54 protein-coding genes, 1 tRNA gene and 1 other RNA gene (2 of these 56 only partly in view) are annotated in these 57,671 nt (G+C 64.7%); 25 read left to right on the top strand and 31 right to left on the bottom strand.

Annotated elements, in window-relative coordinates; translation table 11 throughout:
- Positions 1-16 carry the final stretch of a polysaccharide deacetylase family protein gene (locus tag CH305_RS11620; RefSeq protein WP_094703786.1) on the top strand. It extends 893 nt beyond the left edge of the window, so 16 of the gene's 909 nt are visible here — the last part of the coding sequence; its start codon lies beyond the left edge, outside the window; it ends in the stop codon at positions 14-16.
- Here CH305_RS11620 and CH305_RS11615 read toward each other — a convergent pair.
- From CH305_RS11615 to CH305_RS11600, 4 genes are all read right to left on the bottom strand, one after another.
- Positions 1-777: the 5' portion of a family 16 glycosylhydrolase gene (locus tag CH305_RS11615; protein WP_373454554.1), read on the bottom strand. The gene continues 36 nt to the left of window position 1, outside the view; only the first 777 of its 813 coding nucleotides appear in the window; the start codon lies at positions 775-777; its stop codon lies off the left edge, out of view. The genes CH305_RS11620 and CH305_RS11615 overlap by 52 nt on opposite strands.
- 187 nt (positions 778-964) lie before the next feature.
- Complete coding sequence (locus CH305_RS29440) at positions 965-2,668, bottom strand: HNH endonuclease signature motif containing protein (RefSeq protein WP_256983696.1); 1,704 nt, start codon at positions 2,666-2,668, stop codon at positions 965-967.
- A 48-nt stretch (positions 2,669-2,716) separates the two neighbouring features.
- Positions 2,717-3,127, bottom strand: coding sequence for a DUF6855 family protein (locus CH305_RS11605; protein WP_094703784.1), 411 nt, complete (start codon positions 3,125-3,127; stop codon positions 2,717-2,719).
- A gap of 148 nt (positions 3,128-3,275) precedes the next feature.
- Entirely contained in the window at positions 3,276-5,108 is a 1,833-nt protein-coding gene (locus CH305_RS11600) for a multicopper oxidase family protein (RefSeq protein WP_094703783.1), read from the bottom strand.
- A 117-nt stretch (positions 5,109-5,225) separates the two neighbouring features.
- Between CH305_RS11600 and CH305_RS11595 the strand changes: the two genes are divergently transcribed.
- Positions 5,226-6,296, top strand: coding sequence for an ABC transporter ATP-binding protein (locus CH305_RS11595; RefSeq protein ID WP_032379999.1), 1,071 nt, complete (start codon positions 5,226-5,228; stop codon positions 6,294-6,296).
- A gap of 55 nt (positions 6,297-6,351) precedes the next feature.
- Here CH305_RS11595 and CH305_RS11590 read toward each other — a convergent pair whose 3' ends face one another.
- Positions 6,352-7,374 (bottom strand): aspartate-semialdehyde dehydrogenase, encoded by a 1,023-nt coding sequence (locus CH305_RS11590; protein WP_094703782.1) that lies wholly within the window; start codon positions 7,372-7,374, stop codon positions 6,352-6,354.
- A gap of 2 nt (positions 7,375-7,376) precedes the next feature.
- On the bottom strand, positions 7,377-8,642 hold the full coding sequence (locus CH305_RS11585; protein ID WP_032379997.1) for an aspartate kinase: 1,266 nt from the start codon (positions 8,640-8,642) through the stop codon (positions 7,377-7,379).
- Between the two features lie 148 nt (positions 8,643-8,790).
- Between CH305_RS11585 and CH305_RS11580 the strand changes: the two genes are divergently transcribed.
- Positions 8,791-10,467: an FUSC family protein gene (locus CH305_RS11580; protein ID WP_143545279.1), complete on the top strand. Its 1,677-nt coding sequence runs from the start codon at positions 8,791-8,793 to the stop codon at positions 10,465-10,467.
- A gap of 163 nt (positions 10,468-10,630) precedes the next feature.
- Positions 10,631-12,442, top strand: coding sequence for a 2-isopropylmalate synthase (gene leuA / locus CH305_RS11575; protein ID WP_032404554.1), 1,812 nt, complete (start codon positions 10,631-10,633; stop codon positions 12,440-12,442).
- Positions 12,443-12,558: 116 nt separating this feature from the next.
- On the opposite strand, the gene CH305_RS11570 is transcribed toward leuA, so the two are convergent.
- Both CH305_RS11570 and CH305_RS29035 read right to left on the bottom strand, forming a co-directional pair.
- Complete coding sequence (locus CH305_RS11570; protein WP_141216502.1) at positions 12,559-13,290, bottom strand: hypothetical protein; 732 nt, start codon at positions 13,288-13,290, stop codon at positions 12,559-12,561.
- Positions 13,291-13,780: 490 nt separating this feature from the next.
- A complete protein-coding gene (locus CH305_RS29035; RefSeq protein ID WP_155292585.1) occupies positions 13,781-13,957 on the bottom strand; it encodes a hypothetical protein in 177 nt (58 codons plus the stop codon).
- Positions 13,958-14,107: 150 nt separating this feature from the next.
- On the opposite strand from CH305_RS29035, the gene CH305_RS11565 reads away from it, so the two are divergent.
- Entirely contained in the window at positions 14,108-14,485 is a 378-nt protein-coding gene (locus CH305_RS11565; protein WP_094617997.1) for an SHOCT domain-containing protein, read from the top strand.
- On the opposite strand, the gene CH305_RS11560 is transcribed toward CH305_RS11565, so the two are convergent.
- The gene (locus CH305_RS11560; RefSeq protein WP_037150015.1) at positions 14,454-15,365 is read right to left on the bottom strand and encodes a LysR family transcriptional regulator; all 912 of its coding nucleotides are present in this window, start codon (positions 15,363-15,365) and stop codon (positions 14,454-14,456) included. The two genes, CH305_RS11565 and CH305_RS11560, sit on opposite strands and share 32 nt — an antisense overlap.
- Before the next feature lie 72 nt (positions 15,366-15,437).
- Here CH305_RS11560 and CH305_RS11555 point away from each other — a divergent pair, with 72 nt between their 5' ends.
- From CH305_RS11555 to CH305_RS11545, 3 genes are all read left to right on the top strand, one after another.
- A complete protein-coding gene (locus tag CH305_RS11555) occupies positions 15,438-16,334 on the top strand; it encodes an EamA family transporter (RefSeq protein ID WP_094703779.1) in 897 nt (298 codons plus the stop codon).
- Between the two features lie 220 nt (positions 16,335-16,554).
- A complete protein-coding gene (locus CH305_RS11550) occupies positions 16,555-17,817 on the top strand; it encodes a Mur ligase family protein (RefSeq protein ID WP_094703778.1) in 1,263 nt (420 codons plus the stop codon).
- Positions 17,810-18,514 (top strand): type 1 glutamine amidotransferase, encoded by a 705-nt coding sequence (locus tag CH305_RS11545; protein ID WP_032404549.1) that lies wholly within the window; start codon positions 17,810-17,812, stop codon positions 18,512-18,514. Before CH305_RS11550 ends, CH305_RS11545 begins: the two co-directional genes overlap by 8 nt.
- Before the next feature lie 65 nt (positions 18,515-18,579).
- Here CH305_RS11545 and recR read toward each other — a convergent pair whose 3' ends face one another.
- The 3 genes from recR to CH305_RS11530 all read right to left on the bottom strand — a co-directional run bounded on the left by recR (position 18,580) and on the right by CH305_RS11530 (position 19,988).
- Complete coding sequence (gene recR, locus CH305_RS11540) at positions 18,580-19,188, bottom strand: recombination mediator RecR (protein WP_032379989.1); 609 nt, start codon at positions 19,186-19,188, stop codon at positions 18,580-18,582.
- A gap of 3 nt (positions 19,189-19,191) precedes the next feature.
- Complete coding sequence (locus CH305_RS11535; protein WP_217901741.1) at positions 19,192-19,503, bottom strand: YbaB/EbfC family nucleoid-associated protein; 312 nt, start codon at positions 19,501-19,503, stop codon at positions 19,192-19,194.
- A gap of 179 nt (positions 19,504-19,682) precedes the next feature.
- Positions 19,683-19,988, bottom strand: coding sequence for a hypothetical protein (locus CH305_RS11530; RefSeq protein WP_212709793.1), 306 nt, complete (start codon positions 19,986-19,988; stop codon positions 19,683-19,685).
- Positions 19,989-20,051: 63 nt separating this feature from the next.
- On the opposite strand from CH305_RS11530, the gene CH305_RS11525 reads away from it, so the two are divergent.
- On the top strand, positions 20,052-20,714 hold the full coding sequence (locus CH305_RS11525; protein WP_094609267.1) for a hypothetical protein: 663 nt from the start codon (positions 20,052-20,054) through the stop codon (positions 20,712-20,714).
- Here CH305_RS11525 and CH305_RS11520 read toward each other — a convergent pair.
- Positions 20,711-21,145, bottom strand: coding sequence for an SRPBCC family protein (locus CH305_RS11520; RefSeq protein WP_032379987.1), 435 nt, complete (start codon positions 21,143-21,145; stop codon positions 20,711-20,713). The two genes, CH305_RS11525 and CH305_RS11520, sit on opposite strands and share 4 nt — an antisense overlap.
- A gap of 257 nt (positions 21,146-21,402) precedes the next feature.
- Here CH305_RS11520 and CH305_RS11515 point away from each other — a divergent pair, with 257 nt between their 5' ends.
- A complete protein-coding gene (locus tag CH305_RS11515; RefSeq protein ID WP_179278267.1) occupies positions 21,403-22,848 on the top strand; it encodes an FAD-binding oxidoreductase in 1,446 nt (481 codons plus the stop codon).
- Positions 22,845-24,161: a class I SAM-dependent methyltransferase gene (locus tag CH305_RS11510; protein WP_037150025.1), complete on the top strand. Its 1,317-nt coding sequence runs from the start codon at positions 22,845-22,847 to the stop codon at positions 24,159-24,161. The genes CH305_RS11515 and CH305_RS11510 overlap by 4 nt, the downstream gene beginning before the upstream one ends.
- An 8-nt stretch (positions 24,162-24,169) precedes the next feature.
- On the opposite strand, the gene CH305_RS11505 is transcribed toward CH305_RS11510, so the two are convergent.
- Positions 24,170-24,952, bottom strand: coding sequence for an alpha/beta fold hydrolase (locus CH305_RS11505; RefSeq protein WP_094703777.1), 783 nt, complete (start codon positions 24,950-24,952; stop codon positions 24,170-24,172).
- 29 nt (positions 24,953-24,981) lie between these two features.
- Entirely contained in the window at positions 24,982-25,914 is a 933-nt protein-coding gene (locus CH305_RS11500; RefSeq protein WP_094703776.1) for an oxygenase MpaB family protein, read from the bottom strand.
- 23 nt (positions 25,915-25,937) lie between these two features.
- Here CH305_RS11500 and CH305_RS11495 point away from each other — a divergent pair, with 23 nt between their 5' ends.
- Genes CH305_RS11495 through CH305_RS11485 form a run of 3 tightly spaced genes read left to right on the top strand, consistent with a single transcriptional unit; the run spans position 25,938 to position 29,212 of the window.
- A complete protein-coding gene (locus CH305_RS11495) occupies positions 25,938-26,510 on the top strand; it encodes a TetR/AcrR family transcriptional regulator (RefSeq protein WP_037150034.1) in 573 nt (190 codons plus the stop codon).
- 26 nt (positions 26,511-26,536) lie between these two features.
- Positions 26,537-26,797 (top strand): acyl-CoA-binding protein, encoded by a 261-nt coding sequence (locus CH305_RS11490; RefSeq protein ID WP_032379982.1) that lies wholly within the window; start codon positions 26,537-26,539, stop codon positions 26,795-26,797.
- Positions 26,798-26,845: 48 nt separating this feature from the next.
- On the top strand, positions 26,846-29,212 hold the full coding sequence (locus CH305_RS11485; RefSeq protein ID WP_094703775.1) for an FdhF/YdeP family oxidoreductase: 2,367 nt from the start codon (positions 26,846-26,848) through the stop codon (positions 29,210-29,212).
- A 25-nt stretch (positions 29,213-29,237) separates the two neighbouring features.
- On the opposite strand, the gene CH305_RS11480 is transcribed toward CH305_RS11485, so the two are convergent.
- On the bottom strand, positions 29,238-29,894 hold the full coding sequence (locus CH305_RS11480) for a GntR family transcriptional regulator (protein WP_094703774.1): 657 nt from the start codon (positions 29,892-29,894) through the stop codon (positions 29,238-29,240).
- A 134-nt stretch (positions 29,895-30,028) separates the two neighbouring features.
- On the opposite strand from CH305_RS11480, the gene CH305_RS11475 reads away from it, so the two are divergent.
- Together CH305_RS11475 and CH305_RS11470 are read left to right on the top strand one after the other, a co-directional pair.
- Positions 30,029-31,525: an aldehyde dehydrogenase family protein gene (locus tag CH305_RS11475; RefSeq protein WP_032404542.1), complete on the top strand. Its 1,497-nt coding sequence runs from the start codon at positions 30,029-30,031 to the stop codon at positions 31,523-31,525.
- Positions 31,526-31,527: 2 nt separating this feature from the next.
- On the top strand, positions 31,528-32,442 hold the full coding sequence (locus CH305_RS11470) for an oxygenase MpaB family protein (RefSeq protein ID WP_094703773.1): 915 nt from the start codon (positions 31,528-31,530) through the stop codon (positions 32,440-32,442).
- Between the two features lie 16 nt (positions 32,443-32,458).
- Here the strand turns inward: CH305_RS11470 and CH305_RS11465 are convergent, their stop codons facing one another.
- The gene (locus tag CH305_RS11465) at positions 32,459-33,511 is read right to left on the bottom strand and encodes an alpha/beta hydrolase (protein WP_094703772.1); all 1,053 of its coding nucleotides are present in this window, start codon (positions 33,509-33,511) and stop codon (positions 32,459-32,461) included.
- A 119-nt stretch (positions 33,512-33,630) separates the two neighbouring features.
- Here CH305_RS11465 and fadD5 point away from each other — a divergent pair, with 119 nt between their 5' ends.
- The 5 genes from fadD5 (at position 33,631) to CH305_RS11440 (ending at position 38,146) form a co-directional block, all read left to right on the top strand.
- Positions 33,631-35,205, top strand: coding sequence for a fatty-acid--CoA ligase FadD5 (fadD5, locus tag CH305_RS11460; protein WP_179278266.1), 1,575 nt, complete (start codon positions 33,631-33,633; stop codon positions 35,203-35,205).
- 234 nt (positions 35,206-35,439) lie between these two features.
- Complete coding sequence (gene mihF, locus CH305_RS11455) at positions 35,440-35,754, top strand: integration host factor, actinobacterial type (RefSeq protein ID WP_008712632.1); 315 nt, start codon at positions 35,440-35,442, stop codon at positions 35,752-35,754.
- Between the two features lie 47 nt (positions 35,755-35,801).
- The gene (locus CH305_RS11450) at positions 35,802-36,284 is read left to right on the top strand and encodes a cation:proton antiporter regulatory subunit (RefSeq protein ID WP_027494547.1); all 483 of its coding nucleotides are present in this window, start codon (positions 35,802-35,804) and stop codon (positions 36,282-36,284) included.
- 19 nt (positions 36,285-36,303) lie between these two features.
- Positions 36,304-37,476 carry a cation:proton antiporter gene (locus CH305_RS11445; RefSeq protein ID WP_094703771.1) on the top strand — a complete coding sequence of 391 codons (1,173 nt, stop codon included), beginning with the start codon at positions 36,304-36,306 and terminating at the stop codon, positions 37,474-37,476.
- 13 nt (positions 37,477-37,489) lie between these two features.
- A complete protein-coding gene (locus CH305_RS11440) occupies positions 37,490-38,146 on the top strand; it encodes a GntR family transcriptional regulator (RefSeq protein ID WP_170944701.1) in 657 nt (218 codons plus the stop codon).
- A 58-nt stretch (positions 38,147-38,204) separates the two neighbouring features.
- Here the strand turns inward: CH305_RS11440 and CH305_RS11435 are convergent, their stop codons facing one another.
- Both CH305_RS11435 and CH305_RS11430 read right to left on the bottom strand, forming a co-directional pair.
- The gene (locus CH305_RS11435; RefSeq protein WP_094703770.1) at positions 38,205-40,340 is read right to left on the bottom strand and encodes a 3-hydroxyacyl-CoA dehydrogenase NAD-binding domain-containing protein; all 2,136 of its coding nucleotides are present in this window, start codon (positions 40,338-40,340) and stop codon (positions 38,205-38,207) included.
- Between the two features lie 9 nt (positions 40,341-40,349).
- Positions 40,350-41,561: an acetyl-CoA C-acetyltransferase gene (locus tag CH305_RS11430; RefSeq protein ID WP_032379975.1), complete on the bottom strand. Its 1,212-nt coding sequence runs from the start codon at positions 41,559-41,561 to the stop codon at positions 40,350-40,352.
- 234 nt (positions 41,562-41,795) lie between these two features.
- Here CH305_RS11430 and CH305_RS11425 point away from each other — a divergent pair, with 234 nt between their 5' ends.
- Complete coding sequence (locus tag CH305_RS11425) at positions 41,796-42,032, top strand: hypothetical protein (protein WP_032379974.1); 237 nt, start codon at positions 41,796-41,798, stop codon at positions 42,030-42,032.
- 12 nt (positions 42,033-42,044) lie between these two features.
- Here the strand turns inward: CH305_RS11425 and CH305_RS11420 are convergent, their stop codons facing one another.
- From CH305_RS11420 to phoU, 7 genes are all read right to left on the bottom strand, one after another.
- Entirely contained in the window at positions 42,045-44,405 is a 2,361-nt protein-coding gene (locus CH305_RS11420; protein WP_094703805.1) for a DNA polymerase III subunit gamma and tau, read from the bottom strand.
- A 44-nt stretch (positions 44,406-44,449) separates the two neighbouring features.
- A complete protein-coding gene (locus tag CH305_RS11415; RefSeq protein ID WP_094703769.1) occupies positions 44,450-46,843 on the bottom strand; it encodes a helicase-associated domain-containing protein in 2,394 nt (797 codons plus the stop codon).
- Positions 46,844-46,895: 52 nt separating this feature from the next.
- Positions 46,896-47,471: an HhH-GPD-type base excision DNA repair protein gene (locus CH305_RS11410; RefSeq protein WP_094703768.1), complete on the bottom strand. Its 576-nt coding sequence runs from the start codon at positions 47,469-47,471 to the stop codon at positions 46,896-46,898.
- A gap of 149 nt (positions 47,472-47,620) precedes the next feature.
- Entirely contained in the window at positions 47,621-48,034 is a 414-nt protein-coding gene (locus CH305_RS11405; RefSeq protein WP_143545278.1) for a hypothetical protein, read from the bottom strand.
- 26 nt (positions 48,035-48,060) lie between these two features.
- Complete coding sequence (locus CH305_RS11400; protein ID WP_143545277.1) at positions 48,061-49,293, bottom strand: hypothetical protein; 1,233 nt, start codon at positions 49,291-49,293, stop codon at positions 48,061-48,063.
- Between the two features lie 49 nt (positions 49,294-49,342).
- Positions 49,343-50,146, bottom strand: a complete 804-nt coding sequence (locus CH305_RS11395) for a transglutaminase family protein (RefSeq protein ID WP_052058346.1) — start codon at positions 50,144-50,146, stop codon at positions 49,343-49,345.
- Positions 50,147-50,183: 37 nt separating this feature from the next.
- Positions 50,184-50,837 carry a phosphate signaling complex protein PhoU gene (gene phoU / locus CH305_RS11390; protein ID WP_094703765.1) on the bottom strand — a complete coding sequence of 218 codons (654 nt, stop codon included), beginning with the start codon at positions 50,835-50,837 and terminating at the stop codon, positions 50,184-50,186.
- 105 nt (positions 50,838-50,942) lie between these two features.
- On the opposite strand from phoU, the gene CH305_RS11385 reads away from it, so the two are divergent.
- Positions 50,943-51,272 carry a YnfA family protein gene (locus tag CH305_RS11385; RefSeq protein ID WP_032379969.1) on the top strand — a complete coding sequence of 110 codons (330 nt, stop codon included), beginning with the start codon at positions 50,943-50,945 and terminating at the stop codon, positions 51,270-51,272.
- Between the two features lie 25 nt (positions 51,273-51,297).
- Here the strand turns inward: CH305_RS11385 and CH305_RS11380 are convergent, their stop codons facing one another.
- Positions 51,298-52,593 (bottom strand): lipase family protein, encoded by a 1,296-nt coding sequence (locus CH305_RS11380; protein WP_094703764.1) that lies wholly within the window; start codon positions 52,591-52,593, stop codon positions 51,298-51,300.
- Between the two features lie 122 nt (positions 52,594-52,715).
- Positions 52,716-53,387, bottom strand: coding sequence for a TetR/AcrR family transcriptional regulator (locus tag CH305_RS11375; RefSeq protein WP_094703763.1), 672 nt, complete (start codon positions 53,385-53,387; stop codon positions 52,716-52,718).
- A 105-nt stretch (positions 53,388-53,492) separates the two neighbouring features.
- Between CH305_RS11375 and CH305_RS11370 the strand changes: the two genes are divergently transcribed.
- Positions 53,493-55,010 carry an MFS transporter gene (locus CH305_RS11370; RefSeq protein WP_094703762.1) on the top strand — a complete coding sequence of 506 codons (1,518 nt, stop codon included), beginning with the start codon at positions 53,493-53,495 and terminating at the stop codon, positions 55,008-55,010.
- Between the two features lie 63 nt (positions 55,011-55,073).
- Here the strand turns inward: CH305_RS11370 and CH305_RS11365 are convergent, their stop codons facing one another.
- Positions 55,074-56,360, bottom strand: a complete 1,287-nt coding sequence (locus CH305_RS11365; protein WP_094703761.1) for an aminotransferase class I/II-fold pyridoxal phosphate-dependent enzyme — start codon at positions 56,358-56,360, stop codon at positions 55,074-55,076.
- Between the two features lie 54 nt (positions 56,361-56,414).
- Positions 56,415-56,509: signal recognition particle sRNA small type (gene ffs, locus CH305_RS11360), an RNA gene on the bottom strand.
- Between the two features lie 95 nt (positions 56,510-56,604).
- Here ffs and CH305_RS11355 point away from each other — a divergent pair.
- Positions 56,605-56,692: transfer RNA gene (locus CH305_RS11355), tRNA-Ser, on the top strand.
- A gap of 225 nt (positions 56,693-56,917) precedes the next feature.
- On the opposite strand, the gene CH305_RS11350 is transcribed toward CH305_RS11355, so the two are convergent.
- Positions 56,918-57,671, bottom strand: a 754-nt coding sequence (locus CH305_RS11350) for an IS3 family transposase (protein WP_143545276.1), incomplete at its 5' end; no start/stop codon positions are given.

Here is a 57,671-nt window from a genome sequence, read left to right as displayed (position 1 = left end):
ATCCAACGACACGTAGTCCACCAACAGAGTTGCCGGAAACGGCGTCCACAAGTCAGGATCGCCGGGCATGGTTCCACCCACCGCAAGGTTCAACAGCAGATAGAAGGGCCGATCGAACACCCAGGTAGCACTGGGCGGTAGGTCTTCGGGATGAACCTCGAAATACGTTGTCCCATCCAGAGACCAGCTCACCGAGTCGGCACTCTTGTCGACGGCGCAGGTGTGGAAATCGGCCGATAGATGCACCTCCGAGTCGAACTCGCCGGTGATACCTCTACCGTCGGAATAGCCCGGACCGTGCACAGTGCCGTTGACGATGCCGAGTTCGATACCGACGATCTCGGCCACATCGATCTCTCCGTCGTCCGGCCATGAATCGGGCGAGCCACCCAACATCCAGAATGCCGGCCACAACCCCAATCCCGCAGACACTTTCATGCGAACCTCCGCATGTCCGATGTCCAGACTCACCGTGCCCATCGAATTCACCCGTCCCGAGGTGTAGGGACATGTATCGCCGTTCCAGCACGGCGCATACATACCTGCCGGAGTGCGACGGGCGGTGATGGCGAGGTTGCCTTGGCCGTCGAGCGACACGTTGTCTGCTCCGCTTGTGTAGTACTGCAGCTCCCTGTTTCCCCAACCGTCAAATTCGGCGTTCCCGATATCTGTGGCCCAGATCTGCGTGTTGGGGGACGTCCCCGCCGGCCCTGCAAAGTCGTCGCGAAACGAGAACGCGCTCCGGGAGTCGGACCGGGCCGGCCCGACGCGCTGCACCCAGTAGCGCCGAGAACTACGGCCACACAGGCCAGCGCGGCACACGCCTTCACTCGGAGGTTCACGCGCCGAATGTAGGCCCACGGACCCGAAAAGTCTCGGTCCGAGGTTGACCGCGTCATCTATCGGACATGCGGCATCGTCAAACCTTTTACACGACTATCGAATTGCTCGAGTCGGCCGATGATCAGGCTGCGCGTCGTTTTCGTCGGTGGTAGGTGGGGATGGGTTGTCTTCTGGGGTCGACGGATTCGGGTGGGATGGCGTACGGGTGTCCGTCCTCGCCCATGATCAGTTGCCAGTCGCCGTGGTGGACGAGTCGGTGGCATTCCCCGCAGACCAGCGCGAGGTTGTTCAGATCGGTTGCGCCGCCGTCTTCCCAGAACTTCACGTGGTGGGCCTGGCACCACTGCGCCGGTCGGCCGCACATCACGCAGCAAGTATCGCGGATGGTCAGGGCGATGCGTTGGTCATCGCTGGCGAGTCTGGTGGTGCGCCCGAGGGCGAGCGGAACGCCGAGGTGGTCGACGATGACGGGGGTCAGGTCGGCGTCGCAGGTGAGGAGTTCGGCAAGGAAGCGACTGATCGGGCCGGTCCAGTCGAGGTGGAACGGCCAGTCGGCGTCGCCCGGCTCGGGCGCAGACTTCTGCCCGCCACCACCACCGGCAGTATCGCTACCGGCTGCTGCTCCGCGGCGAGCACCGGCGTCGCCCGGCTCGGGCGCAGACTTCTGCGCGGCACGATCACCACCGGCAGTATCACCACCGGTTGCTGCGTCGCCGCGAGCGTCGGTATCGCCTCGGGCAGCGCCATCGGAACGCGGGTCGGTGGGACCGGTGCTGTCGCCCTCTTCGTGGCGCACTGCATCAACGCTGGAACCGACCCTGTCGTAGCCGGCACCGGTTCTCGTCGAATCCGTTGTTGTACTTCCGGGTTGCTCCTTGCCGCCGTGGGCGAGCAAGTCTCGTAGCGGAACGATCAGGTGCACCGACGCCCGCGACTCACCTGCCGACCCGCGGGTGCTGCCGCGCAGGTGCCGGTCGAGAATGTGATCGAGTGCATCGGCTCGCCGCTTCGACGGGCTACGTGGATCGCGTTCGCCACCGGGACCTGGCCGCGGTGCAGTCAACGCCGACAGGGCGGTGAGCAGTTTCTCGGCCAGCAATCGGTCGGCGTTGCCACCGAATTGATAACGACCGTTCGCGAGAGGATGAAGATCGAATCGGTTCAGGTCCGGGTTCTCCGACACCGGTCGCGGTGCAGGAGTCGGCGGAACAGGCTCGGGTGCAGGCGGTTCCGGATTGGGTAGCCTGCCGCTTGGAGTCGCTGAGTGATCGCTCCGTCCCGCCTGACCTTGATGCTCCGGCTCCCTCTTTTCCTGCTCTCGTTGTTGTTGCTCGCGTCGGTCCTTCTCGTGTCGAGCTCGGGCGTCGTCCGCCGCAGAGTGCGCCAGTGCTTGCGCACGTGAGGTGACCTGACCGGCGGTATTGCGTATCGCGGTGTCGAGGAGTTCGGCGACGATTGCGTCGCGTCGTTGCTCGTCGAGGGTGGGGTCTGCCAGCAGGACGACGTCGTAGCCCTCGGCGATTGCTGCGGCGTGAGCGGCGTGAATCTCACCGCAGGCGAGGGCGTCGAGCACAGTGTGGTGATCGTGCAGCCAGTACCCCAGTGCGTTCTGGCGGGCCGCTGATCCGTCGGTGATCCGGACCGATCGGGCGTACCAGCGGGTGACGGACGAGTGCCCGAGTTTCATCGCCAAGCCGCGTCGGTCGATTTCGGCGAGAAGCGTCAATCTGGTTGCAGCGAACGCGTTTTCGAGGGAGGTCACGTCAGCGAGCGCGGAGACCAATTCCTGGTCCGCGAGCCCGAACACATCCCCCCATGTCTTCACACCACGAAAGCTATACCCACCCACCGACACACTTTTTCGATGACCGCTCTACAGGGCACGCATGCTGTTGTTCCGGGCGTTGTGAGTGAGCTCGGCCAGGCCGAGCTCTTCGAGGAGCGGCGGCAGGTACATCCCGAACCGGCCGCGGTATCCGTTCCTGAGCCCGTACCAACCGCCGACCGGGTTGTCCTCTGAGCGCCCCCACGCTTCGACCGTGTCAGGAGCAGCCGGCTTCTTCTCGTCTGCGGCACCGAGCAATACCCAGTCGGCACGTTCGGTGAGCCAGCCGTGCAAATCCTCGATTGCCTCGATTGCCTCGATGCGGTATCGCAGTGTCGTCGACCCCACCTGGCATACGAGGGCAGGTGGCTCGTGGTCGGGATCGCGGTACATGGTGTACGCCGAGGTGCCGGGGGCGGTGGTGAGAGCCCACGGGTCGGATTTGGTTCCGCTGGTCATGGCCGGGGTCCGTTCCGCTGTCGCAGTCAGCCGATGGGCAGAAAGATCGACCGAGCACGGTGATTGCCTTACGCGGCTCGGTCAGTGTGGGCCGACCGGACGGTGAACGCAACCAGCCCCCGACCCCGGACAGGTTCGGGTGACTACGTCACGGAGCGACGGTGCGGTACCGCAGCATCATTTCGTGGTCCTCGTGATCGAGCATGTGGCAGTGCCACATGTACCCCTGCAATTCGGATGGACCCGAAGCCGGCATGTCATGACCGCCCATATCGTGGCCGCTCATATCGCTACCGCCGTGGTGCGCTGCCGGTCCCGCGAAGGTGGCGTCGGGGTCGAACCCGAGTTCGTCGGCCGTCGGGAATCGGACGAGGATCTGGGTGACGGTGCCCGGGTACGTGTTGACGGTGTCCTTCCACCCGGCTTCCCAGGTGGCCGGGGGCACCGATGGACCGGTGAGGAACTTCTCCACCGGCGGAGCCCATCTGGTGCCGAACGTGGGCCGGGGAAAGTCGCGTTGGTACGCTGCGAGGTCGATCGGAATACGTCCCAGCGTCCGAAAGTGCGCCAGGTGCAGGTGAATCGGGTGTGGTTCGACCGTCGTGTTGACGATGTTCCACATCTCCACGGTGCCCTGCTTCGGCATCTCGATGTCCGGGTCGGAGTACCGCAGGTTGTTCAGGTTCATCAGCGTCATGTCCAGGTTCAGCCCACTGGAGGGCTGGTTCACGGTGACGGTGCGGGTAAAGGTGGGGGTCGGCAACGGCGGGAACACATCCGGCTGCCCCTTTCCTCCGCGCAGCAACGACGGCATACCGCCCCGGAACCCCGCCGCGGACGCGACGCGGAACTGGCAGAACATCGGCATCGGGACAGCTCCGAGCGACGCCGCCTGAGCCGGTGGCGGTTCGTCGTTGAGCAACTCGACCAACGCCCCTGCTTCGACGGCACCGAAGTCGACCAGGATGTCGGCGCGTTCGGCAGGCGCAAGGCGGATGCTGGTGGTTTCCACCGGGGCGTCGAGCAATCCCCCGTCGTTCCCGATGACCCAGAATCGTAACTTGTTGGTGAAGAACAGGTTCCACACACTGTACGACCCGGCGTTGACCAGGCGCAGCCGGTACATCCCGCGGGCGACTTCCATCGTCGGCCAAATCTTGCCGTTGACGACGCCCACGTCGCCGGTGCCGCCGCCTTCCCACTTACCCTGCGGCACAGTGATGTTGGAGCGGATGCTCATGCTGCCGTCGGGATTCATGATCTTTTCCTGCAGCACCAGCGGCAGCTCGAACTCACCCGAGGGCAGTCCGAGGGCATTGTCGGAGGTGCCGGTGTCCCAACGATCACGGACGAGGTTCATGCCGAGCAGGCCCGCATAAACGTTGATGCGCGTCATCGACATGGCGTGGTCGTGGTACCACAGTCCTGCGGCGTCGTTGAGACCCGGGAAGCTGTGCGTCATCGACTCGCCCGGGCGCACCAGCATCTCCGAGTGACCGTCGCTCGCCGGCTCGGTGATGCTGCCGTGCAGGTGCAGCGACGTCGGCGTCATCGTGCGATCCATCTCGCTCATGCCGTGCAGCGAGGTGTCGATGTCGGCGGCGAGAGGGTTACCGGCGGTGGTGTTCGAGTACTTCAGCGTCCAGGGCTGGCCTTGCTGCGACTCGATGGTGGGCCCGAGGTAGTCGCACTGGCCGTAGCCGAACGTGGGACCGGGTCGCAGGTCGGCATGGAAGGCATGAGTTGCGCTGTGTGCGTCGAGCGTGACCTCGGTACCGCTGATGAGTGGCAATCGCGGCAGTTCGTCACGGAACGGCGTCAGCGGCGGCGAATGGAAGAGGAGAGGACTCTGCCCGCGGAGGAAGTCGTCGGCCAGTGCTCGACGGGTCGTCGATGCCACGGGTAGTGCTGCTGCGCCGGCTGCCACTGCGGCCGCCGCCAGCCCGCGTAGGGCGGTTCGTCTGGACACGGAGCCGCTCACCCGGCCACCTTCCTCCTGGTTGTGATTGGGCCCATACTATGTGCTGGTCGGCTCCCGCCGTCACCCCACACTCGGATCGTCCGGCACGTTCCTGCCGGTGGAGGGATCTATTTCGTCATGGCAACAATCTCGTTCGAGCGCACGACCAGGCTTTTTCCCGGCTCCGACACCCCCGCGGTGAACGAGCTCGACCTGCACATCGAGGACGGTGAGTTCCTCGTTCTGGTCGGCCCCTCCGGCTGCGGCAAGTCGACGTCGCTCCGGATGCTCGCGGGGCTCGAAGAGGTCAATTCCGGTCGCATCCTCATCGGCGGCAAGGACGTCACCAATTCCGAGCCCAAGGATCGCGACATCGCGATGGTGTTCCAGAACTACGCGCTGTACCCGCACATGACCGTCGCCGAGAACATGGGGTTCGCGCTCAAGCTGGCGAAGGCGAACAAGGAAGACATTCGCACTCGCGTCGAGGAGGCCGCGAAGCTGCTCGACCTCGAGCCGTACCTGGATCGCAAGCCGAAGGCCCTCTCCGGCGGTCAGCGTCAGCGAGTTGCCATGGGCCGCGCCATAGTCCGGCAACCTCAGGTGTTTCTGATGGACGAGCCGCTATCCAACCTCGACGCCAAACTGAGGGTTCAGACGCGGACACAGATCGCACAGCTACAGCGTCGGCTCGGCACGACTACGGTGTACGTCACCCACGATCAGGTCGAGGCCATGACGATGGGTGATCGCGTCGCCGTCCTGAAAGGTGGTGTGCTGCAACAGTGCGCCACTCCCCGCGAGCTCTACCGCACCCCGGTCAACGCGTTCGTCGCCGGGTTCATGGGCTCGCCGTCGATGAACCTGTTCCGCGCTCCGGTCACCGACGGCGGCGTCCGCCTGGCCGATCAGGTGATTCCGGTGCCGCGTCAGACTCTGGGCTCGGCCACCGAGGTGATGTTCGGTATTCGGCCCGAGCACATCGAGATTGCCGACAGCGGAATAGCTCTCGAGATCGACGTCGTCGAGGAGCTCGGTTCCGAGGCCTTCGTGTTCGGACGAGCGGACATCAACGGCAAGTCCGAAACCATTGTCGCTCGGGCCGATTGGCGTAGCCCGCCCGAGAAGGGCGACCGCGTCCATGTGCGCATCGACGACGCGCACGCGCACATCTTCGACGCCTCCGCCGAAGGTCACCGCCTGAACTGATCACCCTCCTCGTGCGCGTTGTGCGTAATTCCAGCTACGCACAACGCGCACGACCTCAGACCAGCAGCTCGGCGATCTGAATGGTGTTGAGCGCGGCACCCTTACGCAGGTTGTCGCCCGAGACGAACAACGCAAGTCCGCGGCCCTCGGGAACGCCCGGGTCCTGACGGATGCGGCCGACGAGGGAGTCGTCTTTGCCTGCGGCTTGCAACGGCGTCGGCACATCGACCAACGAGACACCGGGTGCCGAGGCCAGCAATTCACGAGCACGCTCCACCGAGAGCGGACGATCGAACTCGGCGTTGATCGACAGCGAGTGCCCGGTGAACACCGGCACGCGCACGCAGGTGCCACTGACCAGCAGGTCGGGCAGTCCGAGGATCTTGCGCGATTCGTTGCGCAGCTTCTGGTCCTCGTCGGTCTCGCCGGATCCGTCGTCCACCAACGCGCCGGCCAAGGGCAGGACGTTGAAGGCGATGGGCGCGACGTACTTGTTCGGGGCCGGGAAATCGACCGACGAACCGTCGTGCACCAATTTTTCGACGTCGTCGATGACGGCGCGCGCCTGGGTGGCGAGCTCGTCGACGCCGGCGAGTCCGCTACCGGAGACGGCCTGGTAGCTCGAGACGATCAGTCGCTGCAAGCCGGCTTCGTCGTGCAGCACCTTGAGCACCGGCATGGCGGCCATGGTGGTGCAGTTGGGGTTGGCGATGATGCCGCGCGGCGGGTTCTTCGCTGCCTCGGGGTTGACCTCGCTGACCACCAACGGCACGTCCGAGTCCTTGCGGAACGCGGACGAGTTGTCGATGACGGTGGCACCTGCAGCGGCGAAGCGCGGTGCCTGCTCACGGGAGAGCGTGGCTCCTGCCGAGAACAGTGCGATATCGATGCCGGTCAGATCGGCGGTGGAGGCGTCCTCGACGATGATCTCCTCGCCGCGGAACGGCAGCTTCTTGCCCGCCGAGCGCGCGGAGGCGAAGAATCGAACGGTGTCGGCGGGAAAGTTACGCTCCTCCAACAGGGTTCGCATGACGGCACCGACCTGGCCGGTGGCTCCGACTACTGCAACTGTGGTCATGGTTATCGTCCTGTTCCTGCGTGTACTACGGCTTCTTCGTCGCCACCCAGATCGAAGGCGGCGTGCAACGCGCGCACTGCTTCGTCGAGCTGGGTGTCGCTGCACAGCACCGAGATACGGATCTCGGAGGTGCTGATGAGATCGATGTTGATACCGGCGTCGGCAAGGGCCTCACAGAACGTCGCGGTGACGCCGGGGTGGCTCTTCATGCCGGCACCGACGAGCGAGACCTTGCCGATGTGATCGTCGTAGAGCACCTGCGCGAAGCCGATTTCGGCCTGCAGCTTGGTGAGCTTCTCCACCGCCGTCGGGCCGTCGGCCTTGGGGCAGGTGAAGGTGATGTCGGTCTTACCGGTGTCGATCTTCGAGACGTTCTGCAACACCATGTCGATGTTGATTTCCGAATCGGCGACGGCGCGAAAGACCTTGGCGGCGTACCCGGGGGTGTCGGGCAGACCGACGACGGTGACCTTCGCCTCGCTGCGATCGTGTGCGACGCCGGTGAGAATTGCTTCTTCCACTGGAATGTCCTCCATAGATCCGGAGACGATCGTTCCGGGTTTTGTGGTGTACGACGAGCGCACGTGTACGGGAACGTTGTAGCGACGGGCATATTCGACGCAACGCAGCATGAGCACCTTCGCGCCGCAGGCGGCCATCTCCAACATCTCCTCGAACGAGACGGTGTCGAGCTTCTGAGCGTTGGGAACGATGCGCGGGTCGGCGGTGAAGATGCCGTCGACGTCGGTGTAGATCTCGCAGACATCGGCGTTCAACGCCGCGGCGAGCGCGACGGCGGTGGTGTCGGACCCACCACGACCGAGCGTGGTGACGTCCTTGCTGTCCTGGCTGACGCCCTGGAATCCAGCGACCAGAACGATCGAGCCTTCGTCGAGCGCGCTGCGCACGCGGCCGGGGGTGACGTCGATGATCTTGGCGTTTCCGTGCACGCTGGTGGTGACGACGCCTGCCTGGGAACCGGTGAACGACCGCGCCTCGGCACCGAGCGAATGAATGGCCATCGCGACCAGCGCGTTGGAGATGCGTTCACCCGAGGTGAGCAGCATGTCCATCTCGCGAGCAGGCGGGGCCGGGCACACCTGCTGTGCCAGGTCGAGCAGTTCGTCGGTGGTGTCGCCCATCGCCGACACGACGACGACAACGTCGTTGCCCGCCTTCTTGGTCTCGACGATTCGTTCAGCGACGCGTCGGATACGTTCGGCGGTCCCCACCGACGATCCACCGTACTTCTGGACGATGAGAGCCACGCGTATTACCTCCGCTGGATAGCCGACAATCGTTCGATTGTCCGCGGGTCACCTTACCGAGCGAGCGGCCCGAACAGTGGTCCGGGTAGCTCCGAGCTGGGATTTCAGGGTGGTCTGCCTGCGGCTTCGCCTGTCCTAACATGTTCGAGTGACCGTTCCAGAACATCTCCCACCACCGCCGGCCCGAGGTCTGCGGGTGCTCTTCGGGCTGCCCGCTGTCGGCCGCCGCTGGCCGGGCGGTCTGCGTTCGGCGCTGGCGTTCGGGGTTCCGGCGATCGTGGCGTGGCTGCTCGGGTTCCACACCGAGGCACTACTGGTGGTCTCGGGCAGTTTTGCGGTGATCTACGGCGAGGGTCGCCCCTATCGATCGCGCTGGTGGGTAGTGCTGATTGCAGGCGGCGCGCTCGTGGCCTCGGTGTGGCTCGGCGCGACGGCCGGGCAGCTCGCCCTCGACTTCGGCGAGACCGGGTGGGCCCGGATGATTCCGGTGGCCGTGCTGTCGGTTCTCGCACTCGTTGCGGTCTACGTCGTTGCGGCGCTTCGACTCGGTCCGCCGGGGGCCTTCTTCTTCGTGCTGGTGTGCGCGGTCGCGTCGTACCTCCCTGCCGCCGACATCAGCGCGACCCGCGGCGCCGTCTGTGCGTCTATCGGCGTCGCGTCGGCGCTGGTGGTCGCGATGTCCGGGGTGGTGCGGGATCCGAAAGGACCCGAACGGGCGGCGGTCGGTGCGGCGGTGGCCGCGATCGAGAAATACACGAGCGCGCCGACGGCCTCCGTCGCCGATCGGCACACTGCCGCCTCCCGTCTGCACGCGGCGTGGGCCGCGGTGTACGAGGCCGGATCCGCGCGCGCGACCTCGCGCCCTCCGCTGGTACAGACGCTGTTCGACGCCCATCTCGCGTTTGCGGCTGCCACGTCGGCGCGCGCCGGCACCGTGCCGGACCCCGAGAACGAGGCGGAATCGGCACGAGATCAACTGCCGCTGGCTCGTCCGAGCATCGGCTATCGGTTGAAGCGGTCGTTGCATCGAGATTCACACGCGGCGTCCACGGCGATCCGGGTGTTCTGCGCGGCGGCAGCTGCGGGCGGGATCAGTGTGGCGCTGGGTCTGAGCAGGCCGGATTGGGCGATCCTCGGCGCAGTCCTGGTGCTCCAGCAGGGGCCGGATCGCGTCCACGGGTCATACCGCGGCATGCAGCGACTCGGCGGCACTCTGGCCGGAGTGGTGTTGTTCTCGGCAATCTATCTCTCGCCGCTGACCGGTCTCGCCGTGATCGTGGTGCTGATGGTGCTGCAGTTCGCGATCGAGATCAGCGTGGCGCGCAACTACGGTCTCGCCGTCACATTCATCACCCCGCTCGCGTTGTTGATGGGCACCATCTCGCATCCGGGTGCTCCGCTCGGCGGCATCGTGGTGGATCGGGTGGTCGAAACCGCGGTGGGGGTTGCCCTCGCGTTCGCGGCCCTGTGGTTGTTGTTGCCGGGCGCTTTTCGACGCGCACTGCTGTGGTCCGATCGGCGGGTTCTGGACCTGACCGCCCGTTTGCTGACCACGCTGCGAACCGAGACGGTCACGGCGGCAGCCACTCTGACGCTTCGAAGGGACGTGCAGTTCGAGCTGGTCGGCGCAGCGCTCGCGGGAGCCGAAGCGGCGCACAACGATCGCCGCTGGGCGCATCGCGTGTGGACCCGCCATGCAGAGGTCGATCACCTCGGATACGAACTGCTCGCACAGTGTTGGACCGCGGCCGATGTCGGACGGCTGAACGACATCGAGCAGTGGCAGCGCAGGCACGACACCGTCGCCGAAAAAGTCGACTCCTGAACCCTGGGGTAGGCGGTCGGTCTGCGGTAGTACACTCACCCCATGCTGCGAGCTCTCCTTCTTAACAGCCGCGACGGGGTCTGAGACCAGACTGGCTTCCCGTCGCGGGGTTCGTTGCGCCGGTCGAACACATTGTTTTGATCTGTACGGAGAGACGAAGACCATGTCACCAGCCGACGCATTCACCTCGGGATCTCGCACCATCACCCCGCCCTCGCGGCCCGCACCCAGCGACCAGCCCGCCTGGAACACCCAGAAGAACTCCTCGATGCCCACGTTCCGTTATCGGCCGTTCGCCGAGGAAGTGGAAGCCATCACCCTCCCCGACCGCACGTGGCCGGACAAGATCATCGACCGGACGCCGCAGTGGTGTGCGGTGGATCTGCGCGACGGCAACCAGGCTCTGATCGACCCGATGAGCCCGGCCCGCAAGCGCCGCATGTTCGACCTGCTGGTCCGGATGGGCTACAAGCAGATCGAGGTCGGCTTCCCGTCGGCCAGCCAGACCGACTTCGATTTCGTCCGCGAGATCATCGAAGACGGCGCGATCCCCGACGACGTCACGATCCAGGTTCTGACGCAGTGCCGTCCCGAGCTGATCGAACGCACCTTCGTCGCCTGCGAGGGTGCCCGAAGCGTCATCGTGCACTTCTACAATTCCACCTCGATCCTGCAGCGCCGAGTGGTGTTCCGCGCCGATCGTGATGTGATCAAGAAGATCGCCACCGACGGTGCCCGCAAGGTTCTCGAGGAAGCGGCCAAGTTCCCCGATACCGACTGGCGCTACGAGTACTCCCCCGAGTCCTACACCGGCACAGAACTTTCCTACGCCAAAGAGGTGTGCGACGCGGTCACCGCGATCATCGATCCCACGCCCGACAAGCCGTTGATCCTGAACCTGCCCGCAACGGTCGAGATGGCGACACCGAATGTCTACGCCGACTCGATCGAGTGGATGAGCCGCAACCTCGATCGCCGCGACAGCATCGTGCTGTCGCTGCATCCGCACAACGACCGCGGAACCGGTGTTGCCGCAGCAGAACTCGGCTACCAGGCCGGCGCAGACCGCATCGAGGGGTGCCTGTTCGGAAACGGCGAGCGCACCGGCAACGTCTGCCTCGTCACGCTGGGTCTGAACCTGTTCACCCGCGGCGTCGATCCGCAGATCGACTTCTCCAACATCGACGAAGTCCGCCGAACTGTGGAGTACTGCAACCAACTTCCCGTCGCCGAGCGCCACCCGTACGGCGGAGATCTGGTCTACACCGCTTTCTCCGGCAGCCACCAGGACGCCATCAACAAGGGCCTGGATGCAATGAAAGTCACTGCGGACGAGCAGGGTACGGATATCGGCGACGTCACGTGGCAGGTTCCGTACCTGCCCGTCGACCCCAAGGATGTCGGCCGCACCTACGAGGCCGTCATTCGCGTCAACTCGCAGTCCGGCAAGGGTGGCGTCGCGTACATCATGAAGTCCGATCACGGACTGAACCTGCCGCGTCGTCTGCAGATCGAGTTCTCCCAGGCCGTGCAGCGCATCACCGACGGTGAGGGCGGCGAGGTCTCGCCCAAGGAGATGTGGGACGTCTTCGCCGAGGAGTACCTGACGCCGATCCGTCCGCTCGAGCGCATCAAGCAGTCGGTCGTCGCGGCCGAGCACGACGGCGGCACCGACACGATCACCGCGACGGTCAAGGTCGATGGCGTCGAGCAGGAAATCTCCGGATCCGGCAACGGACCTCTCGCCTCCTTCGTCGACGCGCTGTCCACCATCGGCTACGACGTCAGCGTGCTGGACTACTCCGAGCACGCCATGTCCGCGGGTGACGACGCCCAGGCTGCGGCCTACGTCGAAGCTTCGGTCACCTCGCCTGCGGGCGTCGCCACCACCGTCTGGGGCGTCGGAATCGCAACATCGATCACCACTGCGTCACTGCGTGCCGTGGTCTCGGCGGTGAACCGCGCGCTGAAATAAGTTCTCTGCACGACGTAAAGCCGCCCATTCGTTGCGAATGGGCGGCTTTGTCGTATTGGTTCGACGCCCGGTGGCGGTCGCCATCGAAAGCAGGTCGTCGTCGACCGGAAGAACAGCTAGCGCAAGCAGGCTGCTCCCTGGTACGCGACCAATTGCTTCTGTATGTCGGTGGGCACCGGGATCCGCGCGTACACCGGCTTTTCGTCGCCGAAGGCAAGGTAGATCGGAAAGACGAATGGCTTCTTCGAGTCCGCGATCACGTGCGCTTCGCACGACGCTGTGGTGATGGTGAGCGGAATGACCAGGGAATCGTCGTCGGACTGCAGTGTTCGAGGGAGCGCACCGGTCAGGTCGTAGAGGACGCTGCCCCGCAGTTCGTCGACCCGAATCGGTCCGTCGAAAGACCCGCGAGACACCACCACACTGGCGAACAGCGGATCGGTCGAGACCAGAGGGGGTGACGAAAGCGAAAGCTCCACCGAGACTTTCGACAAGACTTGCTCGGCCGTGCACTCTTCCGAATGGATGCGGTCGATGATGTCGTACGGTTGCTCGAGCGGAACCTCGACATCCTGCTCCGGTTCTCCTTTGCGGGTCACGGACAGGCGCGCAGCCAACGGTCCTACAGTCGAGTCGCATCGGGCCCCGCCGTACGGAGTCGGTATATCGATCCGGCCGCCCTTCTGCAGCTCGATCTCGCGCACAGTGGGCGCGACGGGTGCAAATCCAGGAGACGCGAGTGCGATGGTGTGCACCGCAATCGGTCGTTCACCGGTGTTGGCGATCGTGATCTGGAACTGACCACCGATCGCATCGTCGACGCGCGACCGGTAAGCAGAGGCGGTCATGTCGATTGGGGTGTCCTGCTCGGGGGGATTCGAGCACCCTGCCAGCGTCAGAACCACTACTGCCACGACACCGCCGGCGCGGGAAGCGGCGACCGCAGGTCCGACCGACCGGCGTCGAGTACCCGGGTCCGCCGCATGCGCTGGGGCAGCGGCGTCCGCGCTCCCGTATGACCGGTCGCCGCGGAATCCACAGCGCGGAATGCAGCGGTCCATGACGCCGACAAGGATCCTGCCTCGGCCTTCGAACCGAAGAACCGCCCCTGAACTCGCTGACAGGTGTCCCATTACCGAACCTCCGGTTGCGCGGCTCCTTGCACAAACCTATGCGCGCTTCGCACCGATGGCACGTCATCGGGTCGCGATTGGATCTACGGACTCAACCGATCAGTCACCCCGAACTCATCGATTACAACGAAGCGGCCTGAACCCGACGAACCAACGGCTCAGACCATCAAGCGCCGAACGGGCGGCTTCTCGCACGCACCGTGAGCTATCCGGTCGATCTTGCGGGGGAGACATAGCGCAGGTACAGCCACGTCAGCAGAGTGAACACCGCTCCCGCAACGACCGCCTGCAGCAGGGACTCCCAGACGGACCCGCTGTCGAGAAGAACGAAAACGGCGAACATCAACACGGTGTACACGCCACTGGCCACGAGTAGTTTCATTACGCCTCCCCTGGTTCTCGTCGATCAGGATCGTTACCCACGCTAACCCAATGCTCGACAAAGAGAAACCTCTCAACCGACGTCATCGCCGGTACGCCGCATGGGACAATCATTCTGCCGTCGGGGCACACAATGGAATGGAAGTTCGCCATGGACTCTTTCTGGGATTTTCTTTGGCTTCTCATCGTCGGATTCGCCTTCGTGGCGTACCTGATGGTGATGTTCTCGATCATCGGAGACCTTTTCCGTGACCACAAGACATCCGGGGTTCTCAAGGCCGTGTGGGTGTTCTTCCTCATCGTTGCGCCGTTCCTCACCGCGCTGGTGTACCTCATCGTGAACGGCAGCAGCATGGCCAAGCGCCAGGTCGCTGCCCTACAGCACGCGAAGGACCAGCAGGAGGAGTACATCAAACACGTCGCCGGACATTCCGCGTCCGAAGAGATCGCACACGCAAAGGCATTGCTGGACAACGGAACCATCGATCAGGACGAGTTCAGGACACTGAAGGCCAAAGCGCTGTCCTGAACTCGGCTTCGAGTCGGAACGCGTCGAGCACAGCGGCGATCGCCGGTAGTCGACGCGCACCGGGCCTCGTGGCGAGTTCGTAGATGCGGCCGGCCCGCACACCGGACAGTTCTCGCCGCACCAAGCCCGGATGAACGACGGCATAGCGCGGCATCAGCGCTACCCCGTGCCCGGCGGCAACAAGAGTCTCGGTCACTCGAAAGTCGTTGATACGCTGCGCTACTCGTGGCTCGACGCCGGTGACGGCGGCAACAGAGAGCAGCACGTCGTCCACAGGGAATCCGCCGCGGACGCTGATCCACCGCTCGTCGGTCAGCTCTCTCAGGTCAACCGTTTTGTGCTGCGCCAGTGCATGATCGGGAGGCAACACCAGATCGATGGGTTCGCGCATGAGGGTCGTCACTTCGATGCGCGGGCCTGCCGTCGACGGAGCCCGATCGTCCCGGTGGGTGAGCACCACGTCGTAGTCGGCGAGTAGTTCGGGCACCGACGATGCCGGCAGATCCTCGTCGCGCGCATCGATGTCGACGTCCGAGCCCGCGAGACGGGTCAACACTCCGGGTAGGAGCAGCGCGGCACCGGACGGGAACAGTGCCACACGGACGCGTCCCTGCGGGGAAGCTCGGTATCGATCCATCTCTGCCGTGGCGCGGGCGAGGGCCGCGAGCACATCGTCGGTTCGCAGCACCAGCGCGCGGCCGGCGTCGGTGAGGCGCAGCCGACGCCCATCGGGTTCGAGCAGTGTCACGCCGGCCTCGCGAGCCAGCAACTTGAGCTGTTGAGACACCGCCGACGGCGTCATCGACAGGGCCTCGGCGACGGCGGCCACGGTTCCGCGGTCGGCAAGTTCCGCCAGGATCCGAAGCCGCTCCACGTTCATACAGAAGATCTTAACTGTTGATGCGGATATATTCGATTGTGCTCATCATTTGCTCCAGTCACGATTGACGGCATGACCACTCGCGACCGCCTGCTCGGATTGACCGTCGCCGTGCTGTGGGGGCTGAACTTCCTCGCCATCCGCGTCGGGCTCGATCACTTTCCACCCTTCTTCTTCGCCGCGCTGCGGTTCCTGGTCATCGCAATCCCCGTCGTGTTGTTCGTCCCACGCCCGAACGTCCCACTGAAGTGGTTGCTGCTCTACGGCTTCGGCTTCGGCTTTCTTCAGTTCGCCTTCCTGTTCGCAGCGATGGCGGCGGGCATGCCCACCGGATTGGCGTCGCTCGTGCTGCAGTCGTCCGCGCCGTTCACCGTCGTTCTCGGTGCGGTTCTGCTGCGCGAACACGTCACCCGCAGGCAGGCCATCGGCATTGCGATCGCCGTGGTCGGCATGGTGCTGATCGGGTGGGACCGTGCCCAGAACGCCACCCTGCTCCCGGTGATCCTCACCCTGCTCGCCGGCCTCGGCTGGGCGTTCGGCAACCTGGGGAACAGACTCGCCAAATCCGATTCCCCGATGACGCTGATGCTGTGGATGACCGTCATCCCACCGGTGCCGATGCTGGCGCTCTCGGCGATCGTCGAGGGTCCGAGCACCGGCTGGCAGGCCCTCGCCGAGTCGTTCGGTCCGCAGGGCTGGCCCGGCCTGGTCGCGTTGGCCTACATCGTGATTCCGGCCACCATCATCGGCAGCGGCCTCTGGAGCATTCTGATGAGTCGCAACCCCGCCGGACTGGTCGCACCGTTCTCACTCCTGGTTCCCGTGGTGGGCATTGCCGGTGCATGGATCTTCCTCGGCGAGAACCCGTCCGTGCTGGCGTTGATCGGCGGAGTCGTCGTGATCGGCGGCTGCCTCGGCGGAATGGTCGTCCGCCGGCCCGCCGAAGTGCGGGAGAAAGTGCCGGTGTGAGGGGCGGGAGTGGAGCCTGCGGAATGACCAAGTGGGGCGGGAGTGGAGCCCGCGGAATGACCCAGGGTTAGCGGGAGTGGAGCCCGCGGAATGACCCAGGGTTAGCGGGAGTGGAGCCCGCGGAATGACCCAGGGTTAGCGGGAGTGGAGCCTGCGGCATGACCGAGGGGCAGCACGCGCCGACGTGAAACTGCGCGCTCTTCTGTGCCAGACTCGGCGGATGGTTGAAGTGGGTGAGCGCAGGCGTATCGGCGCACGGGGCCGCGTGGCACTGCGCGCGGCGGAGCTGGCGACCTGGGCGTCTCGCAAAGCAGGCCGAGGCAAGGGCTCGATGATCGGCGGACTCGTCGCACTCAAGATCGACCCCAACATCCTCGGCGGGCTCGGCCGGGGTCGACGCACGGTCATCGTCACCGGTACCAACGGCAAATCCACCACCACCAGAATGACCGCCGCAGCACTGGCCACTCTCGGCGACGTCGCCACCCAGGCGGACGGCGCGAACATGGACGCGGGCATCGTCGCGGCCCTACACGCGCACTTCGATGCCGAGCTGGCTGCTCTCGAAGTCGACGAACTGCACGTCCCCCACGTATCCGACGCTGTGGACCCTGCGGCCATCGTATTGCTCAATCTCAGTCGCGATCAGCTCGACCGCGTGGGCGAGATCAACATGATCGAACGCAAGCTGCGCGCCGGATTGGCCCGGCACCCCGAGACCGTCGTCATCGCCAACTGCGACGACGTACTGGTCACGTCGGCGGCATTCGACGCACCGAACGTCGTATGGGTCGCCGCCGGTGGCGGATGGGCAGGCGACTCGGTCAGCTGTCCCCGCACGGGCGAGCCCATCCTGTGGGAGGGCGAGCACTGGTACAGCACCGGCAGCGACTTCAAGCGTCCGACGCCGGATTGGTGGCTCGACGACGAGAATCTCTACGGTCCCGACGGGCTCGTCCTGCCGATGACGTTGTCGCTGCCAGGAAAAGCCAACCGCGGCAACGCAGCTCAGGCAGTAGCCGCTGCCGTGACGCTGGGCGCGAACGCAGAAGATGCCGTCGCGGCCGCGTCGAGCGTCGACGAGGTGGCCGGGCGCTACTCCACCATCCAGTACGGATCCCATTCCGTCCGAATGCTTCTCGCCAAGAACCCTGCCGGCTGGCAGGAGGCGCTGTCGATGATCGACCCCACCTGCGACGGACTCGTCATCGCAGTCAATGGTCAGGTACCGGACGGCGAGGACCTGTCGTGGCTGTGGGACGTTCGCTTCGAGCACTTCGAGAACGTCGCCGTGGTCGCCGCCGGTGAACGCGCGACCGACCTCGGAGTCCGACTGCTCTACGCGGGCTCGCAGCACACCACCGTCGCAGATCCGTTGCAGGCCATTGCTTCCTGCCCGCCGGGACGCGTCGAGGTACTCGCCAACTACACCGCGTTCCGCGACCTCGGTCGCGCGCTGGCACGTGAGGTGAAAGATGTCTGAGTCCACCGTTCGCATCGGCCTCGTTCTGCCCGACGTGATGGGCACGTACGGCGACAACGGCAACGCGCTCATTCTGCGACAGCGGCTGCGCATGCGCGATATCGACGCCGAGGTCGTGCAGATCACCCTGAGCGATCCGGTTCCCGATTCACTCGACGTGTACACCCTTGGCGGAGCAGAGGATTCGGCTCAACGCCTGGCGACGCGTCACCTCACTCGGTACCCGGGATTGCAGAACGCAGCCGCTCGCGGTGCCCCCGTGCTGGCGATCTGCGCCGCGATCCAAGTACTCGGCCACTGGTACGAGACGTCCGCCGGCGAACGTGTCGACGGCATCTCGCTGTTCGACGTCACCACCGCACCGCAGGCCACACGTTCGATCGGCGAGGTCGTCACCGAGCCTGCACTCGACGGCCTGACTCAGAAGCTCACCGGATTCGAGAATCACCGCGGCGGAACAACTCTCGGCCTGGACGCGTCCCCATTGGCCAAGGTCACCCACGGCGTGGGTAACGGCGTCGGCGACGGACGTGAGGGCGTCGTACAAGGTTCGGTACTGGGCACGTACATGCACGGGCCGGTACTCGCCCGAAACCCGGAGTTGGCAGACTACTTGTTGGAGCGTGCCTTGGGCACCACGCTCGCTCCGCTCGAGTTGCCCGAGGTTGCGCAACTCCGCAAGGAGCGGCTGCGATAGTGCCTACGGCAGTGGTGCGGTCAAGTGGCCTGGGCGGCACTTGATCGCACCACTTCCGTGGGCACTCACATTCGTCGACGTCCGGTCAGAGCGCGGCCCAGCGTCAGTTCGTCGGCAAATTCGAGGTCTCCGCCCATGGGCAGGCCGGAGGCGAGGCGGGTAATGGCCAGGCCGGGGAAGTCTCGCATCATGCGCACCAGGTACGTGGCCGTTGCTTCGCCCTCGGTGTTGGGGTCGGTGGCGATGATGACCTCGGTGACGTCCACTCCGTCGTCCTGAGTTCCCACGCGGGTCAACAACTCTCGGATGCGGAGCTGATCCGGCCCCACTCCGTTCAGTGGGTCGAGCGCTCCGCCGAGTACGTGGTAGCGGCCCTTGAACTCTCGTGTACGTTCCACGGCCTGCACATCTTTGGGCTCTTCGACGACGCAGATCATCGATCTGTCTCGACGCGAATCGGCACAGATCCGGCACAGTTCCTTGTCCGAGACCGTGCCGCAGACGATGCAGAACTGAACGCCGTCGCGAATACGCTGCAACGCGCGCATGAGCCGATCCACCTCGGGAGGCTCGACGCCGAGGAGATGAAAAGCTATGCGCTGAGCGCTCTTCGGACCGACCCCGGGAAACTTGCCGAGTTCGTCGATCAGATCCTGAACCGGACCTTCGTACACCGCCTAGAACCCGGGCAGGCCGGGCATGCCACCGAGACCACCAGCGAGGGGGCCCATCTTCTCGCTCGCGACGGCCTGAGCCGCGCGAGACGCATCGGCGATAGCGCCGATCACGAGATCCTGGAGGGTCTCGATGTCTTCGGGGTCGACGACCTTGGGGTCGATGGTCAGACCGACCACCTCACCGGTCCCTTTGACGGTGGCGACGACGAGTCCACCGCCCGCCTGGCCGGTCACTTCGGTCTCCGCGATCTCCGCCTGCGCCGCCATCAGCTGCTGCTGCATCTGCTGGGCCTGCTGCAGGATCGATGCCATGTCGGGCTGCTCACCGGGTTGCACTGTGCCGTCCTCTCGCGTGGGTTCGAAGCGCACACCAGCGTAGCCGCACCTTGGATCGCTGTGATTCACTGCGCGTCGAATCGACGTACCGACCTGAGTGTCCACAATTTCGCGGCAGACACGGGATCGCGCCTGCGGTGACGAATAGTGGACACTCAGCGCAGTGCCTTCCGGCGATGTCGCACGAAGTGGTTGCCGACGGCCACGATATGAGTCGGCTCGGTCGCACCGGCCGCCCGAGCCGCCGCAAGCGCGACGGTTTCTGCGCACGGGCCACCGGTGAAGTGATAAAGATTCACCCCGGCAAAAGTGCGGCCGTCCGCCACTCTCACCGCGGCACCCATCGTGTGGATGCCGTCCTCACCAGGGCTTGTATCCGTCGTCGAATCGATTGTTTGCCTGGCCAGTTCGACCAGCGTCCGATCCCCGTCGGTCACGGGTAGCGCGGAAGTGAAGGACACGACGCGATTCTAGAGCCCCGCGTCCGAACATTCGTCAGTACTGAGCGCACGTAGTCTTACGGAATGGATCAGCCGGCGACCTCCCCGGAACGCGGCTCTCCTCGCAAGCGTCGGGTGACTGCCGAGACCATGGCCGAGGCAGGCATTGCGCTGACTCTGCCCAGGGTGACGGTGAAGTCGGTGGCCCAGAGCCTGGGTGTTTCGATCGTCGCGATCTACAACAACATCGAGGATCTGTGTGCGCTCAAGGCCCTGGTGGCGGAGGAAATTCTGCGCCGGTGGTCGCCGCCGCTTCCCGGTGACGACGAATCGATGCACGACGCTCTGCTGACACTCGCCTCCGCGATGCGCGAGCTGGTTCACTGCAACCCGGGCATCGCGGAGTATCTGATCGGCCTGACTCCCAGTTCCATCGACGCGCTTCGGATGGCCGATGTGGTGCAGACGCGCTATCGACTGCGCTACGACCTCACTCCGAAGCAGGCGACGTGGGCCGTCATCACCGTCGTCGAGCACGCTCTGGCCTTGGCGGAGATCGTCTACAACGATGCCCGACGCGATCGTGAGTACGACGACGCGATTGCCGCGCGCACCGACCTCGACACCCTGCCCGGGGCCTACGACACGATCGACCGCGGACCCGATGGGATGTTTGTGTGGTCGATGCGCACCGTGGTGGTCGGAACCCTGACGTTAATCGCGGCCCCGGATTTCGAGCAGGTCTAGATCAACTCGCGACGCAGGTTCTCGAGCGTCGCGGCTTGGATCTTCTTCAGGCCGAGCGGTGCGAACGTCTTCTCGAAGAATCCGCCGATGCCGCCCGCGCCCTTCCATTCAGTCGTTGTGGTGACCGCGGTACCGCCGCCGTCCGGGGCTACTGACCAGGTGGTGACCATGGAGGAGTTGGCGTCCCGTTCGGTGATGGTCGATCCGGCGACGGAAACAGTCGCGGCGACGTTGCGTACTCGCTTCTCGGTGGCCTGCAGTGTCCACTTCGCCACCGTTCCGTCTCCCTGACCGCCCTGGACCACCTCGTAGTCGCGGTACTGCTGGGGCAGGATGCGGGGGCGCACCGTCTCGTAGTCGGCGAGAGCGGCAAGCACCCGATCCGGTGTGGTTGCGATGGTGACGGAACTGGATGCACTGACCTGAGCCACGGAAACGTTCTCCTTCGATAGCGAGCGGGATGTGCATCCATCCTGCCTCGCCGAGCGGTCACGCCCGGCATCGCGCCGAACGTCATGTGGCATGCATCACAAAGGAATCGCACATCGGGAAAACACATGCATGCTGCAACCATTTTGTCTGAATTATGGCGATTCCCGGCCCTGTTTCGGCAACAGTTGCGTGAAGTTTCACCGGTCGGACGCCCACGCCGGTGGATACCGAGCAGTACGAGATATAGCGTCTGTACGTGGCTTCAGTGAATGCTCTTCTCGGACGACGGCCAGAACCGAGGGAGAGCGGTTACGCAGCGCACCGATCGGGTGTCGAGCAGTTGCTTCGCAGCTATCGAGCGATCCCCGCCGATGCGACGGTGCGTCTGGCGAAGAAGACGTCCAACCTGTTCAGGGCCAGGACGACATCGAACACCCCGGGACTCGACGTGTCCGGCTTGAGCAAGGTCATCACGGTCGATCCCGCCGCAGGCACCGCCGACGTTGCGGGCATGTGCACCTACGAGGACCTCGTCGACGCGACGCTTCCCTACGGTCTCGCTCCCCTCGTCGTCCCGCAGCTCAAGACGATCACCCTCGGCGGAGCCGTCACCGGCCTCGGCATCGAGTCGACGTCGTTTCGCAGTGGGCTCCCGCACGAGTCGGTACTCGAGATCGACGTCCTCACCGGAAGCGGCGAGATCGTCACCGCAACGCCCGAGGGCGAACATGCCGACCTCTACTGGGGCTTCCCCAATTCCTACGGCACCCTCGGCTACTCGACCCGGCTGAAGATCCAGCTCGAGCCCGTGCTGCCGTATGTCGCGTTGCGCCACCTACGATTTCACGATCTCGCGACCCTTCAGTCCACGATGGACACCATCGTCACCCAACGCGAGTACGACGGCATCGAGGTCCACTACCTCGACGGCGTGGTCTTCAGCGCCGACGAAAGTTACCTCACGCTCGGCGTTCAGACCGATGAACCCGGGCCGGTCAGCGATTACACCGGTGCAGACATCTTCTACCGCTCGATCCAGCACGATTCGGACACACCGAAAACCGATCGGCTGACCATTCACGACTATCTGTGGCGATGGGACACCGACTGGTTCTGGTGCTCTCGCGCATTCGGGACCCAGAACCCGACAATTCGACGCTTCTGGCCGCGCAAGTATCGACGCAGCAGCTTCTACTGGAAGCTGATCGGCCTCGACCGTAAGTACGACATCGCCGATCGACTCGAGAAGCGCAAGGGAAATCCGCCGCGCGAACGCGTCGTGCAGGATGTGGAAGTTCCGATCGAACACACCGCCGGCTTCGTGGCGTGGTTCCTCGACAACATTCCCATCGAGCCGTTGTGGTTGTGCCCGTTGCGACTTCGCGAGCCGGCGGCCCCCGGTGCCAATCCGGCCCGACCGTGGCCGCTGTACCCACTCGAGCCCAAACGCACGTACGTCAACATCGGCTTCTGGTCCTCGGTACCCATCGTCGCCGGCGAACCCGAGGGTGCAGCGAACCGCGCGATCGAGAAGAAGGTCACCGACTTCGACGGGCATAAATCGCTGTACTCGGACGCTTACTACACCGAGGATGAATTCGCCGTGCTGTACGGCGGCGAGAGATACCTCGAGCTGAAAAAGAAATATGATCCCGAAACCCGATTGTTGGATTTGTACTCGAAGGCGGTGCAACGCAAATGACGACGTTCAAGGACTCCGGTAATCGAACGGCGAACGGCAACCAGAAGCTCAAGATCTCCGAGATTCTGGAGCTGATCTCCGACGGCAACATCCCACTGCGTTTCACCGCGTACGACGGCAGTACCGCCGGACCCGAGGACGCGAAGATCGGCCTCAACCTCAAGAGTCCGCGCGGAACCACCTATCTCGCAACCGCTCCCGGTGATCTGGGCATGGCGCGGGCGTACGTCTCGGGCGACCTGGAGGCCACCGGCGTCCATCCCGGCGATCCGTACGACTTGCTCGCACTGATGGGTGACGAGCTCCACTTCCGTCGTCCCTCGGCCATGACACTGGCCTCGATCACCCGCTCCCTCGGCTGGGATGTGTTGCGGCCCATCGCTCCTCCACCCCAGGAGGCGATTCCGCGGTGGCGTCGTATCGCCGAAGGCTTGCGCCACTCCAAGACCCGGGACGCGGAAGCGATCCATCACCACTACGACGTGTCCAACGCGTTCTACGAGATGGTGCTCGGCCCGTCGATGACGTACACGTGCGCTGCGTTCGAGTCCGCCGACAGCACACTGGAAGCGGCGCAGGAGAACAAGTATCGGCTGGTATTCGACAAACTCGGCCTGAAGCCGGGCGATCGTCTGCTCGACATCGGCTGTGGCTGGGGTTCGATGGTGCGCTACGCGGCCCGCCGCGGCGTGAAGGTTATCGGCGTGACGCTCTCCCAGGAGCAGGCGTCGTGGGCGCAGAAGGCCATCGCCGAGGAAGGCCTGTCCGAGCTCGCCGAGGTGCGCTTCTCCGATTACCGCGACGTAGCCGAGACCAACTTCGATGCCATCTCGTCGATCGGGCTGACCGAGCACATCGGTGTGCACAACTACCCGTCGTACTTCTCGTTCATCCAGTCCAAGCTGCGCGACGGCGGCCGGCTGCTCAACCACTCGATCACCCGACCGGACAACCGCGCTCACGCCAAAGCGGGCAGCTTCATCGACCGCTACGTCTTTCCCGACGGGGAGCTCACCGGCTCCGGACGCATCATCACCGAGATCCAGGACGTCGGCCTCGAGGTCCGCCACGAGGAGAACCTGCGCGAGCACTACGCACTGACCCTCGCCGGATGGTGCCGGAACCTCGTCGACAACTGGGACGCATGCGTCGCCGAAGCCGGCGAAGGAACAGCCCGCGTGTGGGGTCTGTACATGGCCGGATCCCGTTTGGGATTCGAGCGCAATGTGGTTCAGCTACACCAGGTTCTGGCCGTCAAGCTCGGGCCGAAGGGTCAGGCGAACGTGCCGCTGCGGCCTTGGTGGAACGGCTGATCCAGCTCCTACCGACCCGTCCCGCGCAGGATCACTCGGGCAGTCTCGACGGGCTGATCCCAGTGCGGGAAGTGTCCGCATCTGTCGAACCAGTGCAGGGTGGCGTCGGGGAATCGCTCCAGCGCCACCTCGGCCTGGCTGGGAGTCGTCACCTTGTCCTGACGACCCCAGCCGATGAGCAGCGACCCCTGCAACGACCCCTTCGGTGCACCGAGCTGCTTCGGCCCGTGGATCAAGGCCTTGCGTGCGGCGTCCAGTGATGGCGAAGTCTTGGCCGAGAAGCCCTTCAGCTCCCGTTCGACCAATCCACTCGGCAGCTTCCACGGCGCAGCCGAGAACTGCGCCAACGCAGCCGTTCTCGTCACTGGGTTACCGGCCAGGAACGGCACCAGCGGCTGAACGTTCTTCATCAGCGCCAAGGACGCAGTGATCGTGGCTCCGAAGATCTTCACCTGACGGTCGTTCCAGAACCCGCCGGGATCGAGTGCCACCATCGACCCTCGGTGACCACGGCGGCCGAGCTCGACGACCATGCGTGCGCCCATCGAGCTGCCGACGAGATCGGCGTCGGACAGGCCCTCGTCGTCGAGGTACGTGCGCAGCGCATCGGTGAGCGACGCGATCGAGACCTCGGGCAGCGGCGGAGTCTGCCCGAATCCGGGCAAATCCAGGGCGATGACCTCTCGGTGCGCAGCGAGTGCGGGAACGATCGGATCCCAATTGCGGTGCGAGGATCCGAGCCCGTGCACGAGAACAAGCGGCTTACCGCGTCCGGTTCTGACGTTGTACATACCCCGCCATGTACCCCGAGCCCGTCGAACTACACCTTCGGGCTGTAGTGCGACGGGTCGGAGCGACGCGTGAGAGGCGGCAGATTACGAGCCGGCGTGTGCACCAGCGGTGATGTCGCCGGAATTCGGCCGAGAGCGCGATCCCACCCGGCCCGGCCACGCGGATGCAGCCGACGACGCGGCGGCACCAGCCCGAACGCCAGGTTCACCGCCCTACCGAACAGCACGAACCGCTGCTCGTCCCGCGCAGACCAGCGGTAGCCGAGGAGTTCGCGCACCGGCTCGTCGTAGAGCCCGACGGTGATCCACACGAACAACGCGGCCACCGGACGCCGCAGTACCGCCCAGACCCGATCCGGCAGCCAGGCTGCGTACGGCGGTGGTCCCAGCTTCGACAGGTCCAACACCCCGCGGGCTGCCATGTTGTCTTCCAACACGGTGCTGCACATGTGCCTCCAGTACTGCTGAAACTCGGGCCAGGTCGCGGGGACCGGACGCATGCTCATGCCGTAGAGGCGATACCACTGCACGTGCTCGTCGAACAGTTGCACTTTCTGTTCCTCGGTCAGACCGCCCATGAAGTGATCTGCCGTGAGCACCGTGCCCATGAAGAAGGTGGCGTGCGCCCAGTAGAACGTGTCGGGATCGAGGGCGTGGTACTTGCGGCCCTTGGCGTCGATTCCCTTGATGTTCGTGTGGTAGCCACGCACTTCGAGCGCGGTCTGCTCGGCGCGATCTCCGTCGAACACCACCCCGCCGATGGGATACAGCGACCGGTAGAGACGCTGCCAGCGCTCGTCGAAGAACGTCGAGTGCTGCTCCACCCCGGCTCCGAGGCCGGGGTGCATGTTCTGCATCGACCCTGCCCAGACGCCCTGCAGCATCCCCCGCCAGTCGCCGAAGTACTTCCAGGTGAGCGAATCGGGACCGAGCGGGACCGGACGATCACTCTGACTACGCATGTTGTCAGACTAGAGTTGACAACATGCGTAGTCAACAGTTGGAGGAGCGTAGATCCAAGCGGTACGACGCATTGCTCGCCGCAGGGGTCGAGCTTCTCGGCTCTCCGGACGGTCCGGCGGTCAACGTGCGCGCCGTCTGCCGAACCGCCGGGCTGACCGAGCGGTACTTCTACGAGAGCTTCACCGACCGGGACACCTTCGTCCGCGCGGTGTACGCGTGGGTCGGTTCGCGAGCGCAGACCGCTTTGCTCGATGCCGTCACCGCGGCGGACACCCCCGAGGACACCATCGCCGCGCCGGTCCGAGCGTTCGTCGAACTCATCATCGACGAACCGCGAACCGGACGGGTGCTGCTCATCGCGCCGTTGGCGGAACCGGCGCTGAGCCGACGCGGTCTGGATCTGCTCCCCGGTTTCGTCGAGTTGGTGCAGTCACAACTTCCCGACACCGAAGACCGACAGCTGATCGCCGTCGGAACCGTCGGGGCACTGACCGCCCTGTTCATCGGCTACCTCGACGGCACCGTGACCGTCACCCGCGAAGCCCTCGTGGCGCACTGCATTCGGCTGATTTCCGACGCCTCCGTGCGAGGATGACACCACCTCTAACCGAAGGAGTTTTCATGTCCGATCTCGATCAGTCGTTCGCCGATGCGCAGGTAGACGTCAAGAAGCTCACGTCCAAGCCGAGCAACGACGATCTGCTGAGCCTGTACTCGCTCTACAAGCAGGGTTCGATCGGTGATGCCTCGGGTAAGCGGCCCGGGCGACTGGACATGGTGAACCGCGCGAAGTTCGATGCCTGGGCGAAGCTCGAAGGTACGAGCCAGGATTCGGCGAAGCAGCAGTACGTGGATCTGGTGACCAAGCTCCTCGCCGGCTGAGCCTACGGCTATGGTCGAGTGCGGGGGTAACGCAACGAAGGGACCCGCATGAGACGCACCGACAGCGACGTCGACGAGGCCGAGCTCGACATCGAGAAGCCGAAGACCCACGCGGCGGGCCCCGTCGCCGTCGCGGTGTCGATGAAGCGAGCACTGGGGCACATGGGCCCGAAGCGCACTGCGCAGACGCTGCTCAAGCTCAACCAGGCCGAGGGTTTCGACTGCATGAGCTGCGCGTGGCCCGATCCCGATCCGGGCCACCGGCACGCGGCGGAATTCTGCGAGAACGGTGCGAAGGCCGTTGCGGAGGAAGCAACGACGACGCGGGCGACCCCGGAGTTCTTCGCGCAGCACAGCATTGCCGAGCTGGACGCCCACACCGAGCACTGGCTCGGCCAGCAGGGCCGGATCACGCACCCGATGATCAAGCTGCCCGGCGGCAGCCATTACGAGCCCATCGAATGGGACGACGCTTTCCGTCTGATCGGTGACGAGCTGAAGAGCCTGGCCAGTCCGGACGAGGCCATCTTCTACACCTCGGGTCGCGCGTCCAACGAGTCCGCGTTCACCTACCAGTTGTTCGCGCGGTCGTTCGGCACCAACAACATGCCCGACTGCTCCAACATGTGTCACGAGTCGACGTCCATCGCTCTGCAGGAATCCATCGGCATCGGCAAGGCCAGCGTCACGCTCGACGACGTTCACACTGCCGAACTGATCATCCTGGCCGGCCAGAATCCCGGCACCAATCACCCCCGTATGCTCTCGGCGCTCGAGATGGCGAAGCAGAACGGCGCAAAGATTCTGTCCATCAACCCTCTTCGCGAAGCGGGTCTGCTGAATTTCAAGAACCCACAGACCCCGCGCGGCATGGTGGGACCGGGAACGGACCTGTCGGATCTGCACCTGCCGATCAAGCTCAACGGCGATCTCGCTCTGTTCCAGGCCATCGGCTCGCTGCTGGTGAAATGGGACGCACTCGATCACGAGTTCCTCGACAGCTACACCATCGGCTTCGACGCGTGGAAGGCACACGTCGCCGAGGTCGACTGGGATCTCGTCACCGAGGTCACCGGATTGTCGGTAGCGCAGATCACCGAGGCCGCCGAGATGCTGCGCGACTCCAAAGCCACCGTCTTCTGCTGGGCCATGGGCCTGACGCAGCACCGCAACGCCGTCGCGACCATCAAGGAAGTCACCAATCTCGCGTTCGCGCAAGGCAACATCGGGAAGGCAGGTGCCGGGTTGTTGCCGGTGCGCGGCCACTCGAACGTGCAGGGCGACCGAACGATGGGCATCTGGGAGCGCCCACCGGTGGCCTTCCTCGACGCGATGGCTGCAGAATTCGACTTCGAGCCACCGCGTGAGAACGGCTTGGACACCGTCGATTCCATCCGTGCCATGCGCGACGGCAAGGCACATTTCTTCCTCGGACTCGGCGGCAACTTCGTCCAGGCGACGCCGGACAGTGACGTGACGTTCCAGGCGCTGCGCAAGATGCGGATGACGGTGCAGATCTCCACCAAGATCAACCGATCCCATATCGTCTGCGGTGAGACCGCCTTGATTCTGCCGACCTTGGGGCGCACCGAGAAGGACGTGCAAGCCAGTGGCGAGCAGTGGATTTCGGTCGAGGACTCCACCTGCTCGGTGCATTCCTCGCGTGGTCCACTGAAGCCGGCCAGCCCCTACCTGCGCTCGGAGGTCGCGATCGTCAGCGGTATCGCCGAGGCGACGCTGGGCACCCGATACGGTCTCGACTGGCAGAGTTTCCGCGACGACTACCGCAACATTCGCAAGCACATCTCTCGTGTCGTCGCCGGTTGCGAAGGCTACGAGGTCAATGTTCGACGTCCCGGCGGCTTCGTGCTTCCGCACCCGCCGCGCGACAGTCGGACGTTCGAAACCAAGAGTGGCCGAGGCGAGTTCGCGGTGTCACCCATCGACGTGCTGCAGGTTCCGCCGGGCCATCTGATCCTTCAGACGCTGCGCAGCCACGATCAGTTCAACACCACGATCTACGGCCTCAGCGATCGGTACCGCGGCATCGAGAACGGCCGACGCGTCATCTTCGTGCACCGAGAAGACATCTCCACGCTCGGCTTCCGCGACGGCGACATGGTCGATCTCGTCACCAAGTGGGACGACGACGACGTGGAACGGTGTGCGCCGTCGTTCCGCATCGTCCAGTACGACACCCCCCGCGGGTCGGCTGCTGCATACTACCCCGAGACCAATCCGCTGATTCCATTGGATTCGACTGCGCTGCAGAGTAATTGCCCCACCTCGAAGTCGGTGATCATTTCGATGGTTCCGGCAGGGACGGGCATGCAGGGCACGGTGAACGGTCATCAGGACAACGAGGGTTCGGACGAGGGGCACAAGTCGCACCCTCAGCCGCACCACTTGAGCTGAACGGTAATTCCGGAAGTGAGTCGTTCTAGCGGACGTCCCACTTCCGGAACTGGCGTCGCATCACGTCGGCGGCCGCCTCGACGTCGCGCCGCCCGAAGGCCTCGATCAAATGCTCGTGGCTGCGCACCGCGTCGTCACCCCAGCGCGCGTCGGTCGCGTACAACCGCGGTGTGTACTTGACTGCGCCGAGCAGGAACCATGCCAGTTTCATGCCCCCGGCAATCTTGTTGACCAGGCGATGGAACTCGAATTCGTAGTACTCGACCGATTCGGTGTCGGCGCGGGCCACGGCATCGCGTAGACCTTCGTTCAGAGTGGTCATCTGTTTCAGATGTTCGTCGTCGACCACGCCTGCCGCACGACCGGCGAGTGTGCCCGCGATGATGCCCTGCAGCCAGAAGATGTCGTCCACGTCCTGCGGCGACAATTCGTTCACGCGGTAGCCGCGATGAGGTACCTGCTCGACCAGTCCCTCGCCGCGCAATGCGACGAGCGCCTCGCGCACCGGGGTGGCACTGACGCCCAAAGCCACTGCGGTCTCGTCGATCCGTACGAAGGAGCCGGGTTGCAGTGCACCGGTGACTATCTGTTGGCGGATGCTCCCGGCGACGTCCTCGGACAGCTGTGGCCGACGCGGAATCGGGCGCGTGGAAGACGCAGTTCGGGTGAGATCGATGCTCATTGATCTGCTCCTGCATTGCTCCCACACAGCGGGGCTACGGGGGTTGTAGCAACCGAAGGTGACGCATAGTGTGTCCTGGACAACATTGAATCACATCAAATATATGTGATGCGATCCGCTGGAGGATAGAGCCCATGACGGACCAGATCGAACAAACTACCGAGAGCAGCTTCGAAAGCCTCGACCCCAGAACAGGTGTCGCGCTCGCTACGTATCCGATCGCGGGCACCTCCGACGTCGACGCTGCCGTCGAACGCGCCCGGTCGGCCGCCAGATGGTGGGACATACAAGGCTTCGTCGGGCGCAAGCGGTGGTTGCTCGAATTCAAATCTGCCATTGCGCGTGACGCCGCGAGCCTCGCCGCCGTCATCGCCGCCGAAACCGGCAAGCCGGACGAGGACTCCCTGCTCGAGGTGATGTTGGGCGTCGAACATCTCGATTGGTCGGCCCGCAATGCCGAGAAGATTCTTCGGCAGCGCAAGGTCGGATCGGGTCTGCTCGCCGTCAATCAGAAGGCCTACGTCGGATACCGCCCGTTCGGCGTCGTCGGAGTCATCGGGCCGTGGAACTATCCGCTGTACACCCCGATGGGCTCGATCGCCTACGCCCTGGCCGCCGGCAACACCGTCGTGTTCAAGCCCAGCGAGCTCACCCCTGGCGTCGGCGTCTGGTTGGCCGAGAAGTGGCAGTCGCTCGCCGCTCCTCACCCGGTGTTCCAGACGATCACCGGCGACGGTTCCACCGGTACCGCCCTGGTCGAATCCGGCGTGGACAAGATCGCGTTCACCGGCTCCACGGCCACGGCCAAGAAGGTCATGGCCACGTGCGCGAAGTCGTTGACGCCACTGGTCGCCGAGTGCGGTGGCAAGGACGCGATGCTCGTCGACGCGGACGCGGACATCGCTGCCGCAGTGGAATTCGCGACGTTCGGGGCGATGGGCAATGCCGGCCAGACCTGTGCCGGTGTCGAACGTATCTACGTCGCGGCTCCGGTGTACGACCGGTTCGTCACCGAATTCACCACCGCCGTACGGGCACTGAAGCCCGGAGGAACCAAGACCTCGTCCTACGGCCCCATGACGCTGGGCAAGCAGAGCGACATCGTGCGCGGCCAGATCGAGGACGCCTTGGCCAAGGGCGGCAAAGCTGTTGTCGGCGGTCTCGATTCACTGCACGGGCCGTACGTCGACCCGGTTGTTCTCACCGACGTGCCCGAGGACTCGACTGCGATCACCGAAGAGACGTTCGGCCCCACGGTCGTGGTCAACAAGGTGCGCGATCTGGACGAGGGCATCGAGCGAGCCAACGCCTCCAAGTACGGACTCGGCGCATCGGTGTTCACCAAGGACGGAGCAGTGGGTCGACGCGCCGCCGAGAAGCTCGATTGCGGTGTGGTGACAGTCAATTCGGTCCTCGGATTCGCCGGCGTTCCGGCGCTGCCGTTCGGCGGTACAGGCGACTCGGGATTCGGCCGAATCCACGGGGCCGACGGCCTTCGTGAGTTCAGCACCGTCAAGTCGATGACGGTGCAGAGCTTTGCAGCTCCGGTGAACCTGCTGACGATGAAGCGCAAGGCACGAAACATGAAGCTCTCGGTTCTGGCACTGAAGCTTCGGCACGGACGGGGCTGAGCATGGACATCACGCCGAAGAAGGGGCGCTTCGGCTGGCTGCGGCGCATCGAGGAACTCGACCCGGTGCGGGATTGCCATACGATCCACCGCATCACCGCCGGCTACGAGTTCCCATGGGATTACCAGCGCGCGCTCGAGTTCGCGTTGTTCCGCACGTACTGCGTGCCGACCATCTCGGCGCTGCTCGCCCGCACGGGCGAATTCGAGAACCGCCCGCAGAAGCGCTACGACGACACCTCGCTGCTGATGGCCGAATTGCTCGAGCACGGCTACGACTCCGAGCGAGGACGTGAATCGCTTCGGATGGTCAACCGAATGCACGGTCAGTTCGACATCTCGAACGACGACATGCTCTACGTGTTGACGACGTTCATCTACGAGCCGATCGAGTGGATCGACACCTACGGATGGCGTCGCCTGCATCCGAAGGAACGACTGGCAACGTTCCACTTCTACTGCGAAGTGGGAAAGCGCATGGGCATCAAAAACATTCCTGAGTCGTACACCGAATTCGCGCAGTTCAAGCTCGACTACGAGGAGCGCACGTTCAGGTTCACCGAAGACAATCGACGCATCGGCACGTACACCCTCGATCTGTACTGCTCCTGGTACCCCGCTGCGCTGACCCCCGCAGTGAAGCAGGCAGTGTTCGCACTGTTGGACGACCGGATGGCCGGTGCCTTCGGCTTTCCCGCAGGCTCACCGACGGTCGAGCGGGCCGCCGTGCAGGCCCTGCGCGCCCGAGCCCGCGTGGAGCGGTTCCTACCCAAGCGAACGCAATCGCGAGCCACCGCCGACGCGTCGAACAAGACCTACCCCGGCTATCCCGTCGGCTATCAGCCGAGCGATCTGGGCACCCTCGCCTCACCGCGAATTCGCAGTTGTGGTGCAAAAACACCGGAAGTCTCGGTGTAACTGCGAACTCGACGAGTCAGAGTCCGTCCACCCACCTGCCGAACGCATCGCGAAACTCCGACGAGAGCGGCAGCGGCGCGAGAGCGATGTTCGGATCCGCTGGCAGCGGCCCGAGCTCGCCCAACATGTGCGAGCTGTTGGCGAAGTGCGCGAAGTCGAGGTCGGTGTGCCCCAGGGCCACTCGCACGTTCTCGACCTGTCCGCAGGAGACGTTGAGGTCCTTGTCCGAGCAGGTCAGGAACGAGGAGTACGTATCCGGCAGTGCGGCAGCCAGATTCGCGGGGTCCGTGGCATCGGCTTCGCGCAGGAAGGTGGCGCTCTGCCGCAGTCCCAGACCGTCGACGATCGGGTCGGGCTCGGCGGACAACGCCCGCCCCGCGCGGATATCGGCGACGGCCTGGGCGAAGCGATCCCGGGACGTAGCCGCCTGCGCCTCGGTGAACTGGCCCGTTGCCACGGCTTCGCCGATATTACGATCGACCTGCGCGGTCAGCAGGTCGAGGTATCGGATCGACAATGGCTCGAGCAGGCCGATATGGGCGAACGCCGCACTGTCGGCATCGGCCAGACGCAGTGCCGTGAGCGCGCCCTCGCTGTGCCCGATCACCGTCGTGCGATCCGCCCCGACACCGGTCCGCTGTTGCAGGAATGCCAGTGCGTCCGCAGCATTGTCGACCTGCGCGTCGAAGCCGGGAGGGTTGTTCGGATCCGCACCGGCCAGTCCGGTACGACCGCTACCGAGCTTGTCGAATCGCAGGCTCGCAATGCCGCGCCTGGACAGCTCGTCGGCAACGTACGCGGTCGTGTTCAGGTGCAGATCACCGGAGTTTCCGTTGCGATCGGTCGGCCCACTGCCCGGCAGCACCAAAGCGACACCGCGGGTTTCGCCGACGGGCATACGAAGGCTCCCGTACAGGGTGATGCCGCCGGACTCGAAGCTCACTTCGGAGTCGAGCGCATCGTCCGGCGACCACGGAACATTGATCGGAGCAGCGGCTGCGGTACCCGCGCCGACGAGAAGGAGCATCGACGCGGCCAGTGCGGCCAGCAGTTTTCCTGTACGCAGCATGCAGCCAGAGTAACAATCCGACCGCCCGTTCGGGTACTGCTCGCTACCGATGCACGACCGACGAACACTGTAAGCTGCATCACATTTCACCGCTATCGACAGGCCCAGAGGAGCAGTCCATGAGCGAACGGTCCGGCGTTGCCGAGTACATCGAGCAACCCCATCTCGCACGCCGGAACAATTGGAACAATCAGGTTCGACGACACGCCCTGATGCAGCCTGCGGCCGTGGCGCTTCGGTTCCAAGGGCGATCGATCAGCTGGCGCGAACTCGACGACAGAGTGTCGCGGTTCGCCGGCGCACTCGCCGGTCTCGGCGTCGGATTCGGTGATCGCGTGCTCATTCTCATGCTCAATCGACCGGAGTATCTCGAGGCGGTGCTGGCGATCAACGCACTCGGCGCACTGGCCGTGCCGGTGAATTTCCGTATGACTGCACCGGAGGTGGCGTTCCTCGCGCAGAACAGCGGGTCCACCGTAGTGATCACCGACGAGACCCTTGCACCTCTGGCCGAAGCAGTGGTCGCACAGAGTGATTCACTGAACGCCGCCGTCACCGTCGGGGAGTCGTACGAGACCATGCTCTCGGGCAGCGAGCCTGCGCACATCGTCGACGTCCCCGACGACGCTCCGGCACTGATCATGTACACCTCGGGTACCACCGGCAGGCCGAAGGGTGCGGTGCTGACCCACGCCAACATGCAGGCACAGGCGCTCACCTGCATTCGGGCACTGCAGATGAACGCCACCGACGAGGTCGGCTTCTGCGCGTCGCCGATGTTCCATATCGCCGCACTGGGCAGCCTCGCCCCCAGTCTGCTGCTCGGCATTCCGACCGTCGTCCACCCGGTGGGCGCTTTCGATCCGGGAACGCTGCTGGACGTCCTTGCGGCCGAAGGGGTCACCAACCTGTTCCTCGTCCCGGTGCAATGGCAGGCCATGTGCGCCGAGCAGGCGCGTAGTCCCAGAACGCTTGCGCTGCGGGTTGTTTCCTGGGGCGCCGCACCGGCGTCCGACACAGTCCTGCGAGCGATGTCGGAGACCTTTCCCGATGCGCTGAACGTGGCGGTGTTCGGACAGACCGAGATGTCGCCCATCACCTGCGTGCTCGACGGAGTCGACGCCCTGCGCAAGATCGGCTCGGTCGGCCGCGTGATCCCGACCGTGTCGGCGCGCATCGTCGACGACGAGATGAACGACGTGGCTCCAGGCGAGATCGGCCAGATCGTCTATCGGGGACCGACAACGATGCGTGAATACTGGGAGAACCCGGACGCGACGGCCGATGCCTTTCACGGCGGATGGTTTCATTCCGGCGACCTCGTGCGTCAGGACGAGGAGGGCTTCGTGTTCGTCGTCGACCGCAAGAAAGACATGATCATCTCCGGCGGCGAGAACATCTACTGCGCCGAGGTCGAGAACGTCCTGTTCGCTCACCCCAGGATCCGCGAAGCCGCGGTGATCGGCCGGCCCGACGAGCGTTGGGGCGAGGTACCCGTTGCGGTGGTCGCTCTGCACGATTCCGAGGGTGCGCCCGATCTCGTGCTCGACGAATTGATCGTGTGGCTCGGCGACCATCTGGCGCGGTTCAAACACCCCAAGGAACTGGTCGTCGTCGACGCGCTCCCACGCAACGCGAGCGGCAAGGTTCTCAAGGTCGCCCTCAGGAAGTCTTACGCTCCGGCAACAGTCTGACGACCCCCATACGAGGCGTCGAACACCCGCCGTTGCGGGGTCCCGACGGGCCGATGTGCTGGTCGGGGCACACCACGAATCGGATAGGACGTAGCCTGGCTGGGAAGGTTCGGTGGTTCGACCGTGAATGACACCCGTGTTGTTCGGTTAGATTGGAAGAGCCACCAGGCACGATGCAAGAGGGTCGAGACCTGTCAACGAGCGACGGGTCACCACAATCGAGGAGAACAGGCCATGGCTTTACCAGTACTGACACCGGAACAGCGCACCGCGGCGCTGGCCAAGGCGGCCGAGGCACGCACTGCGCGGTCGAAGCTGCTCGCATCCGTCAAGTCCGGCGAACTCAGCGTCGCTGACGTTCTCGCCAAGGCGGAGAACGACGAGATCGTCAAGAAGACCAAGGTGTCCGCCCTGATCAAGGCCCTGCCGGGTGTTGGATCCGTGCGCGCCGCACAGCTGCTCGAGCAGCTGTCCATCGCCGATACCCGCCGTATCGGTGGCCTCGGTGCCAACCAGCGCGAAGCACTGCTGGCTGCCGTCGCATCCTGATTCGCAACTTGCGATAACGCGCTACCCGCAGGGCTAGCATTTCGACCATGAACGTCGAAGTGACCCTGCTGCCGGGAATCGGGGTGCGGAAAGATTTCGCCCTCGCTTCCGGGCGTCGCATAGGCGTCATCACCCGCAAGGACGGCGCGAACGAGTTGATCGTCTCGCGCAAGGACGACCCCGATGCGACGCAGGCATCGATCACGCTGAGCAATGAGGAAGCGGCGGCCCTGGGCAATCTGCTCGGGTCGCCGCAACTCATCGCTCAGCTCGGGGAAGAGCATCGTGACCTCCCCGGAATCAACACTCGCCAACTTCCCATTCGCGCGAATTCGCGGTTCGTCAGCCGCACACTCGGTGACACCGCGATGCGCACCAAAACCGGGGTGTCGGTCGTTGCTGTCATGCGCGCCGGCCAGGTACAGCCCTCCCCCACCCCCGACTTCACACTGGCCGCCGGTGACCTGCTGGTCGCCGTCGGTACCGCGGACGGACTGGACGCAGCAGCCAAGTTACTCGGCAATGCCTGAGATCAGTCGGGGCTGAGCAGTGGCCGAGAGCGCCCTTGCCCTCACCGAGCTGGGCGCAGTGTTCTTCGTTCTCGGACTTCTCGCCCGTCTCGCGGGACGTATCGGTGTCTCCCCCATCCCCTTCTATCTGCTCGGCGGTCTCGCATTCGGCAACGGCGGCATCATCGACCTCGGCGGCATCGGCGAGTTCAGTGAGATCGCCAGCGAAATCGGCGTCATCCTGTTGCTGCTTCTGCTCGGACTCGAATACACCGCCGCCGAACTCGTCACCGGACTCCGCCGATCCTGGATGGCTGGACTGGTGGACATCGCACTGAACTTCGCGCCGGGTGCAGTGGCCGCGCTGCTCCTCGGCTGGGGCGGGGTCGGAGCGCTCGTGCTGGGCGGCGTCACCTACATCTCGTCGTCGGGCATCATCGCGAAAGTGCTCACCGATCTGGGCCGACTCGGAAACCGCGAAACGCCGGTCGTGCTGTCGATCCTGGTGTTCGAGGACCTGGCGATGGCCATCTACCTGCCGATCCTCACCGCGGTACTGAGCGGAGTGAGTTTCCTCGGCGGTCTGGAAGCCCTCGGAATCTCACTGTTGGTCATCACCTTCGTGCTCGTGGTCGCGCTGCGCTACGGCAGGTTCGTCTCCGCCATCGTCGACAGCCCCGACCGCGAGGTGGTCCTGCTCAAAGTCCTCGGATCGGCATTGCTGGTAGCAGGCGTCGCGTCGGAACTGCAGGTCTCCGCGGCTGTCGGTGCGTTCCTGCTGGGAATCGCGATTTCCGGATCGACGGCCGACAACGCCACCCGCATTCTCGAACCGCTCCGCGACCTGTTCGCGGCGATGTTCTTCGTGGTGTTCGGGCTCGGTACCGACCCCGCAACCATCCCACCGGTGCTCGGCTGGGCCGTCGTGCTCGCGGTCACGACGACAGCCACCAAGGTCGCTACCGGCTGGTGGGCGGCGGGGCGTCAGGGAATCGGGAGACCGGGCCGACTACGCGCCGGTGCGGCTTTGGTGGCGCGCGGAGAGTTCTCCATCGTCATCGCCGGATTGGCCGTCGCCGCAGGCGCGGTCGAAGGCGAACTGGCAGCCCTGGCGACGGCATACGTGCTGCTGATGGCCATTCTGGGACCGATCGCCGCCCGCATCGTCGAACCGGTCGCGCGGGTAGTACTACGCACCAAGCCCGCGGTGTGATTGGCTTTTCGACATGGCAGAGAAGCGGACGGCTCTGAGGCGACGGCCGCAGTTGTCCGAGGAAGTCGCAAGCCACGTCCGGCATCGCGTGATGTCCGGTGAAGTGAGCCCGGGCGACTTCATCCGACTCGACGAAACCGCCGCCGAACTCGGGGTCAGCGTCACCCCGGTCCGCGAGGCCCTGCTGACCTTGCGAGGTGAGGGCATCGTCGAGCTCGTCCCACACCGCGGGTACAAGGTGTCACCGCTGACGCCGAACGACATCGTCGACATCTTCTGGTTGCAGGGACGGATCGCCGTCGAATTGGTGCGGCGCGCCGCACCCAAAATCACCGAGACCGAGCTGGATCAGCTCGCTGAACTCACCGCAGCGCTGTCGACTGCCGTCGAGAACGGCCGGGTCGAGGACGTCGAGAACATCGAATTCGAGTTCCATCGTGTGCTGAACCGTCTGGCCGACTCGTCCAAGCTGGCGTGGTTCCTCAACAACGCCACCCGATACACCCCCACCCGCCTGTACGCGACCGACCGCGAGTGGGGACGAGCAGCAGTGCGCAACCACGAGGAGCTCATCGAGGCACTGGTTCGAAACGACATCGACGCCGCCTGCGAATTGATGAAGCAACAATTCACAGACGGCGCCGAGAGGTTGATCGCGCACCGCGGGTGAGCGCTACGCGCAGGTGAGCGGAACCTCGTAGTGGGCTACGAGTTTCCGCTCACATGGGTCAGCGCAGCGACGCGGGAACCTGGAAGCGATCGCCGTACTTCTTCGCCAATTCGTCTGCACGAGTGACGAATCCGGCCTGACCACCCGGGTAGCCGACGACGTACTGGTGCACGCCGCCTGTCCAGGCCGGGAAGCCGATGCCGAAGATCGAGCCGATGTTGGCGTCGGCGGTGGTGTTCAGCACACCCTCGTCGAAGCACTTCTGCGTCTCGATGGCCTCGATGAACAGCATGCGTTCCTTGAGGTCCTCGAACGGAATGTCCGCCGAACCCGACTTGAACGCATCACGCAGTCCGGGCCACAGGCCGGCGCGCTTGCCATCCTCGTACTCGTAGAAGCCCGCGCCCTTGGCCTTCGACGGACGCTCGAACTCGTCGACCATCTTGTCGATGACCTCGCCGGCCGGGTCCTCGGGCGGAGTTCCACCGGCAGCCTTGATGGCGTCGTAGGTTTCCTTGCGGATCTTCTGCATCAGGTTGAGCGTGAGTTCGTCCGAAAGCTGCAGTGGCGCAGCCGGGTAACCGGCCTGCAGACCTGCCTGCTCGATGGTCGACGGCTCGACGCCCTCGCCCAGCATCGCGATGGCCTCGTTGATGAACGTGCCGATCACGCGAGAGGTGAAGAAGCCACGACTGTCGTTGACGACGATCGGGGTCTTCTTGATGATCTGCACCAGGTCGAATGCCTTGGCCAAGGCCGCATCCGACGTCTTCTCACCGCGGATGATCTCCACCAGCGGCATCTTGTCGACGGGTGAGAAGAAGTGGATTCCGATAAAGTCTTCCTGACGCTTGATGCCCTGGGCCAAGCTCGTGATGGGCAGCGTCGAGGTGTTGGAACCGAGCAGCGCCGTCGGATCGACGAGGTCCTCGATTTCCTGGAACACCTTCTGCTTCAACTCTTCCGACTCGAAGACGGCCTCGATGACGAGGTCAGCGCCTTCGACGTCCTTGGCATCGGCCGTCGGGTGGATACGCGCGAGCAGAGCGTCGGACTTCTCCTGCGTGGTCTTGCCACGAGAGAGCGCCTTGGCCTCGATGGCCTCCGAGTACGCCTTACCCTTCTGCGCCGACTCGATGGCAACGTCCTTGAGCACCACGTCGATTCCAGCCTTGGCACACACGTACGCGATGCCCGCGCCCATCATGCCCGCGCCGAGAACCGCGACCTTGGTGAAGGTGGTCTTCTCGATGCCGTCGGGACGGGACTTGCCGGCGTTGATCGCCTGCAGATCGAAGAAGAACGCCTGAATCATGTTCTTGGACACCAGACCGGTGACCAACTCGGTGAAGTAACGCGACTCGATGGTGCACGCGTTGTCGAAATCGACCTGCGCACCTTCGACGGCGGCGGCCAGAATCGCGCGCGGAGCCGGCATCGGTGCACCCTTGATCTGCTTGCGCAGGTTGGACGGGAATGCAGGCAGGATCTGCGCGAGCTTCGGGTTCGACGGCGTACCGCCGGGGATCTTGTAGCCCTTGACGTCCCACGGTGCGACGCCGCCCTCCGGGTTGGCCTTGATCCAGGCCTTGGCGGTGGGTACCAATTCGTCGACGCTGCCGACCAATTCGTGAATCAGACCGATCTCGAGAGCCTTCGCCGGGCGGAACCGGGTGCCCTGGGCGAGGACGGTCATGAAGCCGGTCTGGATACCGAGAAGTCGCGTGATGCGGGCAACGCCACCGCCACCGGGCAGCAGTCCCAGCGAGACCTCGGGCAGACCGATCTGGACACCGGGAACATCGGCCGCGATGCGGTGATGCGTCGCGAGGGCGATCTCGAGTCCGCCGCCGAGTGCAGCGCCGTTGATGGCGGACACAACCGGCTTGCCGAGCTTTTCGATGCGACGCAGCTGCCCCTTGACTTCCTGGACCTCGTCGAACACCTGCTGGGCGTCCTCCGGCTTCGCTGCGATGAGCGTGTGCAGATCGCCGCCGGCGAAGAACGTCTTCTTGGCGGAGGTGATCACGACGCCGGTAATGGAGTCCACCTCGGCCTCGAGGCGGTCGACGGTGGCACCCATCGAGCCCTTGTACAGCTGGTTCATCGTGTTGGCGCCCTGGTTGGGGTCGTCCATCGTCAGGACGACAATGCCGTCGGCGTCCTGGTCCCACTGAATCATGTTGTCAGACATCGTAATACCTCAGACTCGCTCGATGATGGTGGCGACGCCCATGCCGCCGCCGATGCACAGGGTGATCAACGCGTATCGGCCGCCGCGACGCTCGAGCTCGTCGAGCACGGTGCCGGTGATCATGGCTCCGGTTGCACCGAGCGGGTGACCCATGGCGATGGCACCGCCGTTGACGTTCAGCTTCTCGTTCGGGATCTTCAGATCCTTCTGGAAACGCAGCACCACGGAGGCGAACGCCTCGTTGAGCTCGAAGAGATCGATGTCGTCGACCGTCAGGCCCGCGGTTGCGAGAACCTTCTTCGACGCCGGGGTCGGCCCGGTCAGCATGATGGTCGTATCGGCACCACTGGTCGCGGTCGCAACGATGCGGGCCCGCGGAACCAGGTTCAGGTCCTTACCGGCCTGCTCGCTACCGACGAGGACGAGAGCCGCGCCGTCGACGATGCCGGAGCTGTTGCCGCCGGTGTGGACGTGCTCGATCTTCTCGATCCAGTGGTACTTCTGCAGCGCGACGTCGTCGAACCCGCCCATGGCCGCGATACCCGTGAAGGCCGGGTTCAGCTTGCCGAGCGATTCCACGGTGCTGCCCGGACGCATGTGCTCGTCCTGATCGAGGATCAGCAGGCCGTTCTGGTCGGTGACCGGAACGACGGATTTCGCGAAGTAACCACCCGACCATGCTGCAGCGGCACGTTCCTGGGACTGCACGGCGTACGCGTCGACGTCCTCGCGGGTGAAGCCCTCGATGGTGGCGATGAGATCGGCACCGATGCCCTGCGGGGCGAAGTAGGTGTCGTAGTTGGTGACGGGGTCCATGGCCCACGCGCCACCGTCACTGCCCATCGGCACGCGCGACATCGACTCGACGCCGCCGGCGATGACCAGTTCGTCCCAGCCCGAACGCACCTTCTGCGCGGCCAGGTTGACCGCTTCGAGGCCGGACGCGCAGAAGCGGTTGAGCTGAAAGCCGCCGACGGTGTCGGGCATCTTCGCAGCGAGCACAGCCGTACGAGCGATGTCGGCACCCTGATCTCCGACGGGTGAGACCACTCCGAGAATGAGGTCGGAGATCCGGTTCTCGTCCATGTCCGGGAAACGTCGACGAAGCTCGTCGATCAGGCCGGTCACCAGGGAAATGGGCTTCACCGAATGCAGGGAGCCGTTCTTTCCCTTACCTCGGGGAGTCCTGATGGCCTCGTAAATGAATGCCTCTGTAGTCACAGCGCGCAGTTCCTTCCAGATACTCGATCTTCTCGCGGTCGCCGTCGCGGCCGACCGCATCGGTGCGAGGCCATGGCAGACCTCAGCTCATGCCACAGTAGGGCCGCGAGAAGACCCGGCGTAAGGACCGAAACGAGCGTTGTAGATGACCCGACGCTCCGGTTCAGGTTTGAACGACCTGTGCGTGGGACACTCCGAAAGATCAGATTTACCGAGCGTGGAAGAAGACCGACCATGGAAACCGACAACGAATTGACCGTGGGTTCGCGCGTCAAGGTACACATTCGCACCCCCGGCACCGACGAGAACGCCGGCCAGGAAGCCTACGAATCGGGCGCGATCGTCGAGGATTTCGGCGTTCAGGCAGCCGACACCACATCGCGCGAGTGGGCCGTGGCCAGGCGCTGGGCCGTGGCATTGGACAGCGGGCGACTCGTGTTCGCCGACAACGAGGATCTCACCGTCGGCTGAATCAGCCGTCTGTCAGGTCTCCTTGAGCGGTACCGCTCCCAATTCACTGACCAACAGCTCCATCGCCACCGTTTCCGGGTCGCGGCGAACCGTCGGATCCGCAGGCTCGGCCGCAGCCTTGAGCAGCTCTTCCTCGTCCTCCGGCGTCTCCGGTGGCGGTGGGCCTACCGGCTCCGGCTCGTCGGGATAATCCGGTGCCTCGGGCATCGGTATGTCGGCGTCGCCGGTCGATCCGTCGCCCGCTGATCCGAAACCGTCCGACGTGGGACGGGAAGCCCCTGCCTGGCTCGGCCTCGAGAACTTCGGCAGCGACGCGGGTTTCGCTGCCGGTTCATCTTTTTTTGCTGATGCCGCTTCCGGTGGGGCCGCCGCCCCGACCAGACACACCACCGACCACTCCACCCCGAACACATCACGCAGAGCGTCGCGAATGACGTCGGCGTTGCGAGGTTCCTCCAGCCGTTTGGCCAGCGGTGCCGAATCGTGGCCGAGCGTGATGGTGCCGTTCTCGACGGTGCGCACCGAAGCGCCGGAGAGCATGACCTCGACGGTCCTGCTCCGGTCTCGCACCTTGGTGCGTACCTCGGACCACACCGCGCGCACCGCAGCCGCGTCGGGTTCGTTCGATGCAGCAGCAGGAGCCGCCGCAGGTTCCGGTTCCGGCTCGAATACAGGTTCCGGTTCGGGGCCGTAGTCGTCCTCCGGTTCCGGGGGAAAGTCCTCGTGTGACACGGAGGCAGCTGGGCTCCCGGTCTGCTGCGCTTCAACGGAATCCGACGGAGTCGAATCGGGGTCGGGTGCTGCTGTCGGCTCTGGTTCCGCGACGGGCTCCGGTTCCGCGACGGGCTCCGGTTCCGCGACGGGCTCCGGTTCCGCGACGGGCTCGGGGGTCGGAGACGGCTCGGGCGTCGTGACAGGTTCCGGAGTCGGAGCGGCGGGCACCGGTTCCACAACCGGCTCGGGTGCCACAACAGGGGTGGGAGCGGCCGGAGCTGGTGGTGTCGGTACCGGCGCGGGTGTCGCTTCGGCAGCCGGGGGCCGTTGGGACGGTCGCTGGAACTTGCTCGGCGGGGCTGAACTGGGCGGGGTGACACTCGATGGTGCCGAGCTCGACTGCGCCGAATCGAACGCGGACGGCTGCTCGGCGGCGTGCACCTGCGGTCGCGTCGGATCGGCCGCTGCTTGCGCGACGGCTGCCTGCTCCCCCGCCGGCAGGGTGACATCGAGTCGACGTTCCACACGCTCGAGTCGTTGCAGCACAGCCGATTCCGCATCGGAGGCCGAGGGCAACAGCATCCGAGCACACATCACTTCGAGTAGCAGACGCGGCGCAGTGGCACCGCGCATCTCACCGAGGCCCGAGTGCACGATTTCGGCATAGCGGGTCAGCGTCGCCGAACCGAGCAGATCCGCCTCGTCACGGAGTCGTTCGAGGACGTCGCCCGGCACGTCGACCAGCCCGCGCTCACCGGCGTCGGGCACGGCCTTCATCAGGATCAGATCTCGCAGCCGATCGAGGAGATCGACGGCGAAGCGGCGCGGGTCGTGGCCCGCGTCCATCACCTTGTCGACGGTGCCGAACAGTGCGCCGCCGTCGCCCGCAGCCAATGCGTCGACGGCCTCGTCGATGAGTGCGACGTCGGTGACGCCGAGCAGCGACAGAGCCCGTGGGTACGTGACGCCCTCGGGCCCGGCTCCGGCCAGCAACTGATCCATGACGCTGAGCGAGTCACGGGGCGAGCCGCCGCCTGCGCGGATGACCAACGGATAGACCGCATCCTCGACCGGGACCTGTTCCTGGCCGCAGATCTTCTCCAGCAGAACGCGCATCGTCGACGGCGCGAGCAGCCGGAAGGGGTAATGGTGGGTACGCGAGCGGATGGTGGGGAGCACCTTCTCGGGCTCGGTGGTCGCGAAGATGAAGACCAGGTGCTCCGGCGGCTCCTCGACGACCTTGAGCAGCGCGTTGAAGCCCGCCGGGGTCACCATGTGGGCCTCGTCGATGATGAAGATGACGTAGCGCGATTCGGCAGGGGCGTAGACCGCTTTGTCGCGCAGATCTCGGGCATCGTCGACACCACCGTGGCTGGCTGCGTCCATCTCGACGACGTCGAAGTTGCCGGGGCCACCGGGTGCGAGTGCAACGCAGGAGTTGCACACTCCGCACGGCGTCGACGTCGGCCCTTCCGCGCAGTTCAGCGATCGGGCGAGGATGCGCGCCGAGGAGGTCTTTCCGCAGCCGCGTGGGCCGGAAAAGAGGTAAGCGTGGTTGATTCTGTTGGAATCGAGCGCCACGCTGATCGGCTCGGTGACGTGCTCCTGGCCGACGACTTCGGCGAACGTCGCTGGACGGTACTTCCGGTAGAGGGCCACGCCCGAAAGGGTACCGGCGACCACGGACACACTTGCATCGCGCGTCACCGTGGACCGGTGGAGACCGCTCTGATGTTCATGATCGCGAAGCTCTCCCTGGTACCGGTGGAATCCGAGAGCGCGAACAGCCAGTTGCCGTCTTGCAGGGCATCCGAGATCGCGTGCCGCACGATGGCACCCTTGGAGTTCTGGTAGTCGATGGAGACAGGCGTGCCCCGTGCTGCGGCGTCGGTCAACACGTCGAGCTCCCTCGGCAGCAATCGGCTGTGATGGTGCAGCGACGCGCGCACTCGGGCCTCGTCGACGCGGCCCGAGTCGCCGGTGCGCAACAGCCGTGCGAGCTCGCGTGGATCGTGTCGACGCGGTGCAGGGTGGCCGGCCTGATGCGTTGTCCTCTCGGTCGCCGCGCGCACCCGAGGTGCGCTGTCGAGTTCGAGCTGCCCGGTATCGGAGTGCCGCACCGGGGAGTATCCGTGCCTGCGAAGGACGGCGATCGTGTCTATCGGTGTTGCCGAACTGACCAGGACCGTGGGCGCGAGCCGATGGAACTCGAGCACCGCCAGCGCCTCGTCTTCCTCGATGGTGGTGAGCAGTACGACGTCCTCGGAGACGATGGCGCAGGGAATCCTGCGCACGGCGAGCGCGCCGTAGGTGCGCCAACAATCCTTGATCGTGTACGCCAGCGCTTGGGGGACGTCGCCCTCGGCCATCCCGGTCAAGGCCTCGATCAGCTCGTCGCCGGTGCCGCCGGCGTCGAAGAAGCTGCGGATGGTCGCCGGAGTGAACCGCCAGACCGACGCCACCTCCCTCGATTCCGGCTGCGCGGCCGCGCCGAGTATCGACGCCACCTCGGTGCTCGGTGGTCCGGTGACCACTGCTGTCGAATCGGGCAGCATCCGCACCGAGAACGGCACCCGGTCGGCCATGTCTTGCAGCTGCTCGGTCAGAGCCGCGGCGATCTGACGGCGATCACCATCTCGGCCGACGGGAAACTCCGCGAGGATGCTGCACAGATCGGTCGGTGCACCGCCGGCCAGCACCCCGAGTCGAGTGGCCTCGGTCCAGAGCGCACGCACATGACCTGCCCCGGCGCTCGTCGAGACGACAGGGATGTGCCAGTCGAGGTAGCAGGCGAATTCGTCCTGGCCGGACAGCACGGTCGTCCGAGCGTCGGGACCGGCGTGTCGCAGGAGAGCCGTCAGTGCCGTCGCGCGCAGGTCTGCCGCCGCAGGATCGTCGAGCATCTTCTTGAGCACCGGCACGGTCTTCTGCGAGGCTCGCGGTACCCGATGGGTGGGCGTGAACGGTGAACACCACCAGGCAGCCAGCAACGCGGCCGCCTGCTCTGCTCGCGTGCTCGTCGACCACGTTTCGTACGCCGAGGTCAAAGCGACGCCGGTCTTTCCTCGCTCGGCGATCAATCCGGCCTCGCGCGCCAGCATCAGCATCAGCGCGGTGTCGTGCTCGTCGGGAAATCCCAGGCGCGTCGTCAGCGAACGAAGCTCTTTGGCGCTGACGCCACCGGTCTTCATCATCGTCAGGCCGTCGGTGTCTACGGCCGTCAGCAGCGCCTGTGTGTGCTCGCAGAACTGCAGCAGCGCAATGGAACGTGTGCGCCGTACGTCGTCCTGCGAGAGCACGCTCGCGGCAAAACTCGGCGGACCGAGTTCGATGGGCAAGCGCCAGCCCTGCCCTCGCAGCGCGATGCTCACCTCCAGCGGCATCTCGACGCGATGCCCGTCCAGTCGATACAGCAACCCCCGTTCGAAAGCGGCGGCACCTGCGGTCGGCGGCACATCGAAGATCAGCGACACCGGATTGCCATCGACGAAGCGAGACAACATCTCTCGCATCTCGACCGGGCCGTCGTCGTACAGGGCGCGGATTCGTTCCGGGGTCATTGCGGCCGCGACGGCGTCGGCGCGTGCAGCCCGGTCGAGCGAAGAGTCGACGCCAACACGAGTCAGTACAGCCAACCGATCCTGCTCGACGGCGCAGCGCAGGAACAACTTTCGCTGCCGCAGAGCCAGTCCGAACGGATGCGAGAACACCCCGGACAGATCGACGGGACAGAATTCGACCGTGTCCGAGCCTTCTGATATGTACGGCCGGATCAGACCGTAGGACATCAGCTCGGCCAGTGCGGCCTCGATGTCCGGCGTGTGGTTCGCCGTTCCCTCGCAGACCCAGTGACCGACCTCGGCTCGAGTGAGATCGCCCATGAGGGCGAACAATTCGAGCAGATCCAGCGCACCCCGGTCGAGCTTTCGGGGCAGGGCCGCCACCCGCCACGGTGAGCCGAGCAACTGTGCGAGCAATCCGAACGAGCGCGGCGGCGGGTCGGTGACCACATCCGGTCGACGGCGAAGCAGACCGGTCAGCTCGTCCTCGCCGAGCGACGCCAGCCACCCCTCGTACGTCCCGATACTCTCGGTCATTTCTTCCCCCCGGTGAAAGTTCTGCCGAAGGTACCGCCGGGCACCGACAGACTTACTTCTTCTTGGCTGCCGCTTTCGCTGCCTTCTTGAATTCGCGCACCTCGAGCAGCGACTTCTCGTCCACTACGTCGGCAATGGATCGACGCGCATCCTCGTCGCCGTACGCTCCGGCGGCCTTTCGCCACCCGTCGGGCGTGACGCCCATCTGCTTGCCGAGCAGCGCGAGGAAGATGCGTGCCTTCTGATCGCCGTATCCGGGGAGCGCCTTGAGGCGCTTCAGCACCTCGGCACCGTCGGTGTTCTCGCGGGTCCAGATCTCCTGCGGCTTGCCGTCGTAGTTCTCGACCAGAAACGCTGCGAGCCCCTGGATGCGCTTGGCCATCGAGCCGGGGAACCGATGCACGGCCGGGGTCTGCGCGCACAATGCAGCGAATTCGTCCGGATCGGCGTCGGCGACGGTGTCGACTTTCAGATCACCGAGACGGTCGACGAGCTTCTTCGGGCCGGCGAACGCCGATTCCATCGGCACCTGCTGATCCAGCAGCATGCCGATCAACAGCGCGAACGGATCCTCGGCGAGCAGTGCATCGGCCTCAGGATCGCCGACGAGGTGCAGAGTGCGAGACATGGCTCCGATCCTGCCATGCACCGTCCACGCCGGATGACGATTCCCCGGGGAGGCGTCCAGTACGGCGGGATCAGGGTGGTCATTGCACCGAGTCTGCGAAAAGACAGACGGAAGCCGAACCCATACAGGCCGGCGGACACGTCGCGCGCTCACGACCTCGCACGGCATTCGCGTAGTCCGAGAAGCGCCGTTCTCACTACGACGACAGCCAATGCAACCACCGCGCAGGTCAAGGCTGGATACACGATCATCGTCGTTCCCCAGCCAGTGTGCTCGACGATCACTGTGCCGGTATCGGAGTCGCGGCCGACGCATTCTCGACCGAGAGGCCACCACGTCTGCCGGTCCTTTACTGGAAAGGGCACCACCTCGTGATCCGGTGGACGATAACCGAAATGCTCAGGAAAGGCTTCGCGACAACCTGATTGGTTTGCCCACCGATGGCTGAACACCCAACTGGTCAGGAAAGCAACGCCGAGGGGGAGCCACACCAGCGCGACGGCGGCCCTGCAAAGGCCGTCACCTGAACGAACTGCCGAAATCGATACCACCACCACGAACATGAATCCGGCAATGTAGATCACGATTTTCAGTCGACCGAACCGGCGACTGCCAAAGCGATTGCCTGCAAAAGTGGTCGGTCGATACTGGTGGCGCGAGACGCGATCTGCACGTCCACCCGGGTCCCCGACGGTTTGACCAACGTGACCTCCTCGATCGGGTCTCCGTCGAGAGTCATTGTGCTCGAACCCGGGTTGTCGTCACGAAAATGCGAACCGTCCGGCAATGTCACTGCACGCCAAGGATCCTCGGACGGCTCGTAGTTCGCGTCGATGACCCTGATCAAGAGGGTGCCGTCGCCGGCCTTCACGGCTCCACACGCTCCGGCCGATCCTGAAGGTGCGGTTCGCATCGAGCCGAGAGGTCTGTCGAGTTCTACTGGAATCTCGGCCGCTTGCCAGAAGTCGTCCAGTGAAGCATTGAGGCGTTCGACAGTCCGAGACGAGAACTGCCCTGTGCCCTCGGAATTGGTGTCACACGAAATCGGGAGCGGCAGTATTCCATCCGGAACTGGTGTGGACGAGAGCAATTCCGGCCGCAACGCTATCGTGCGCAACTCCTCGATCGACAGTGGCACGGAACCGGTGGACTCGTAATCGGCGTTCCGGTCCGACGACGACGCTACGACGACTGAACCGTCGCGCGCATACATGCGCACGATATTCGACTGTGAGCGGTCCCCGTCGAATTCATCCCAGGTGTCCCGGGTGTCGACGACGGTTCCGTCGGGGAGTGTTTCGCGAGCATCGAGCCATCCGGCCTGGCATGGCTTCGGTCCATCTGCGACACGGGTGACGTTGACGGTCAGCGAACCTTCGACACCGTTGCGGACGAGAACACTGTCCGCCGATGTGCCCGGGTCGTACGCCGCGTCCGCACTGGCTACGGGTTGAAAGACCAGCGGATCACCGCCGGACCGGAGCGACGAGCCGGCCACGACCTCGACCTGAGGGGGAAGGGCCTCGCGCACTGCGATCGACATCGCATTCGCTTTTCTCGACGTCAGCCACGGGTAGCCGGGATTGTCGTAGTCCTCCTGGCCTGTGGTCAGCACTCCGTAGAACTGCTCTTCCTCGGGCGGTTCCACGGACTCGCACCCAGGAATATCGACGGGGTAGTCCACAGGCTCACTGAGGTAGCCCGATCCCGACTGTCCCATCGGTTGGTGGGTGAGACCTGCGACAACGACACCAACGGCTACGACAACGCCGACGACCACCCCATCGGTCCGTACACCACCACGTCGCACAGAGACTCGCACGGCCGCAGCCTAACGCGGCTCCGACTCGACCCGATCAGGAGCGACCGAGTCAGGTAATCGACACCAGCTGAGTGATGTCGTCGAAGGGCAAGGGGCCGTCGACGACGGCTCCGACGACGGCACTGTTGAGGATGATCGATCCGCCGTGGTTGTCCAGGAACGCGGTATCGGCTGCGTCCCGTCCGGTGGCGATGCGGACCAAGGTCGATCGCGGCGCGAGGCAGGTCGCATCCACCACTCGCCATTGGCCTTCGACGAAGGCTTCGGCGACCGCGTGGAAGTCCATCGGATCGCAGCCAGGCGCGTACACCGCTACCAGGCGAGCAGGGACGTTGACCGCACGAAGCAGGGCCACAACGAGGTGGGTGTAATCGCGGCACACTCCGGCACCGGCGAGGAGAGTGTCCACAGCGCCGTCGATGGGGTCGCTGCTGCCCGGGACGTAGCTCAGCCGCGCCCCGACCCAGGACGAGACCTCGGCGAGCAACTTCTCCGACGGCGGGTAGGAACCGAATTCGGTTGCTGCGAAGCCGAAGAACTTGTCTGCTTCGGAGTAGCGGCTGGGCCGCAGGTACAGCGAGAGATCGTAATCGGAGACCGGGGCCGGCTCGGTGTTGCCGTAGATGGTTGCCGAGTACGACGCCTCGAGCTTCCCGACTCCGGCGTACAGCTTGTGGATGCGGGTGCCGTGCGCGCCGCTGATCTCCTGCGCTTCGACCGGCTGACCGTCGAGTGTGAACGACAGAGCTTCCCACACTTCGGTTCCTGGATGCGGTGCGATCGCGATCTGGAACTCGAGGGTGCTGGCCTCGGTCACGTCGACATCGAGGTACGCGGAGACGTCACGTTTCATCGTGCCGATCCTGCCATCTCCGAGCCGTTCGCGCAGATCATGACTCGTCGGTGAGACGTTCGCCCGTCACCAGGAATATGACTCTCTTGGCGACCTCGACCGTGTGATCGGAATAGCGCTCGTAGAACCGGCCGAGCAACGTGATGTCCACTGCGGCAGGCACGCCGTGCGGCCAATCGGGTGCGGAGGTCAACATGAACAGGCTGCGATGCAGTGCGTCCATTTCCTCGTCCTGAATGCGCAGGCTTGCGGCAAGTTCGGCGTCTCTGGTTTCCAGCACGCGTTGCGTGGCCTCGGCCTGCGCGACGGCAACTCGACCCATCTGCTCGAACACGCCCTCGACTTCGGGCGGCAGTACGTGCGCGGGATGGCGGCGACGAGCCAGTTCGGCAATATGCACTGCAAGGCCGCCCATTCGCTGCAGATCGGCGACGATGTTGATGCCGGAGACGACTCGGCGTAGGTCGTGAGCAACGGGTGCCTGCAAGGCAAGGAAGCCGAACGCTCCGTGCTCCCATTCGACCGCGAGTGTGTCGATCTCCTCGCGGTATTCGATGGTCTGTTCGGCGAGGACGATGTCTGCCGTCAGCAATGCCCGGGTGGCGTCCTCCATTGCCTTCTCGGCAATTCTCGACATTTCGGACAGGTCCGACGCCAAAGCGTCGAGCGCCTCCGTGTAACTGTCCCTCATGTACTACTCACCCCTACCGAATCAGCCCTCGACGCGGGGCCTGTAGGCCTGTACCCCCAAACGCATCCTTCTACACCGGGTCGGTGCCGTGGGAGCCTTTGTCGCATGAACATTGTGAAGTCGGTCATGTTGTTCGCGGTGGCCGCCCTGTTCGAGATCGGCGGGGCATGGCTGGTGTGGCAGGGAATTCGCGAGCATCGGGGATGGCTGTGGGCCGGAGCCGGGGTGATCGCCCTCGGCGCCTACGGATTTGTCGCAACCTTGCAACCCGACGCCAACTTCGGCCGCATCCTCGCCGCGTACGGCGGAGTGTTCGTGGCTGGGTCACTGCTCTGGGCCATGGTGGTCGACGGCTTTCGGCCCGACCGCTGGGACATCACCGGCGCGTCGATCGCCTTGATCGGTGTCGCGGTGATCATGTACGGCCCGCGCTGACTCGCGCGGGCCGTACTTCAGCAGATCAGCAGTTCGACGGTGCAGGCACTCCGTAGAACCGATCCTTGATCCAATTCTGCGCCTCGCCGAGGCCCAAGATATCTGGAATGAGGTGTCCTGCACCGGATCCCGGAACAATTGCCGGAACCTGCGCGGAGCTCAGCTGCACGGTGGCACCCTTGCCGCACCAGTCACCGGCCAGACCGACTGCCTGTCCGTGAGGCACGATGTCGTCGGACGTACCGGACTGGATCAGCACCGGAGCATTCGGCGTACGTTCACCGATCTTGTTCTTGGCCAGGATCTCCTGAGCGACGGGCAACCTGTCCAGCACCACCGACAGTGGCTCGCCGGACTTGGTGTACTCGTTGGTGCGGTGCAGCCCGACGTTCAGAATCGTTTCTCCCACACACTGATTCGCCACCAAGTTCAGCATGGCCTTGCCTGCGTCGTTGATGTTCTCGTCGACGATCGGCCGCAGACCGGGGTCGGAGTTGAGCAGACCGTTGAGGGTGTAGCCGATGACGCCCGTGAGGATGGTGCCGTCCACCTGCTCGAGAGTGGCCTTCAGATCTGCCGGCGGTGCGCCTGCGTAGGTGCCGACGAGGTTCAGCTCGGGTGCGTAGTCATCCGCGAGTTCCGCTGCGGCAGCGGCTGCGCCACCACCCTGCGAGTAGCCGTAAGCGGCCACCGGACCGTCCCCGGAGATCTTGGTGCCCTGCAGTTTCTGGGCCGCGCGGGCCGCGTCGAGTACAGCGTGCGCTTCCGAGGCGCGGTTGACGTACGTGTGCGCACCGGGCGTACCGAGGCCCTCGTAGTCGGTGATGACGACGCCATAGCCCTGGGACAGCAGCGAATACGCCGCGAGCACCTCGTACTCGACCATGAAACCGAGCGGCGGGGTGTAGGTGATGACGTTGTTGAGCATCTTCGACGGCGCGCACTGATCGCCCTGACCCTGAGTTCCCGGAGCAAGTACCACCAGCGGACGCGGACCCGGGCCGGTCCATTCCGCGGCAGGATCGATGTAGGTGCCGGTGACGGCATTGGGCGCGTCGTTGGAGTCGGTGCTGCGGTACATGATTCGGGTGGCTGCACCGGGCAGCGGGCCGCCGATCCCGGGGACCGACAGAGCGAGATGCGAAGGCTCCGAACGGATCACGTCACCCGGCGAACCTGCGGGCAGCGGGCTCGGCGGTACGTAGAAATCGGATTCGACGGTCGAACCCGTAGAGGGGGCCGCTGACACCGCCGGTGCCGTCACCCCGATGAATACTGCCGCTACTGCGACAGCCGAACCGAACACGCGCTTGTACCGCACCCTGGAAACCCCCAACGTCGATCACTTGTCTTCAAGTGAGCGCTACCCCGTGTAGCACTTATCGTGACGCACCTTACGTGATGCGTCACACAACGCATAGGGCTAGTTTGGATTCCTCACCGTCAGCGTCGTCGCCGATGCATCGCGGCTTTGGCCACGTCGACTTCCTCGCTGGTGAACGGGCGGCCGGGCAGCGTCGATCGAGGAACGCCGTCACCCCGCAGCCCGTCGAGCAACACGGTGAAGTAGCGACGCCAGTTGGCGGCGTCGACAGCACTGGAAAATTCGACGGTCGCGCCGATCATGCCAAGCACCGGATAGAAGTCGTTGACCGCGACGTCCGGCCGCAGCTGCCCGGATGCGAGTGCGCGGTCGACGATCTTCTCGAAGAACGGATCGATGCGCGACCGAACCTGCGCGATGCCGCGGCAGCCCTCGTCCGTGCCGAGAACGACATCGCCGAGACCACGGTCCGCCGACATTCCCTCACAGACCTGGGCCAGGAACTGCACCAGCCCTTCCCATGGATCCTTCGCCTCCAGCGCCCGCTTTGCGGTTGCGAGCATGTCTTCGAGTCGCTGCTCGAATACACCGTCGATCAGTTCTTCCTTGCACGAGAAGCGTCTGTAGACGGTTCCGACGCCCACCTTGGCGTGCGCCGCGACGTCGTCGAGCGTGATGTCGATGCCGTGTGAGGCGAACAGCTCACGGGCCGCATCCACGATGCGACGTCGATTGCGTTCGGCATCCGCCCGTAGGGGCTTCGATGCCGTTGTGTCCGCTCTCACACTCATTCGATGTCCGTTTCACCCGATAAGCGGAGGACATTCCTCCACTTAGCTGCTACCTTTGCTCTACAACCGGAGGGTACACCTCCGCATAGTCGAACCGAGGACACTATGACCACCATTTCATCGGAGAATGTGGGCGACGCCACGTCGACCACTTCGCCGGTCGACGAGCGCGCGCATCGGAATCGTTGGCTGATTCTCGCGACGCTCGGACTGGCCCAGCTCATGGTCGTGCTCGACGCGACCATCGTGAACATCGCACTCCCCGCCGCCCAGCTCGACCTGGGCTTCGACAACGCCGACCGCTCCTGGGTCGTCACCGCGTATGCACTCGCGTTCGGCAGCCTGCTGCTGCTCGGAGGCCGGCTCAGCGACCTGTTCGGACGGCGCAACACCTTCCTCATCGGACTGGTCGGCTTCGCGCTGATGTCGGCCGTGGGCGGCGCAGCCGTCAACTTCGGCATGCTTGTTGCTGCCCGCGCCGGTCAGGGCCTCTTCGGCGCTCTTCTCGCGCCTGCGGCTCTGTCTCTGTTGGCCACCACCTTCACCGATACGAAGGAACGCGCCAAGGCATTCGGCATCTTCGGTGCCATCGCCGGCGGCGGCGGCGCACTCGGCCTGCTGCTCGGCGGCATGCTTACCGAGTGGGCCAACTGGCGCTGGAGCCTGTACGTCAACCTGATCTTCGCCGCGCTCGCATTCGTCGGCGGCTTCCTGTTCCTGGCCAAGCACAAGGTCGACGTCCGACCCAAGCTCGACATCCCCGGCACGATCGCCGTCTCGGCCGCGCTGTTCTCGATCGTCTACGGCTTCGCTCACGCCGAGTCCGACGGCTGGGGCAACTCGGTCACCCTCGGATTCCTCGCCGCAGGTGTCGTCCTGCTCGCGGTGTTCGTGACCATCCAGATGCGCGTCGAGCACCCGTTGCTGCCGTTGCGGATTGTGCTTGACCGCACTCGTGCGGGATCGTTCCTCGCTGTATTCGTTACCGGCGCAGGCATGTTCGCGGTGTTCCTGTTCTTGACGTACTACCTGCAGAACACGCTGAAGTACACACCCATCACCACCGGGTTCGCATTCATGCCGATGATCGCGTCCCTGATTCTCACGGCGACACTGTCCACGGCACTGATCCTCCCCCGCTTCGGACCCCGCATCCTGATGACGACCGGCCTGATCGTGGCCTCCGTCGGAATGGGACTGCTGACGCAGATCGACATCGACAGCAGCTACGTCACGCACATCCTGCCCGGCCTGGTCATCATGGGCCTCGGACTCGGAGCCACCATGGCACCGGCCATGCAGGGCGCGATTTCGGGCGTCGACCCGGACGACTCCGGTGTCGCGTCGGCCACGGTGAACACGATGCAGCAGGTGGGCGGCTCGATCGGCACGGCGCTGCTGAGCACCGTCGCCGCCAACGCAGCCACCAGCTACGTCAGCACCAACATGGCAACGGCAACCGATGCGGCTCTGCTGCAAGCCAATGCCGAGATCGCCAGCTACACCACCACGTTCTGGTGGGCGTCGGGAATCTTCCTGCTCGGCGCAGTGCTGTCGGCCACGCTCCTGAAGAAGGGTCCGTTGCCCACCGCTCCCGAAGGTGCGGTAGTCGTCGGGCACTGAGAGCGGCTTCGCCGCATGTGAGCGGAACCTCGTAGCCTGCTACGAAGTTCCGCTCACGTGCGTTCAGCCTTCGAGCAACTTTTCCGTCGCGGCCAGCAACACGCAGGTCGCGACGCCGTCCATCGACTTCTCCAGCTCACCGAGCGAGGGGAAGCTCGGGGCGAGGCGAATGTTCTTGTCTTCCGGATCTTTTCCGTACGGGAAGGCCGAGCCGGCGGCCGTCAACGCAATTCCGGCGTCCTTGGCCAGCGCGATCGAGCGAGCGGCCGTGCCCTCGAGCACGTCGAGGCTGATGAAGTAACCACCCTTGGGTTCGGTCCACGAGGCGATCTTCGACGCCCCGAGCCGATCTTCGAGGATCTGCTGCACCAGGGCGAACTTGGGCTTCAGGATCTCGCGATGCTTGGCCATGTGAGCCCGCACCCCATCGGCGTCGCCGAAGAAACGCAGATGCCGAAGCTGGTTGAGCTTGTCCGGACCGATGCTCTTCTTGCCGAGGTGCTTCTGATACCAGGCGAGGTTCTCCTCGGAGCTGCCGAAGAAGCTGACGCCCGCACCGGCGAACGTGACCTTCGACGTCGAGGCGAACACGAACGCACGATTGGGGAAACCTGCCTCGGCTGCCATCCCGATGACGTCGTAGGACGGCGCGAACTCCTCGGTCAGCGGGTGCACCGCGTAGGCGTTGTCCCAGAACAGACGGAAGTCGGGCGCTGCAGCGGGCATGGTGGCCAGCGCGCGAACGACTTCCTCCGAGTACACGGCACCCGTGGGATTGGCGTAGTTCGGCACCACCCACATGCCCTTGATCTGCGGATCCGACGCCACCAGAGTGGCGATCTCGTGCACGTCCGGGCCGTCGGGCCCCATCGGAACCGGGATCATCTCGATGCCGAAGCTCTCGGTGATCGCGAAATGTCGGTCGTAACCGGGAGCCGGGCAGAGGAAGCGAACGTTGGGCTCGGCCGACCACGCGCGCGGCGAATCGGGTAGTCCGTGCAGCAGCGCCCAGACCACCAGGTCCTGCATGATCTCGAGGCTGGCATTGTTACCGGCCACCAGGTTCTTCACCGGGATGCCGAGCAGTTCGCCGAAGATGGCACGCAGTTCAGGCAGACCGGCGAGGCCACCGTAGTTGCGGCAATCGGTGCCGTTGCCGTCCTTGAAATCCGCGCCGGGAAGCGTCAGCAGATCGGCAGCGAGATCGAGCTGCTCGGGTGACGGCTTGCCACGGGTGAGATCCAGCTTCAGATTCTCGGCCTTGAGCTGCGTGTACTTCGCGCTCTGCCGCTCGTGCTCGGAGGCGAGCTCCTCATGGTTCATCAGACCCAACTGGGTTTGCGCTGGCATGCGGAGCGGCCTCTCGGTGACTGGGTTCCCCGGACAGTGTTGATGTCACTGAAATAAAGGGGACCCCGCGCACCCGGCAGAGCCCATTGACCCTTGCTGCCTTCCGGCCCTGGGGGAGTTCACAGGATGCGCGCCGCGCGGGATCCGTTAGGAAGTGTAGCCGTCCCCGAGATGAGAACGCATCACCACCCTCCGCGCCTCCCGATTTGGGAGATGGTGGGGGTAACCGGGTAAGCTCCCCCACGGAGGATTCGCCTAGTGGCCTATGGCGCTCGCCTGGAACGCGGGTTGGGTTAACGCCCTCAGGGGTTCAAATCCCCTATCCTCCGCCAGAGAAGCCCCCGTGACATGTCACGGGGGCTTCTTGCTGTTCGGGGGTGTTGTCATTCGCCCGCCGGCCCGATCGACCGCCCTGGTTCGCGCCCACCCCGTTCGCGTCAATGGACCCTTGCACCGGTCAGACGTATGCAGTGGTCCATTCACGCGACTGCCGGTATTGGGTCAATGGACCCTTGCACTGCACTGGACCCCGTGGGTTGGACTGCTCAATGCAAAGCCTAGGCCGCGAGGGCCTGAGCTCGGTATCGCACCGGGCTCAGGCCGTCGAGGCGTAGCGAGATGCGGTCGTTGTTGAACCAGTCGATGTAGTCCTCGATCGCGGTCTGCAAGGTGCCCAGGTCGAGATATCGGATGTGATGAAACATCTCTTCTTTGAGGTGACCGAAGAAGTTCTCGATGATCGCATTGTCGTAGCAGTTGGCTTTGCGCGACATCGATTGGATCGCCCCCGCATCGGCCAGCAGCCGCCGCCACGAGAAATGCTGGTAGTGAAATCCCTGATCCGAGTGCACAATTGGACACTCCTGTTCACCGAGGGTGTCCAGCGCTGCCCGCAGGGAACGGTTGGTGAACTCCGTCGTCGGGGACCGACCGATCGAATACGAAATGATCTGACGATCGAACAAGTCCATCACCGGAGACAGATACAACTTCGCCTCCCCGACCCGGAACTCGGTGACGTCGGTGACCCACTTCTGATTCGGTGCCTCCGCCGTGAACTGGCGGTCGAGGATGTTCGCGGCGACCGCCCCGACCTGCCCCTGATACGAGACATACCGTCGACGCCGCCGCACAAGGCAGGCCAACCCGAGCTCGCGCATCACCGCCAACACCGTCTTCTTCGCCACCCGCCACCCCGCCTCGACGAGCACCCGGTGCACACGGCGATGCCCGTAGCGCCCATGGTTGTTCTCGAACGCGCTGGTCACCGCCGCTTTCAACGCTGCCTTCGGATCGGGCCTGCGTATCTGC

This window comes from Rhodococcus sp. 15-649-2-2, assembly GCF_002258645.1.
Lineage (GTDB): Bacteria > Actinomycetota > Actinomycetes > Mycobacteriales > Mycobacteriaceae > Rhodococcoides.
This window is presented reverse-complemented; position numbering and strand designations above follow the sequence as displayed.

Bases quoted from the DNA above. Each gene is read 5' to 3' on its own strand.
- CH305_RS11570 (WP_141216502.1), bottom strand. From the start codon at position 13,290: ATGACCGCCTCTGCTTACCGGTCGCGCGTCGACGATGCGATCGGTGGT.
- CH305_RS11435 (WP_094703770.1), bottom strand. From the start codon at position 40,340: ATGTCTGACAACATGATTCAGTGGGACCAGGACGCCGACGGCATTGTC.
- CH305_RS11550 (WP_094703778.1), top strand. From the start codon at position 16,555: ATGGTTGAAGTGGGTGAGCGCAGGCGTATCGGCGCACGGGGCCGCGTG.
- CH305_RS11370 (WP_094703762.1), top strand. From the start codon at position 53,493: ATGACCACCATTTCATCGGAGAATGTGGGCGACGCCACGTCGACCACT.
- CH305_RS11605 (WP_094703784.1), bottom strand. From the start codon at position 3,127: ATGACCAGCGGAACCAAATCCGACCCGTGGGCTCTCACCACCGCCCCC.
- CH305_RS11395 (WP_052058346.1), bottom strand. From the start codon at position 50,146: ATGAAACGTGACGTCTCCGCGTACCTCGATGTCGACGTGACCGAGGCC.
- CH305_RS11450 (WP_027494547.1), top strand. From the start codon at position 35,802: ATGAACGTCGAAGTGACCCTGCTGCCGGGAATCGGGGTGCGGAAAGAT.
- CH305_RS11470 (WP_094703773.1), top strand. From the start codon at position 31,528: ATGGACATCACGCCGAAGAAGGGGCGCTTCGGCTGGCTGCGGCGCATC.
- fadD5 (WP_179278266.1), top strand. From the start codon at position 33,631: ATGAGCGAACGGTCCGGCGTTGCCGAGTACATCGAGCAACCCCATCTC.
- CH305_RS11365 (WP_094703761.1), bottom strand. From the start codon at position 56,360: ATGCCAGCGCAAACCCAGTTGGGTCTGATGAACCATGAGGAGCTCGCC.
- CH305_RS11375 (WP_094703763.1), bottom strand. From the start codon at position 53,387: ATGAGTGTGAGAGCGGACACAACGGCATCGAAGCCCCTACGGGCGGAT.
- CH305_RS11565 (WP_094617997.1), top strand. From the start codon at position 14,108: ATGGACTCTTTCTGGGATTTTCTTTGGCTTCTCATCGTCGGATTCGCC.
- CH305_RS11485 (WP_094703775.1), top strand. From the start codon at position 26,846: ATGAGACGCACCGACAGCGACGTCGACGAGGCCGAGCTCGACATCGAG.
- CH305_RS11405 (WP_143545278.1), bottom strand. From the start codon at position 48,034: ATGTTCGTGGTGGTGGTATCGATTTCGGCAGTTCGTTCAGGTGACGGC.
- CH305_RS11535 (WP_217901741.1), bottom strand. From the start codon at position 19,503: ATGGCATCGATCCTGCAGCAGGCCCAGCAGATGCAGCAGCAGCTGATG.
- CH305_RS11560 (WP_037150015.1), bottom strand. From the start codon at position 15,365: ATGAACGTGGAGCGGCTTCGGATCCTGGCGGAACTTGCCGACCGCGGA.
- CH305_RS11385 (WP_032379969.1), top strand. From the start codon at position 50,943: ATGAACATTGTGAAGTCGGTCATGTTGTTCGCGGTGGCCGCCCTGTTC.
- leuA (WP_032404554.1), top strand. From the start codon at position 10,631: ATGTCACCAGCCGACGCATTCACCTCGGGATCTCGCACCATCACCCCG.
- CH305_RS11595 (WP_032379999.1), top strand. From the start codon at position 5,226: ATGGCAACAATCTCGTTCGAGCGCACGACCAGGCTTTTTCCCGGCTCC.
- CH305_RS11525 (WP_094609267.1), top strand. From the start codon at position 20,052: ATGGATCAGCCGGCGACCTCCCCGGAACGCGGCTCTCCTCGCAAGCGT.
- CH305_RS11505 (WP_094703777.1), bottom strand. From the start codon at position 24,952: ATGTACAACGTCAGAACCGGACGCGGTAAGCCGCTTGTTCTCGTGCAC.
- CH305_RS11590 (WP_094703782.1), bottom strand. From the start codon at position 7,374: ATGACCACAGTTGCAGTAGTCGGAGCCACCGGCCAGGTCGGTGCCGTC.
- CH305_RS11495 (WP_037150034.1), top strand. From the start codon at position 25,938: ATGCGTAGTCAACAGTTGGAGGAGCGTAGATCCAAGCGGTACGACGCA.
- CH305_RS11410 (WP_094703768.1), bottom strand. From the start codon at position 47,471: ATGTCTCGCACTCTGCACCTCGTCGGCGATCCTGAGGCCGATGCACTG.
- phoU (WP_094703765.1), bottom strand. From the start codon at position 50,837: ATGAGGGACAGTTACACGGAGGCGCTCGACGCTTTGGCGTCGGACCTG.
- CH305_RS11555 (WP_094703779.1), top strand. From the start codon at position 15,438: ATGACCACTCGCGACCGCCTGCTCGGATTGACCGTCGCCGTGCTGTGG.
- CH305_RS11425 (WP_032379974.1), top strand. From the start codon at position 41,796: ATGGAAACCGACAACGAATTGACCGTGGGTTCGCGCGTCAAGGTACAC.
- CH305_RS11440 (WP_170944701.1), top strand. From the start codon at position 37,490: ATGGCAGAGAAGCGGACGGCTCTGAGGCGACGGCCGCAGTTGTCCGAG.
- CH305_RS11545 (WP_032404549.1), top strand. From the start codon at position 17,810: ATGTCTGAGTCCACCGTTCGCATCGGCCTCGTTCTGCCCGACGTGATG.
- CH305_RS29035 (WP_155292585.1), bottom strand. From the start codon at position 13,957: ATGAAACTACTCGTGGCCAGTGGCGTGTACACCGTGTTGATGTTCGCC.
- mihF (WP_008712632.1), top strand. From the start codon at position 35,440: ATGGCTTTACCAGTACTGACACCGGAACAGCGCACCGCGGCGCTGGCC.
- CH305_RS11510 (WP_037150025.1), top strand. From the start codon at position 22,845: ATGACGACGTTCAAGGACTCCGGTAATCGAACGGCGAACGGCAACCAG.
- CH305_RS11475 (WP_032404542.1), top strand. From the start codon at position 30,029: ATGACGGACCAGATCGAACAAACTACCGAGAGCAGCTTCGAAAGCCTC.
- CH305_RS11415 (WP_094703769.1), bottom strand. From the start codon at position 46,843: ATGACCGAGAGTATCGGGACGTACGAGGGGTGGCTGGCGTCGCTCGGC.
- CH305_RS11465 (WP_094703772.1), bottom strand. From the start codon at position 33,511: ATGCTGCGTACAGGAAAACTGCTGGCCGCACTGGCCGCGTCGATGCTC.
- CH305_RS11490 (WP_032379982.1), top strand. From the start codon at position 26,537: ATGTCCGATCTCGATCAGTCGTTCGCCGATGCGCAGGTAGACGTCAAG.
- CH305_RS11500 (WP_094703776.1), bottom strand. From the start codon at position 25,914: ATGCGTAGTCAGAGTGATCGTCCGGTCCCGCTCGGTCCCGATTCGCTC.
- CH305_RS11480 (WP_094703774.1), bottom strand. From the start codon at position 29,894: ATGAGCATCGATCTCACCCGAACTGCGTCTTCCACGCGCCCGATTCCG.